Raw genomic sequence first — 57377 nt, 5'->3', positions numbered from 1 at the left:
ACTTCTGCCGCCCATCAATTCAAGCATTTCCTCATCTTTTCTTGTCATCGCCGATTTTTCATCCACCGCTTTGGAAGCCGCTCCCTGTTTCACATCAGGTTTCTGGTCTTTTAAAATACCGACCAGTGTCTCAACCGCGTAAAGATGTTTTTCAAATTCATTGGGCAGACTTGACACTTCCAGCATATGCAGCTCCGACTTGATCTGATTTATAATCTGCTGTTTCATTTCTGCTCACTCCAATCCACCATTGCCCGGCTGTTCTCTTTCAAATATTCATTCGTCCGGCTGAACGGCTTCGAACCGAAAAATCCGCGGTATGCCGATAGAGGACTCGGATGAACGGACTTTATGATCAAATGTTTAGAAGCATCAATCAGCGTTTCTTTTTTCTGTGCGGGTTTGCCCCACAGGATGAACACGACATTTTCCAATTCTTCTGAAACAGTTTCTATCACACTGTCGGTAAACTGCTCCCATCCGAGACCCCGGTGGGAATTCGCTTCGTGGGCATTGACGGTCAGTACTGTATTGAGCAATAAAACACCCTGGCCCGCCCAGTCTTTCAGGCTGCCGCCGGTCCGTACAATATTCAGATCATCTTCCAGTTCCTTATACATATTCCGGAGGGACGGCGGTATTTTTATGCCTTCGTTTACAGAAAATGCAAGGCCGTGCGACTGACCCTCTCCGTGATAAGGGTCCTGCCCCAGTATGACCACTCTGACATTTTCAAATGAAGTCAGCTCAAAAGCTGTGTAGATTTCTTCCCTCGGCGGGAACACTCTGCCGTTTTTATATTTGTCATCCAGCACTTCTTCAAGAGTGCTGAAGTCCTGTTTTTCTTTAATTTTTTTAAATACTTCAGGCCATTCCATTTAATCACCTCTTACAAAATTTTATTATACCATTCAAGTAAGCAATGCTCTAGAATTACAACGCCAAATATAGTAAAATATCATTATTAATCTATAGTAGGAAAAGAGGAACTTTTATGGGGCTTCAAAAAACTCTAACAATCGCAGGAACCGACGTCAGCGGAGGTGCAGGTATAGCTGCTGACTTAAAGACATTCCAGGAGTACGAAACTTATGGAATGTCTGTGATTGTAACCACTGTGACAATGGACCCGGAAACGTGGTCGCACAGAGTATTCCCTACAGCTTTGGAAGTTGTAGACTCACAATTAGAAACTGCTTTATCGCTGTCGCCTGATGCTATAAAAACAGGCATGCTTCCATCAGAAGAAGTGATTGAAAAGGCTAAAGATGCCTATTTGAACAGTGATGCCAAAGCATTCGTCATAGATCCTGTCATGGTCTGTAAAGGTGACGATGAAGTCTTAAATCCGGGACTCGTGGACGCAATGATCCAGCATCTGATTCCACATGCGACAATTGTCACACCAAACCTGGTTGAAGCAGGTCATCTGACAGGCCGTAAAACACCTAAAACTTTAGAGGAAGTTAAGCAGTGTGCGGAAACTATTATCAAGATGGGTGCAAAACACGTCATCATTAAAGGCGGTACAGGCATCGACGGTGACAAAGCAGTTGATGTATACTATGATGGTGAAGAATTCCATCTGTTAAAATCTGATAAGATTGATGCTTCATTCAACCACGGTGCAGGCTGTACATTCGCTTCAGCGATTACGGCAAACATCGCAAAAGGCAAGACACCGCTGGAGGCTGTCCAGACAGCGAAGGCTTTCGTCACATCAGCGATTAAGAACGGATGGAAAATGAACGAACATGTCGGCGTTGTCAGACATGGTGCTGCAAACACCGTAGAAGAAGTACAAGTGAATGATGAACAGATATAAAGAGGGAGATAGTTCAGCTATCTCTTTTCAAATGCAAAAGTAGGAGTGTCATGTGAATGGAGAAAATCGACCGCGATAAAGTACAGGAAGTGTTGAATCAATACCAGAATCAACCTGTTTATGTACATGTTGAAATAACGAGCGGCATGTATGCAAATCATTTAAATAATGAGGTCTTTAATGTCGGCACATTCATGCGGAATGTCCAAGTCGAATTTGTCCAGGGCGCTATCAGAGGCGGAAAAGACGGCGAGTACCGTGTCGGTTTGAAATTGGTGAACGGTGGCTGGATTTACGTCCTTGGTCTGACACATTATGTTATAAATGAGAACGATGAATTTATCCTGCATGGTTTTGACCATGATGGGAAAATGGCAAGTGCATTAGAGATATCCGTTAAGGAATTTTTCAAATAGGAGGTAATTAAGATGGAGAAAGAAAGACATGTTTTAGTTGTCTTCCCCCACCCCGATGATGAGGCATTCGGTGTTTCCGGAACAATCATGAAATATATCGATGCCGGCGTTCCGGTAACATATGCCTGCCTGACATTCGGTGATATGGGACGGAGCCTGGGTTATCCTCCATTTGCAACGAGAGAATCACTGCACGATATCAGAAAGAAAGAAGTGGAAAAAAGTGCTGAAATAATGAAATTGACCGATTTGAGACTGCTCGGTTACAGAGATAAAACACTCGAGTTTGAACCGCCCGGTCATCTAACTTCAGTCATGAAAGATTTAATTGATGAATTGAATCCTTCGACCATCATTTCTTTTTATCCCGGGTATTCAGTACACCCCGACCACGAAGCGACGGCTGATGCTGTAGTGGAGGCAGTCACAGAGATGAACCCCGCAGACAGACCGGAATTGCACCTGGTCGCTTTTGACAAAAACACTTTGGAAGATCTCGGCGAGCCTGATATCATTAACGATATTACAGGCTATGAAGACAGAAAAGAGCAGGTCATGGCAGCGCACATCTCACAGACCGGTCCTCTGTTGAAGAGACTTGCAGCAGAAACAATAGATGGAAAAGAAACAAGAGAAGCATATTTAAAACTGGAGCAATTTTACAGTTACGATATAAATTAAGGAGATTGTTATGGAAGAGTTGGATTTAACGACACGAGAAGGTCGTTTTAAACATTTTGGTTCTGTTGAGCCTGTGAAAGGAACAAAGCCGACAGATAAATCTGAAATGGCTGATCTTCAAAATTCTAAAAAAGATTTTTTATTCGCAGTAGAATCTGTTGGTATCAATAATTTAAGTTATCCTGTGGTGATTGGTGATTATCAATCAGTCGGGAATTTTGAACTCGCGACAAGTTTACGACGTGATGAAAAAGGCGTTAATATGAGCCGCCTGCTGGAAGCGTTGGAAACTGAAAACAGCAATGGAGTCACACTTGATTTTGAAACACTGGAACAAGTACTGCTTGTACTCCGTGACCGCATGCGCCAGGAAAATGCTGAAGTTACAGCTGACGGTAAATGGTACTTTTCAAAACCGAGTCCGGGGACGAACTTACACGGCATTGCACATGCAGATGTAAAATATTCACTTGCACTGGATAAATCAGGTTTGACAAGACAGCAGTTCGGTATGACAGCAATGGTCACAACACTCTGCCCGTGTTCAAAAGAAATCAGTGAATACGGTGCACATAACCAGCGCGGCTACGTAAAAGTTTTAATAGATGTAGACCCGGATGCTGAAATACCTGAAAACCATAAAGAAATCGTTTATGAATTATTGGAAATAAATGCATCAAGCCAGCTTTACCCTGTTTTAAAAAGAACAGATGAAAAAATGGTAACTGAACGCGCATATGAAAATCCGCGTTTCGTAGAGGACCTTATCCGTCTGATTGCTTATGATATTGCAGAACTTGACTGGGTATCCGGATTTGAACTTGAGTGCCGCAACGAAGAAAGCATCCATCAACATGACGCATTCAGCAGAATGACTTATAAAAAATAATAATAAAAGACATTACTCACATTATAAAAATGCACATTACTAAAATTTACTTTTAGTAATGTGCATTTTAATTTGGCTAATATTTCTGCATTGTTATATTAAAATGATGATATGTTATGCGAAACACAGTACATCTTAACTTTTAATGACATCGGACGTCTTTTATTTTGCCGTATTTTCATATTCATTATTCAATACATTTTCTATCGCTGTTGCCACACCATCTTCAACGTTTGTTCCAGTGACAACGTCTGCAATCGCTTTGACTTCCGATGTTGCATTCCTCATCGCTACGGCAGTGCCGACACGTTTCAGCATGGAAATATCATTTAAGTTATCGCCGATTGCCATCGTATCTTTTAAATCAACATTGAGATCTTCAGCCATTCTTTCAAGTGCGATGCCTTTTTGGGCGGATGTATGCGTCAGTTCGATGTTGCCGTATGATGATGCAGATACTGCAAAATCATCAATTTCGTTCAAATAGTTTTTCGCCCGCACAAGCTTTGGCATACTCGCCGAAGCGGCCAGAAACTTTAACACTTCTTCATCTTTCCGCTCGTATATTTCCCTGTAATCCGATACTTCTTTCAAAGAAGTTTTAGCCAGTCTTTCGCGCATCAGTCTGCGTATTTTCTCGACGTTCGGACTGCCGCCGGATTGTTCAGCAAGCTCGATGAAAATATCTATGTCTCTCTCGATACTCGTTGTATAAATTGCGTGATCTGTATAAACCTGATAGAAAAGATTTTCAGATTTAAAAATATCAGTGGCCTCGGTGATCAATTCACTGTTCAGCGGATAATTTGCTATCACTTCATGCTGTTCATTACGGACCTGGGCACCATTCAAACATATATACGGAAGGTTCAGATCATACTCTCTGACGATTCCATGCGCTTCATAAAAAGCCCTTCCCGTCGCAATCACTACCTGTATTCCCTGTTCAAGCGCCTTATTAATCGCGAGGATCGTCCTCGGGGTAATTGAATGCTCAGGTGTCAGCAGGGTTCCGTCCATATCTATTGCTATCAACTTGACCATAAGCTATATAAAACTCCCTTTGATTTTATTTATATAATAGAATTCTATCTTTGCCTGTCCTGTGATTTCTTTTGGCGCAAATCCCTGAAAAATCTTTTAAGCAGCTGACTGCATTCCTCTTCCAGTACTCCCGCAGTCACTGTCGGTCTGTGATTGAATCTTGGTTCATCCAATAATTCCATCAGACTCCGGACTGTCCCGCCTTTTGGGTCATAGGCACCGAAAACGACGTGGGACACACGGCTCATTATTATTGCGCCGGAACACATTACACAGGGCTCCAGAGTAACATATAAAGTACAATCTTCTAAACGGAATGAGTCAAAATGTCCGCTTGCATGATGAATTGCGAGTATTTCAGCATGTGTCAGAGGATGACTGTTCGTTTCCCGTAAATTATGCGCCCGCACAATAATTTCACCATTATAAACCACCACTGCCCCGATAGGTACTTCGCCTTTATCAAATGCTTTTCCGGCTTCTTCAAGTGCCGCCTTCATAAATTCGTTATGATTATTTTCTTTTATCATGCAGTATAAACTCTCCACTTTCAATCAGATCCGTCACACTGTCCACAATCAGATCCGCGCCTTTCAAGTGCTCTCTTTTTGAAGTTCCGCTCAATACGCCGATTGTATAGAGCCCTTCATCTTTACCCAAAAGCGTATCCGCATTATTATCACCGACCATTACCACTTCATCGACTGCATAGTTGTGTCTGTTTAAAAACGGGTACAGCACACGGATATCCGGTTTTTGATAATCTGTATCATCACCGGCAACAATATCATCTATCAGATCCGTAAGTTCAAGTTGTTTAATAAAAAGCTCGGTTCCTTTTCGGCTGTCACTTGTGACAATAACGTTTTTATAACCTAAAGACTTCAATCTTCTGAGCACTGCTCTCGAACCGTCAATAAGTTCCATATGCTCAGCGATGAAATCCAAATTCTCTTCATAGAATGCCTGCGCCCACTCCCCGCCGCCCCGGGCGAACTTTTCATATTCTTCATGAATATCTGTACCTGTGCCGCTGGCTGCAACAGAGTCGGATTGCATCTTATTATTGACTAAACCAAGTGCACGGGCGACATTTTCTTTTTGCGAACGAATGTCAAAGTGTTCAGTAAAAGCTTCAACACTTTTAATTGCAAAAGGAGTCCAGACTTTTTCGTAATTCAACAACGTGCCGTCCTTATCAAACAGTATCGCTTTCAATGACTATCCTCCTAGCAAAAATAAGAAGGCAAAAGCCTTCTTATAATTTTTCTTTTATTGCATTGATCATTTCCACTGTCATTTTCTCTAAATCGTATTTCGGATTGAAACCCCACTGCTCTCTCGCTGCACTGACATCAATCGCATCCGGCCAGCTGTCGGCAAGGCCCTGGCGGACAGGATCCACATCATATGACAGCTCAAAATCCGGAATATGTTTTTTTATTTCATTCGCAACAGTTTCCGGTTCGATGCTCATTGCAGTGACATTAAATGCATTGCGGTCGGTTAAATTTTCCTCGTCGGCTTCCATCAGCTTAATGATGGCATCTATCGCATCATCCATATACATCATGTCCATATAAGTCCCTTCACCTATATAGGAAGTATAACTGCCGTTTTTAACCGCTTCAAAAAATATTTCTACAGCATAATCTGTCGTACCGCCGCCCGGCTCTTTAATGTGTGATATTAAGCCTGGAAAACGCACCCCGCGCGTATCCACGCCGAATTTCGAGTGGTAGTAGTCACACAGCAGCTCACCGGAGACTTTATTCACGCCGTACATGGAAGTCGGCCGCTGGATTGTTGTCTGCGGTGTATCTTTTTTAGGTGTCGAAGGACCGAATGCTCCGATTGAACTCGGTGTGAAAAACTTGATTTTCCCTTTTCTCGCAACTTCCAGGGCATTGACCAGCCCGCCCATGTTGATGTCCCATGCGATCATCGGTTTTTCTTCACAAGTTGCACTGAGCAGTGCTGCCATATGCATAAGGGTATCCGGTTCGAACTCATCAGCCAACTCTACCATTTCATTATACCTTCTTACATCCAGTATCTTAAATGGTTTGCCTTTTAAAGGTCCTTCCGCCGGTTCTTTGATATCTGTCGGCAAAACATTCTCTTCGCCGTATAGCTCCCTCAGCCTTACTGTCAGCTCCGTTCCAATCTGTCCGAGCGCCCCTGTTATTAAAATTCTTTTCATAATAAACCCCTTCAGGAAATAACTTTTAGTTCTTTTCCGACTTTCTCATAGATTTTGAGTGCATCATCCAGCATGTCTTTCGTATGTGATGCCATCGGCATATTGCGTACGCGTCCCGTACCTCTCGGCACTGTCGGGAAAACGATGGATTTTGCATAGACGCCCTCTTCCATCAGACGCTTAGAGAATTCCTGAGTTGTCTTCTCATCCCCGATGATACAAGGTGTAATCGGTGTTTCTGAATTGCCGATATCAAAGCCCAGTTCTTTTAAACCGTTCTTCAAATAATCTCCGTTTTCCCAAAGCTGGTCATGCAGTTCAGTGGAATCCATTAGCATCTTGACCGCTTCATTAATCGCTTTCGTATCCCCCGGTGTCAATGAAGTCGAGAACAGGAATGGACGTGCCGCCACTTTTAAGTAATCAATGAGTGCCTGTGTACCTGCCACATAACCCCCGACAACGCCAATCGCTTTGGACAGTGTACCCATCTGAATATCCACCTCTTTTTCAAGTCCGAAGTGTTTCACAGTACCTGCGCCTTTACCCATTACGCCTGAACCGTGCGCATCATCCACATAAGTGATCAAGTCGAATTCTTTTGCGATTTCAACGATTTCAGGCAGTTTCGCAACGTCGCCATCCATTGAAAACACACCGTCGGTGATATACATCACTTTTCTATATTTACCGGACTCTACCGCCTCTTTTGCCTTTTGTCTCAAGTCCACCATATCCGAATGGTTGACACGGATGATTTTTGCACGTGACAGACGGCAGCCGTCAATGATTGAAGCATGGTTCAGTTCATCTGAAAGAATCGCATCTTCCTTGTTCATCACACCTTGGATTGCTGCCATATTACAGTTAAAGCCGGACTGGAATGCGACCGCCGCTTCAGTCCCTTTGAATTTTGCCAGCGTTTCCTCGAGCTCAACATGGACATCGAGCGTACCATTGATAGTTCTGACCGCGCCCGCTCCGACACCATGTGAATCGATCGTTTCTTTGGCTGCTTTTTTCAATGTTTCGTTCGTTGCCAGCCCCAGATAGTTATTGGAAGATAAATTGATTAATTTTTTATCGTCAATATTGATTTTCGGACCGTTAGCGCCCTTCACCACATTGATTTCATTATATAATCCATTATCCTTTAACTCCTTAAGGTTAGCTGATAAGTAATCGTTTAATATTTTAGACATTTACCTCTCTCCTCTCATATTAATTCTATCATAATTAAGCGCTTTCTTTGAATGAAAACTGGTATAATCCTAGTAATCGAAGTATTCTTTCTATATCAAATAGTTTATAAAATTAAAAATATTTGATAAAATAAAATACTATCTAAAATGGAGGTTAGTATATGACTATAAATGAAATGGCTGAGTCCTTCCTTCCTAAAATGATCGAGCATAGAAGATATCTGCATATGCATCCGGAAGTATCATTCCATGAAGTGGAAACTTATAAATATATATTAAAATATTTACAGCAGTATGAAGATTTGAAAATCCGTGAAAATGTCGGTGGCAAAGGTCTGCTGGCAACGTTCGGCGAAGGGCATCCCCATATAGCGATCCGTGCGGATTTTGATGCACTGCCGATTCATGATGACAAAGATGTGCCGTATAAATCCACGGTCGACGGTGTCATGCATGCCTGCGGCCATGACGGTCATACGAGTACTTTATTCGCCCTGGTGGATATTTTGAACGAACAGCAGGCAGCCGGCAAATTGAACGGCTCCGTGTCGTTCATCTTCCAGTTCGCAGAAGAAGTCCAGCCCGGCGGCGCTGTATCGATGGTTGAAGATAACGTACTGGACGGCGTTGATAAAGTATACGGCCAGCACTACTGGAGCCAGTATCCGACGCACACCGTCAAGGCAAAACCCGGTCCGATCATTTCGAGCCCGGATTATTTTGTCATTACAATTAACGGTAAAGGCGGACATGCGGCCCACCCTCACGATGCAGTCGACCCTGTGCTGATTGCAGCAGAAGTCATTACAAACCTGCAGAGCGTCGTTTCAAGACAGGTGTCCCCTATGGACAATGCCGTTGTGACATTTGGTAAAGTCAGTGCGGGTACAGCGTTCAACATCATACCTGAAACTGCTGAAATTGTAGGTACGGTCCGTACTTTCAAACCTGAAATCAAAGATAAGATTTATGAAATTTTCCAGAATGAAGTGGAATATACAACTAAAAAACGCGGGGCCACCGGCGATCTTTTTTACAATTACGGCTATCCTGCAGTCGTCAATCATGACGCTGAGGCGGATGTCATCGAACAGGCAGCCGAAAGTCTGGGGCTGCCGTTTGAAACCGCAAAACCGCTGATGATCGGTGAAGATTTCAGCTACTATATTTTAGAGAAGCCGGGTGCATTCTTCTTTACAGGCTCCGGCAACAACGATAAGCAGTCAAACTATGTCCATCATCATTCAATGTTTGATCTCGATGAGGACGCGATGGTGAGCGGCTTATCCATGTTCATGAAAATACTTGAGCTTGAGCAGGTGATTAAATGGAATTAAAAGATATAGAAAAATTTGCAAGTGATAATTTCAACGAACTCGTCAAACTGCGCCGTCATTTCCACATGAATCCGGAACTGTCCTTTAAAGAAGTGCACACACCGGCGTATATCGCAGACTACCTGCGTGACCTCGGGCTCGATGTGCAGGAAGGCGTCGGCGGCCGCGGTGTTGTCGGTAAGCTTATAATCGACGAAACGCTGCCCACAGCCGCTCTCCGTGCCGACTTTGACGCTCTGCCCATCCACGACCAGAAAGACGTGCCATACCGCTCTTTAGTCCCTGGAGTGATGCATGCGTGCGGCCATGATGCCCATACTTCGGTCATCATGACGGCAGCACGTATTTTAAGTGAAAATAAAAACGCCCTTAACGGGAACGTCGTATTCATATTCCAGCATGCTGAGGAAGTCGATCCAGGTGGTGCGATCCAGATGATCGCCGATGGATGCCTGGACGGCGTCGATACGATATTCGGCCAGCACGTTTCCACGAGTCTTGATATCGGTACAATCGGCTATAAAAAAGGGACGGCAACCGGCATGCCTGATGATTTCACGGTGAAGATAAAAGGCCGCGGCGGACATGCCTCAAAGCCGGACGGTGCAATCGATCCTCTGGCTGCAGCGATTTCTTTCTGCAACCAGATGCAGTACGCCGTCACACGCAGAGCCTCTCCGATGGAGCCTGTCGTTCTGTCCATCACGATGTTCAACGGCGGACACCAGCATAACGTCATTCCCGACGAAGTTGAAGTCGGCGGCACCATCCGTACATTCAACAAGGAAACGCAGGATGTCATGATCAAGGAGCTGAAAAAATGCCTTGAAGGCCTGGTTACGATCACCGGCATCTCATATGACCTCGATTACATGAAGGGTTACCCGCCTGTAGTGAACGATGATAAGAAAACGGACATCATCATTCAGGCTTCAGATGAAATCTCGACAGTAAATGCCATCCAGTCACTCGAGCCGGATCTTGGAGGAGAGGACTTCTCATACTATCTTCAAAGAGTACCGGGGACGTTTTATTACACAGGTGTCAGAAATGCCAGCTTCAGAGCGGATTACCCGCATCATCACGGCCTGTTTGATATTGACGAAAAAGGACTGATCAACGCATTGTCGGTAATGCTGCGTTCAGTGTTCATATATTTTGAAGAGGAGGCGTCAAAATGATGGATATTAAAAATGAGATTGAATCCAGATTTGAAGACATGACAGCCGTCCGCCGCCACATCCATAGATACCCGGAACTGTCATTTCAGGAAGAGAAAACCAAAGCTTATATATACGAGCAAATCAAAGACCTCCCTCTTAAAATAAAAAGGGATGTCGGCGGAAACGGCATTACCGCAAGATTACAAGTCAACAATGACTATAAAACCGTCGCACTCAGAGCGGATTTCGACGCACTGCCGATACAGGAGGAAAACGATGTCGAATATAAATCCGAATTTGACGGCATCATGCATGCATGCGGCCATGATGCACATACGGCAATGCTCATAACAACTGCTAAAATATTGTGTGATAATAAAGAGACCTTGCCTGTCAATGTCGTGTTCATCTTCCAGCATGCTGAAGAACAGCTACCCGGCGGCGCCAAAAGCATGGTCGAAGCCGGGGCCCTTGAAGATGTGGATTACATTTACGGCATTCACGTCTCAAGCTGCCTGCCAGTAGGGACTCTCGGCTATTCATACGGCTATAAGCATGCGAGTGCCGATGCATTTACATTCAATGTAATCGGCCGGGGCGGACATGGTGCAGAACCGCATGAAGCGATCGACCCGGTCGTTGCATCCGCCTCACTCATTCAGCAGCTGCAGACAATTGTTTCAAGAACTGTCGACCCGCTGAAATCCGCAGTCGTCACATCATCCATCTTCAATGCCGGCAGCGCGTTCAACGTCATACCGACCAAATCTGAAGTGACCGGAACCGTCCGTACATTCGAAAAAAGTGTCCAGGAACAAGTCATCACACGTATGGAAGGCATTCGAAAAGGCATCGGGGACAGCTTCAATTTAAAATGTGAACTCGACTACGTCAAAGGATATCCTGCAGTGTTGAACACTGATGAACAGGTTGACCTGTTACTTGAAACGAGCAGCGGCAACACGGACTTTATTACAGACTTTGAAGAAGTCGAGCCATCGATGGGCGGCGAAGATTTTGCGTACTACCTGGAGGAAAAGCCAGGTGTATTTTTCAATATCGGCACAAAAAATAAAGCCCTCGGGACAGACTACCCCCATCACCATCCTAAATTCAATATCGATGAAGAAGGATTGAAAGCGGGCGTCGAGTCTTACTTGAGACTCATCGCAGGATTCAAAGAGGCTTAAGTTCCGCCCTTAAATCGCAGCCAATTCAAAAAGGTCAAAATCCAGCGCGGATTTTGACCTTTTCATTTATTCATCCAATATTATATCCTCTGCTTCTTTCAACATTTCATAAGCATCATCTGCTTTATTGGAGCACACTACAATAGTATTATCCTGCTCCGGATAATGGACCGCACGGAAGTTGACCCCGGGATCATATCCCATCTGGATATATTTTATGACGGACGCGCCTGCAGTTTCCATATAACCGGCATAACCGTACTGGATATCTTCTGCAACATCCACCTGCGACTTTAAAAATTCCCGCTTCAGTTCATCTGACAAAAGCTTTCCATCCCGCACTGCTTTCCAGAATAAAGTGAAGTCTTCCGCAGTTACATATGACCCGCCGTCGGGACCGCCTTTGGCCGGTATTGAAAAGATATTCGCCCTCCAGCCGCCGTCTTCTTTTTCTATATGACCCGTCGCTGTATCAAAAGGCCGCTCGTCCGATTGAAAATACCCCGAAGCAAGCATACCCGCCCTTTGAAATATATTCTCCTCTATATACTTTGAAAACGCCATGCCGCTCTGCTGCTCGATGACCAGGCCCAAAATGATATAACCTGCGTTATTATATTTGAACGGACTGCCGGGTGCGCCATCCATCTCTTCATATTGGAACATCGGCAGAAAATCTTCCGGTGAGCGCATTTTGTACGCCGGGCGCTCTGCCCAAAGCATTTCATAATCATCCATTTCATTCTCGTCAAAATAATCCGGCACACCGGATGTATGCGTCAATAACTGATGTATGGTGACCCCTTCATCGAAGTATGGAAATTCAACATCCAGACAGTCGACCAGCCTGGCGTCAAAATTGAGTCTGCCCTCTTCTGCCAGCATACATATTGCGGCTGCTGTGAAAATCTTGCTGCCGGAAGCAATGGAAAACCGGGTCTTTGGATGATTTAATATTTTTTCTGAAATGTCCGCCCAGCCAAATGCCTCAGAAAATAATATTTCCGCTTCACACCTGACGTATATACTGCCTGAAAAGCCCAGTGCCTGTTGTCTGTCTTTCAAACGGTTCCAATCCATTTTATGATTCATGATCAATTCCTCCTGTGTGTATTTTATTGTTACTTAAAACACACTCAGTCAGCCTTTTCACATTTGAAAATACATCATCTCATTCTCCCCCTTTTATCATTTTGAGCATACCATCAAAAAACATTTGTGCAATATTACAACAAACCATCCTGGAAGCGTTACGGCTCCAGGATGGTTTAAATAAATTTCTTCTATATACTTGCCTGTACAACTTTTTTATAATAACCGAGTGATATTACAGCAAAGATTGAATACAGCAGGGTATATGCACCCATCACGATCAACATCGGCGTCCACATTTCAATACCGAATATGAACCATCCGGACTTGACTGCAAAGTACGTATGCAGCAGACCGATAATGAGTGGTATACCGAACGTGATTCCCATTTTAAACGCAAGCCCGCGTAATATTTCGCCTTCACGGAAACCAAGTTTACGGAGCACTTTGTAGCTGCCCTTTTCATTTTCACATTCATCAATCTGTTTGAAGTACAAAATACAGCCTGAAGTCAGAAGAAATGCGAAGCCCAGAAATCCAATGATGAATGTCAACATCCCTGTCACTTTTACCATCTCTTCGTATGACTGAAGTTTAGAACTGAACGGCGGGTTATCTTCATCATCCATCAGTTCATAAATTTCACTCGAATCTTCTCCTGCAATATTAAATGCGTACATATCAGTCGGCATATTATCTTCTTCGTTCGCTTCCGGCTGATTATCATTAAGCTGCTGATAAACACCATCGTCAAGAATCACTACCGGCAGACCGTAGGATACGTAGGAAGGGATGACTGCCTGATCATCCACTTCCGCCACTTCCACCGTCCGTCTGAAGTCTTTTCCATCAGTGAATGTCATCTGTTCACCAACTTCAAATTCACTGAACATATCCTGAATGGTCAACTGGCCGGTAACATATGATTCATTTTTTCCCACATCAAAACCTTCGAACTCGTTCTCACTCGCAACAACAACACTGTTTACGGACATGTTCATTTCATCGTCTTCATTTTTGGATTCCAGATCAAAGTGGATAAATGATTTTTCGATGCGTTCGATTTCTACGCCTTCATCATTCAACATTTCTACGTAAAACTCCATGCCCTCTTCTGAATAAAAAGTATAATCGTAAGGATCGCTGCTGTTCAGCATTTTATCCGTCGAATAATAACTGATATAGCTGAGAGACATTGCGGTGATGCTGATTGCAGTGATAACCGTAATCACTGTCAGTAAAAATGCATTGGAACGCATTTTGAACATCACACTCGTAATGGACAGAACATCATTCACATTCAGATGGCCGCCTTTGAACCGGCGAATTAAATTTAATAAAAATGTAATCGAATATTTAAAGGTGATATACGTCCCGACAATCGTTAAAAATAAGATGATTATCATATTGATCGGCAGCATGAAAGGATTTTCCATGGCACTTTCAAATAAAATACTGGAAATGTAGTAGCCGCACCCGACCATTCCAAACCCGATGATCCCCATGATCACCGTACCGAAGCCGACCGGTTTACCGGCTGTTTCAGATGTTTTATTGAGCTTCAGCAGTTTGATCAGCGATGAACCTTTTAAAAAGATATAATTTTGAATCATCAAAATGATAAATATAACTACAAATACCGCAGCCGTAACCCAAACTGCCGTAAATGAAAAGCTCATATTCACCAGCATGTCGACTTTCATTATTCTAAGAAGCAGCATAAGCAGCAGCCTGGAAATGAAAAACCCAAGCAGTATACCCCCTATCAGGCTCCCAAAATAAATGAAGAAATTTTCCAGCGCTAAAATCCTGAAAACCCTGAACCTGTCCATCCCTATCAACTGATACAGCGCCAGTTCCTTATGACGCCTCTTTATGAATATCATATTGGCAAACATGACAAACAGCGAAATAATGATAACGATCACTACAGAACCGACCATAAACAGAGACGATAAGCCCGTATTGCCTGAAATCTCAGCAGATGCAGCATCATCCAGCGACAGCAGTACAAGTGAAAAGAATAAAGATACACTGAAAATGAGCGCGAAAATATAAAGCGCGTAGTTCTTTATATTTCTTATAAAGTTTTTTAAGATTAAACTATTCAGCATCTTCGATCACACCACCCAGTACACGCTGCGTATCCAGAATTTCCTGATAGTAACTTTCCTGTGACATATCACCACGTGTCAATGAAGTGTAGACCTGGCCGTCCTTTAAGAAGACGACACGGTGTGAGAAACTGGATGCCGCGGCATCATGGGTCACCATCAAAATACTCGTCTCAAGCGTACTGTTCAACTGCTGAAGCTTCTTCAGAAGGTCACTCGCCGATTTGGAATCAAGCGCCCCTGTCGGCTCATCGGCAAATATGATCTTCGGCTGATGGATGAACGCACGAGCTGCACTCGTACGCTGCGCCTGTCCCCCTGAAACCTGACTCGGGTATTTATTCGCCAAATCTGTAATGCCCAGTTCCGCTGCCACTTTATCAAAATGGTCAGAAGCTTCCTTCTTTGTCATATCCCTGATTGCAAGCGGCAGCATAATATTCTCTTTAACGGTTAAAGTATCCAGCAGATTATAATCCTGAAAAATAAAACCGAGGTCATTTTTTCTGAAATCGGCAAGTTTTTTATCCTTCAATGACGTGAAATCCGTACCATCGATATAAATTTGTCCGCTCGTGACACGGTCGATAGAACTTAAAACATTGAGCAATGTCGTTTTACCGGAACCGGAGGCCCCCATGATAGAAACGAATTCACCTCTGTTCAAGTGGATGTCTATACCTTTCAGTACATCTGTACGGTTGAATTTATTGCCAAAACTTTTCTTTATATTTCGTGCTTCCAATAATGTCATTATTGACCCTCCTGTATTTCTCTTAAATATATTGTAGCTTGAAAATATAATGACATCGTTTGATTTGACGAACAAAAAACACTGCAAAGTGACATTTTTGTCACCTTGCAGTTATATTCGTGAATCGGTTTTCTTTATTGAACTCAAGTGTCATCGTTGTATATTCTTTATATACAGAGTCGGCAGTGAGTTTAATATTCAGCGTCTCTGCAACATTCTTTGCTATGTACAGGCCCATGCCGGTCGATTGTTCGTCCTGATGGTCCCCCGTCGATGTAAATCCGGCTTCAAAAATCCTGTCCAGATCACGCTGCTCTATACCTCTGCCATAGTCTGTAATTGTGAGATGCATAAATCCATTTTCCATACTGCTGCGGATGACGATGTCATTGTCCTCGGAATATTTCACACTGTTTGTTATCAGCTGATCAATGATGAACTGGCACCATTTCATATCCGTATAGACGGCGCTTTCCTGCAGGTTGATATCGAAACCTATGCGCTTTCTGATACACACCTCTTTTAATTTCCTGATTGAGCTGTTCAATACAACGTTTAAATCGAGCGACTCTATGTATAGATCATTTTTAATATTCGGCAGCCGTTTTAAATACAGCACTTCGTTCAGCATGCCGTTCAGCCGCGTCCATTCCCCCAGCAGTTTATCACCTTCTGTATCCGGTAAATCATCAAGCATCAGTTTCATCGTCGTCATCGGCATTTTCATATCATGAATGAAACGTGTAAGCTCATCCAGGTTTTCTTTAGTTTTGGATGATTCTTCGTCCAGCTGCATCTGATGTGTTACCCGAAGTTCATCCAGTTTTTCATAAATCTCACTCTGAACGGGTGTATTCCCTCTACTCATACCAACCATATCATTCAGCGTTCCAAGGTTTTTAAATTCACTGTAAAACTTTCTCTTACGCATATAATCCCACATAAGGTATATTATGAAAATTATAAAATTGAAGAAAAATATATAGATGACAGATACATCAGGTATGCCATTATCCAGCAATCCAATTAATAATATGGAAATATTGAAGAGGAAAAATAATATAAAGACCGGTATGTTCTCTTTCCAGTACATCTCCCACTACTCCTTTAAAATATAGCCGATTCCTGTTTTGGTATGGATCGCTTCTTTCAGACCAATATTCTCAAGCTTCTTTCTCAATCGGTTAACATTGACCGTTAATGTATTATCACTGATGAACTTTGAGTCATCCCACAGCGCTTCTATAATTTCCGTCCTTGATACAGTGTCTCCGATACTCTGTGACAAAATGGACAGAATATATGACTCATTTTTTGTCAGTTCAACACTGTTTTCACCCACTGTAATAATTAATTTCTTAAAATCAAACACCGCATTTCTGAATTTAAATACGTCGAGTGCTTTATTCTGATACTCGTATGTACGTCTTAACAGCGCCTGAACCTTCGCATTCAAAACTTCAAAATTAAACGGCTTCTGCACATAATCATCCGCCCCCATCTGCATGCTCATGACCATATCAGTCGGATGATCCCTCGAAGACAGAAATATGATTGGCACACGGGATATATTCCTGATCATGCGGCACCAGTGAAAGCCATCATACTTGGGCAGTGTGATATCTATGATGACAAGCGACGGTTCTATCTTTATGAAGACATTCATGACATCTGAAAAGTCCTTTATTCCATGGGCATTCACCTCCCACTCCTTAAAGCGGGTAATCAGTTCATCGAGCAGCACTTCATCATCTTCGATAATAAGTAATTCCACTTCGTTATACCTCCCTTTGTATTAAAGGTATTTCATTTATAAACAGTATACGTTATATAAAGCGCATATAAAAATAAAAAAAGCGTAAAACCCCAATGGGATTTTACGCTTCAAATTTATAATCAAAGATTATTTTGTGATTGAAGTAACAACGCCTGAACCTACAGTACGTCCACCTTCACGGATTGAGAAACGAGTACCGTCTTCAATCGCGATTGGAGAAATAAGTTCAACATCAATTTCAACGTTGTCTCCAGGCATAACCATTTCAGTTCCTTCTGGAAGGTTAACTACACCAGTTACGTCCGTAGTACGGAAGTAGAACTGTGGGCGGTAGTTAGTGAAGAATGGAGTATGACGTCCACCTTCTTCTTTTGAAAGAACATAAACTTCTGCTTTGAAGTTTGTGTGTGGTGTAATTGAACCAGGTGCTGCAAGCACTTGTCCACGCTGGATATCGTCACGGGATACACCACGTAGTAAAGCACCAATGTTGTCACCAGCTTCAGCATAGTCAAGAAGCTTACGGAACATTTCTACACCAGTAATTGTTGTTTTGCTTGATTCTTCAGCAAGTCCGATGATTTCAACTTCGTCACCGACTTTGATTTGACCACGGTCAACACGGCCTGTTGCTACAGTACCACGGCCAGTGATTGTGAATACGTCCTCAACCGGCATCATGAATGGCTTGTCAGAGTCACGCTCTGGAGTAGGGATAAAGTCATCTACTGCTTGCATAAGATCAAGAATTCTTTGTTCCATGTCTGCATCGCCTTCAAGAGCTTTAAGTGCAGAACCAGCAATAACTGGGATGTCATCGCCAGGGAAGTCATATTCAGAAAGAAGTTCACGAACTTCCATTTCTACTAATTCAAGTAGTTCTTCATCGTCAACCTGGTCAACTTTGTTTAAGAATACTACTAGTGCTGGAACACCAACGTTACGTGAAAGCAGGATGTGCTCACGAGTTTGTGGCATTGGGCCGTCTGCTGCAGATACAACAAGGATAGCGCCGTCCATTTGTGCTGCACCAGTGATCATGTTCTTAACGTAGTCAGCGTGACCTGGGCAGTCAACGTGTGCATAGTGACGAGTATCAGTTTCGTACTCGATGTGAGACGTGTTGATTGTAATACCACGCTCTTGTTCTTCTGGTGCGTTATCAATTTGAGCATAGCTCTGAGCTGTAGTGTCACCATGTTTAGCAAGTACAGTTGCGATTGCAGCTGTTAAAGTAGTTTTACCGTGGTCGACGTGACCAATTGTACCAATGTTAGCATGTGTTTTCGAACGGTCGAATTTTTCTTTTGCCATTTTAAAATACATCTCCTTATTTATAGAAATTAGTTTATTTTTATAGTTTCCTGAGAAAAGAATGACCTTTTCCCAAGTTGTTTCTAAATCACTTATAAACGATTTGTATACAAAAATCAAGTTTATAAATTATTCACCAGTGTTTTTCTTGATGATTTCTTCAGCAACTGATTTCGGTACTTCTTCGTAATGATCGAAAACCATAGAGTAAGTTCCGCGACCCTGCGTGTTTGAACGTAATGCTGTCGCATAACCGAACATTTCTGAAAGTGGAACGAATGCATTAACGACCTGTGCGTTACCGCGAGCGTCCATACCTTCCACACGTCCACGACGGCTTGTTACGTCACCCATGATATCACCCATGTATTCTTCAGGCATAACGATTTCCACCTTCATCATAGGTTCTAAAATGACCGGGTCACAAACTTTGGCAGCTTCTTTCAGTGCAAGTGATGCAGCAATTTTGAAGGCCATCTCAGATGAGTCGACATCGTGGTATGAACCATCAAATAGTCTTGCTTTAACGTCTACCATCGGGTAGCCCGCAAGTACACCATTTTCTAATGAATCTCTGATTCCCGCTTCAACAGAAGGAATGAATTCACGTGGTACTGCACCGCCGACGATATTGTCTTCGAATTCAAAGCCTGCGCCTGTTTCGTTAGGTGTAAATTCAACATGAACATCACCGAACTGTCCGCGACCACCAGATTGACGTGCGAATTTACCTTGAACTTTAGCTCCCGTTTTAAATGTTTCACGGTAAGATACCATTGGCGCACCAACGTTACATTCAACTTTGAATTCACGTTTCATGCGGTCAACAAGTACGTCAAGGTGAAGCTCACCCATACCGCCGATGATAACCTGGCCGGTTTCATTGTCAGTACGTGCAGTGAACGTCGGGTCTTCTTCCTGGAGTTTCACAAGAGCTGTAGTCATCTTATCCTGATCAGCCTTGGATTTAGGCTCAACTGATAAGTGGATAACCGGCTCCGGGAAGTCCATGGATTCAAGAATAACTTCAAGTTTTTCCTGTGTAAGAGTATCACCTGTACCAGTATCTTTCAGACCTACTGCAGCTGCGATATCACCGGAGTAAACAGTAGAAATCTCTTCACGTGAGTTAGCGTGCATCTGTAAGATACGGCCAACACGTTCACGCTTGCCTTTAGTAGTGTTCTGAATGTAGGATCCAGCATCAAGTGTACCTGAGTACACGCGGAAGAAAGTAAGCTTACCGACGTAAGGGTCAGCCATTACTTTAAACGCAAGTGCTGCAAACGGCTCAGAATCATCTGGTTTTGCAATATACTCTTCTTCTTCATCATCCGTTTTATGACCGACAATCGGTTTAACGTCTAATGGAGATGGCAGGTAGTCCACTACTGCGTTAAGCAATAATTGAACACCTTTGTTTTTGAATGCAGTTCCGCAAAGTGCAGGGTAGAATTCAACATCACAAGTCGCCTGGCGAATTGCTGCTTTGAGTTCTTCTACTGTGAATTCTTCTCCACCAAGGTATTTTTCCATAACGTCTTCGTTGACGTCGGCCAAACCTTCGATGAGAGATTCTCTTGCTTCTTCTGCTTCAGCCTGGTATTCTGCAGGGATTTCTATTTCATTAATTTCCGTCCCTATATCATTACCATAGTTGTATGCTTTCATTTCTACAAGATCAATGATACCTGAGAAATTGTCTTCAGCACCAATCGGAAGTTGGATCGGGTGAATATTCGCTTGCAAACGGTCTTCTACAGTGCCTACTGAATACTTGAAGTCAGCACCGACTTTGTCCATTTTGTTTACGAATACGAGTCTTGGAACGCCGTATGTCGTCGCTTGACGCCATACTGTTTCTGTTTGTGGTTCAACACCTGACTGTGCGTCAAGTACTGTAACCGCACTATCAAGTACACGCAGTGAACGTTCAACTTCAACAGTGAAGTCTACGTGTCCAGGTGTATCGATGATATTTACACGATGTCCGTCCCACTCAGCTGTTGTCGCAGCGGAAGTGATTGTAATACCACGTTCCTGTTCCTGCGCCATCCAGTCCATCTGTGAAGCACCTTCGTGTGTTTCACCAAGTTTGTGGATACGTCCTGTGTAATAAAGAATACGTTCAGTCGTCGTAGTCTTACCAGCATCGATGTGAGCCATGATACCGATGTTACGCGTGTTATCTAACGAGAATGGTCTTGCCATGAGTATTCTTTTCTCCTTCCAAAAACGGATTGAAATTTATTACTATCAGGCACTGACACTACCAGCGGTAGTGTGCGAATGCTCTGTTAGCTTCTGCCATTTTGTGTACTTCTTCACGTCTCTTAACAGCACCACCGGTGTTGTTTGCAGCGTCAAGAATTTCGTTCGCTAATCTCTCTACCATTGTTTTTTCCCCACGCAGACGAGCGTAGTTCACAAGCCAACGGAGACTTAGAGTCGTACGGCGTTCCGGGCGTACTTCCACAGGCACCTGGTAGTTTGAACCACCAACACGACGTGCTTTAACTTCAAGTACAGGCATGATGTTCTCGATTGCTTCATCGAAAACCTCCATAGCATCTCTACCTGAACGTTCCTGCACTAAATCGAATGCACTGTATAAGATACTTTGTGAAGTACCACGCTTACCGTCAACCATCATTTTGTTGATTAATTTAGTAATTAGTTTTGAGTTGTGAATCGGATCTGGTAACACATCTCTTTTTGCAACTGGACCTTTACGAGGCATATTGTAATCCTCCCTTCAAATATTATCATTTATTCGTCAAAAGTTTAATTCTTTTATATAGAACCAGTGACTTTAATTATTTTTTAGCTTTAGGTTTCTTAGCACCATATAGTGAACGGCCCTGCATACGTCCGTCAACACCTGATGTATCAAGTGCACCACGTACAACATGGTAACGTACACCCGGTAAGTCTTTAACACGTCCGCCACGGATAAGAACAACACTGTGTTCTTGAAGGTTATGGCCGATACCAGGGATATAAGCGTTAACTTCGATGTTGTTTGAAAGTCTCACACGAGCATATTTACGCAGCGCTGAGTTTGGTTTCTTTGGAGTCATTGTACCTACACGAGTACAAACACCACGTTTATGAGGCGCAGATTCTTTTGTCACGCGCTTTTTAAGACTGTTGAAACCTCTGTTCAGTGCTGGTGAGTCTGTGCTTTGGCTTTTAGACTTACGCGGCTTTCTGATTAACTGATTAATAGTTGGCATTTTAAATAGTCCTCCTCCCTTTATCAAGATTTTTGTAATACCACACATCCAGGTGGTTCATTTTTAGATTATAAAAAATCTGTAAGAATAAATTCTTACAATTTCGCATCTAAATTGCTCTCTAAGAGGTAAATTACCCATTATAGAGTAACCTTAACAATAATAGCACTTTAAAAATGCTGTTGTCAAGTATTTTTGAGCATTAATCTCTTAATTGCCTCAAGTAATAATGATAACAAGATTAACCGTATGGTACAAGGGTTTAAGCATAAAATATACTGGAGAAGTGCCTTTTGGAAATAAAGGCATTCCCTCTGTATAAAATCATCTCATCTATATAAATGCCTTCTTAATTTTTAAGTCTTTTTGAGAATACAAGTGGCCCCAGACCCAATGCTCCGAGTAAAGTCGCAATGCTGTATAACAGACCGTTTTCAGCTACACCCGTATCCGGTAACACTTCGGCTTCGTCTCGTGGAGTTTCGTCAGTGCCCCAGTATCCTGATCGACCGCTGTCACTGTTTCTTTTTTGTCGTGAGACTCAGCATGATCTTCTGTAGTACCATCGTCTGTACCTCCACTCTCTGCCGAAGTACCATCATCTTCACTTCCTGCTGCAGCACCTTCATTATAAGCTACCGCATACTGACTGAAGTCAAGATACTTCAAATACGACATAACCATCCTCTATGGAGTAAGGAACGCTTTCAACTGTTTCTCCATTTTCACCAAGATAATATACATTCCCAACACTGCTGTCAGCAAGTATAGAAACTGTTACAGGATTGCTTAGATTGTATTCACTTCCATCTTTATCTGAGATTTCAATATCATAAAGATCATGAGGCCCTTCAATATTTCCTCTTATAAATATGTAAATCTCGTTCACAAAATGTTTATATTTTGTGTTAAGTTACATGTTGCTGCTATGATTTTAAATTTAAATTATTTTAATCATGACGTAACATCATTGTAATATTACTCCGAATTTTATCCATTACATATAAAAAAGAGCCGCGATAAACTTTCATTTATCGCGGCTCTTAAAAATCTATATTACTGTTCTTCTGTTACTGGTTCTTTTACTTCTACTTCAGGCAATTCTGCATCGACTTCAACATCACGGTATCTCGGCATTCCGGTACCAGCTGGTATCAGCTTACCGATAATAACGTTCTCTTTAAGTCCGAGCAGTTCATCGCGTTTACCTTTGATTGCTGCATCTGTAAGCACTCTTGTTGTTTCCTGGAAGCTTGCTGCTGATAAGAAGCTTTCAGTTTCAAGTGATGCTTTTGTGATTCCAAGCAATACAGGTTTAGCTGTTGCCGGGCGCTTTCTCTTCTTAAAGATTTCTTTATTCGCATCCGTAAATGAGTGGACTTCAACCAACGCGCCTGGAAGCAGCGTCGTATCTCCGGCATCGATGATTCTCACTTTGCGTAACATCTGCCTTACCATTACCTCAACGTGTTTATCATCAATTTCTACACCCTGCATACGGTATACTTTTTGAACTTCTTTAAGCAGGTATTCCTGAGTTCTGTTCAAACCGGCAACTGTTAATAATTCTTTCGGTTCGATTGACCCTTCACTTAACGGTTCACCTGGGACGACTGTATCACCAATATCGACTTTCAGTCTTGCTGCGCCAAGTGCTGTATATGTTCTTGTTTCCTGTTCGCCTTTAATTTTAATTTCCTGCTGACGATCTTTAACAATTTCAATATCAGTCACTTCGCCGCCGATTTCAGTAATGACAGCCTGACCTTTAGGGTTACGCGCTTCAAACAATTCCTGGATACGCGGCAGACCTTGAGTGATGTCACTTCCGGCTACCCCGCCCGTGTGGAATGTACGCATTGTAAGCTGTGTACCCGGCTCACCGATGGATTGAGCTGCGATTGTACCGACTGCTTCGCCGACTTCAACTTTCTCACCGGTCGCAAGGTTTTTACCATAGCAGCGTTCACATACACCATGACGTGCATTACAAGTGAATGCTGAACGGATATACACTTCTTCAATGTCGCTATTTACAATTTCTTTAGCTTTTTCAACTGTAATCAATTCATTTGAACGTACAATAATCTCTTTAGTTTCAGGGTTTCTGATTGTTTCTTTGGAATAACGGCCTTCAAGACGGTCGATTAACGGTTCGATCAGCTCTGAGCCTTCCATAAGTGCTGAAACAAGCAGTCCTTTGTCAGTGTCACAATCTTTTTCACGTACAATCACATCTTGTGCGACGTCTACCAGACGGCGTGTCAGATAACCTGAGTCAGCCGTTTTCAGCGCTGTATCCGCAAGACCTTTACGTGCACCGTGTGTGGAAATAAAGTACTCAAGTACTGTTAAACCTTCACGGAAACTTGATGTGATCGGTAATTCAATGATTTCTCCGGACGGGTTGGCCATCAGACCACGCATACCCGCAAGTTGCGTAAAGTTTGATGCGTTACCACGGGCACCTGAATCACTCATCATGAAGATTGGGTTCAATCTGTCTAGTGAGCCCATCAGTTTTTCCTGGATAACATCTTTAGCCTTAGTCCAAAGTTCAATGACTGTGCTGTAACGTTCATGCTCTGTAATCAGACCACGCGAGAATTGTTTCTGCACTTTCTCGACTTTAGCGTCTGTTTCATCGATAATCTGCTGTTTATCCGGAAGTACAACGATATCGGAAACACCGACCGTTATACCTGCTTTGGAAGAATACTTGAAACCAAGGTCTTTCATCAGGTCCAGCATTACAGATGTTTCTGTGATGTGGAACTTGTTGAAGATTTCAGCGATGATCTGACCCAGATAACCTTTATCGAACGGATCGACAAGCGGTCTGTTTTTATAGTATTCCTTCAATCCGCCTTCACCTAATTCTCCGACTTGTACGAAGTATTCATCAGGCGTTTTATTTTCAAGGTTTGTTCTTGTCGGTTCATTTATATATGGGAATGACGGCGGCATGATTTCGTTGAAAATAACTTTACCTACCGTTGTCAACATTACTTTACCACGATTTTCTTCAGATACTTTTTCAACTTCCAATGAACCGGCATGGAGACCGATTCTTGTATGAAGTCCGACATAACCATTTGTATAGGCCATGATGACTTCATTCGCATCTTTGAAGATGTGGCCTTCACGTTTATCATTCTCACGCTCAAGAGTTAAATAGTAGTTACCCAGAACCATATCCTGTGATGGCGTAACTACTGGTTTACCATCTTTCGGGTTCAGGATGTTTTGAGCCGACAGCATCAGCATTCTTGCCTCTGCCTGTGCCTCTTTGGAAAGCGGTACGTGAACCGCCATCTGGTCACCGTCGAAGTCAGCGTTATAAGCAGTTGTCACTAACGGGTGCAGTTGAATTGCTCTGCCCTCGATCAGTACAGCTTCAAACGCCTGGATGCCCAGACGGTGCAGCGTTGGTGCACGGTTTAGAAGTACCGGGTGTTCTCTGATTACATCTTCTAAAACATCCCATACTTCACTTTCCATGCGCTCTATTTTACCTTTGGCATTTTTGATGTTCGTCGCCATCTCACGCTGAACCAGTTCTTTCATAACGAAAGGCTTGAACAGCTCAAGTGCCATTTCTTTCGGCAGACCGCACTGGTACATTTTCAGGTTCGGTCCAACAACGATAACTGAACGTCCTGAGTAATCCACACGTTTACCAAGTAAGTTTTGACGGAAACGTCCCTGCTTCCCTTTCAACATATGAGATAACGACTTTAACGGACGGTTGCCCGGCCCTGTGACCGGACGACCGCGACGGCCGTTATCGATTAACGCATCGACAGATTCCTGAAGCATGCGTTTTTCGTTTTGTACGATAATCCCTGGCGCACCTAAGTCCAGAAGACGTTTCAGACGGTTGTTACGGTTGATTACACGACGATATAAGTCGTTTAAATCACTCGTTGCAAAGCGTCCGCCATCCAGTTGCACCATCGGACGGATTTCCGGCGGGATGATTGGAAGTACATCAAGAATCATCCATTCAGGTTCGTTTCCTGAGTTGCGGAAAGATTCCACGACTTCCAGTCGCTTGATTGCACGTGTCAGGCGTTGACCTGTCGCAGATTCAAGTTCTTTTCTCAACTGAGACAACTCTTCTTCGAGGTCAACATTCTGAAGCAGTTCCTTAATCGCTTCAGCACCCATTTTTGCAGTGAAAGTATTACCGTGCTTATCATAATAATCACGGTATTCTCTCTCTGATAAAAGCTGCTTAGGCTCTAAGCCCGTGGATCCCGGTTTAATAACTGCATAAGACGCGAAATAAATAATCTCTTCTAAAGAACGTGGTGACATATCCAGCAGAAGCCCCATTCTGGACGGGATGCCTTTGAAATACCAGATATGAGATACAGGAGCAGCCAGTTCAATGTGCCCCATTCTCTCACGACGTACTTTTGCACGTGTAACCTCTACACCACAGCGGTCACAGACCATACCTTTATAACGTACTCGTTTATACTTACCACAACTACATTCCCAGTCCTTAGTCGGACCGAAAATTTTCTCACAGAATAATCCATCACGCTCTGGTTTTAAAGTTCTATAGTTAATTGTTTCAGGTTTCTTGACTTCACCGAAAGACCACGAACGGATCTTTTCCGATGAAGCAAGACCGATTTTCATATATTGAAATCTATTGACATCTATCAATGAGCTTTCCTCCCTAAAAGTTTAATCAAGCTCAGTACATCACTCAGTGACATTCTCAGTTTCAACTTGTTTTTTATCGTTAACATTCAGTTGATTCGAATTGTCCTCATCTTCTATATCATGCATATCGACTTCGTTGTCTTCATTATCCATGATTTTGACATTTAATCCTAAGCTCTGAAGCTCTTTCATCAATACTCTGAATGACTCAGGGACACCTGGTTTTGGTACGTTTTCGCCTTTTACAATCGCTTCGTAAGTTTTAACACGTCCGACTGTATCATCTGATTTGACTGTCAGTATTTCCTGTAATGTGTATGCTGCACCGTAAGCTTCAAGTGCCCATACTTCCATCTCACCGAAACGCTGACCGCCAAACTGGGCTTTACCGCCAAGCGGCTGCTGAGTAACAAGTGAATAAGGTCCTGTACTTCTCGCATGGAGTTTGTCATCAACCATGTGAGCAAGTTTGAGCATGTACATTACACCAACAGAAATTCTGTTTTCAAACGGTTCGCCTGTACGGCCGTCGTACAATGCCGTCTTACCGTCACGTGCAAGTCCTGCTTCTTCCATCGTACTCCATACATCATCTTCATTCGCACCATCGAATACCGGTGATGCCATTTTGACGCCCATTGCGCGGGCAGCCATACCAAGGTGAAGTTCGAGCACTTGTCCGATGTTCATACGTGAAGGTACGCCAAGCGGGTTAAGCATAAGATCAATAGGTGTGCCGTCCGGCAGGTAAGGCATATCTTCCTCCGGCAGGATACGTGAGATAACACCTTTGTTACCGTGACGTCCAACCATCTTATCTCCGACACTGATTTTTCTCTTCTGGACAATATAAACTCTGACAAGCTGGTTTACACCAGGGGATAATTCGTCACCGTCTTCACGGTTGAACACTTTGACATCAAGTACGATACCTCCGGCACCGTGCGGTACACGAAGTGAAGTATCACGCACTTCACGCGCTTTCTCACCGAAGATTGCATGTAGCAGACGCTCTTCTGCTGTCAGTTCTGTCACACCTTTAGGGGTTACTTTACCGACAAGAATGTCGCCATCCGTCACTTCTGCACCAATATAAACAATACCTCGGTCATCCAGTTTTTTCAGAGCATTGTCTGAAACGTTTGGAATATCACGCGTGATTTCTTCAGGGCCGAGTTTCGTATCACGAGCTTCGGATTCATACTCTTCAATATGGATAGAAGTGTAGACATCATCTTTTACAAGTCTTTCACTCATGATTACAGCATCTTCATAGTTGTAACCGTCCCATGTCATAAATCCGACTACAAGGTTACGGCCAAGCGCCATTTCTCCATTATCCATGGATGGCCCATCAGCCAGAATTTCACCTTTTGAAACAACATCTCCGACGGAAATGATCGGTTTCTGGTTATAACATGTACCTGAGTTTGAACGAGTGAATTTAGTCAGATTATAAATATCTTTCTCTGTCTCAACTTCTTTGCCGTTCTTCTCTTCTATACGGTATACATGGATTGACTTCGCCTCAACATGAGACACTCTGCCTTTATACTTCGATACTACTGCTGCACCTGAATCTCGGGCAGATACGTGTTCCATACCTGTACCGATATACGGTGACTCAGGTATAAGAAGAGGTACTGCCTGACGCTGCATGTTCGCACCCATAAGTGCACGGTTGGAGTCATCATTTTCCAGGAACGGGATACATGCAGTCGCTGCTGATACAACCTGCTTTGGTGAAACATCCATGTAATCCATGCGTTCTCTTGGCATTTGTGTATTATTACCACGGAAACGGCAGAAAATCTCATCATTCTGGAAACGATTATTTTCATCAAGAATAGAGTTTGCCTGTGCGACAACATAGTTATCCTCTTCATCAGCTGTCAGGTAATCTATCTCTTCAGTGACACGGTTCGTTTCATGGTCAACTCTTCTATACGGTGTTTCTATAAAACCGAACTCATTCACACGTGCATAGCTGGATAATGTGTTGATCAGACCAATATTCGGCCCCTCCGGCGTTTCAATCGGACACATACGGCCATAGTGTGAATAGTGCACATCACGTACTTCAAAACCGGCACGCTCACGAGTCAGACCGCCGGGCCCGAGCGCTGATAGACGACGTTTATGCGTCAGCTCTGCAAGCGGGTTCGTCTGGTCCATGAACTGTGATAGCTGGGAACTGCCAAAGAATTCTTTAATAGAGGCAATTACCGGACGAATGTTAATCAGCTGCTGAGGTGTGATAGACTCTGCATCCTGAATTGACATACGTTCACGGATAACACGTTCCATACGTGAAACACCAATTCTGAACTGGTTCTGCAGCAATTCACCGACTGAACGCAGACGGCGGTTGCCCAGGTGGTCGATATCATCTGTATAACCGACACCATGCAGCAGATTGAAGAAATAACTGATTGAAGAAATGATATCTGACGGTGTAATTGATTTCACTTCGGCATCCGGGAATGCATTACCGATGATTGTTGTCGTTCCTTCTTCAAAGTTTGGTGCTTCAACACTGATTGACTGCACTTCAACAGGCTCATCAAGAGCGCCCTGTTCTAAATCATATGTCTCCAGGTTAGCTGTCGACTCAAGCGCATCTGTGATTGAATCTAAAGTTCTGCGGTCGATTGTCGCACCTTTTTCAGCAACAATTTCCCCCGTCTCTTTATCAACGATCGGTTCAGCAAGCACCTGGTTGAACAATCTGTTTTTAAGATGTAGCTTTTTATTCATTTTGTATCGTCCGACGTTTGCCAAGTCATAACGCTTCGGATCGAAAAATCTTGTATACAGCAGATTTTTGGCATTTTCTACCGTCGGCGGTTCGCCTGGACGCAGACGCTCATAAATTTCGAGCAATGCCTGATCGACTGTTTCTGTAGTATCTTTGTCTAATGTGTTGCGTATATATTCATTATCACCAAGAAGGTTGATGATTTCCTGGTCAGTTGAGAATCCAAGTGCACGAACAAGCACTGTGATTGGAAGTTTACGAGTACGGTCAATACGGACATATACAACGTCTTTAGCGTCAGTTTCATACTCTAACCAGGCACCGCGGTTTGGTATTACCGTTGCACCATAGCTCAACTTACCATTCTTATCATATTTCTCTGAGTAATAAACAGATGGGCTACGTACGAGCTGGGATACAATGACACGTTCAGCTCCATTAATAATGAAAGTACCAGTGTCCGTCATCAATGGGAAATCACCCATAAATACTTCTTGTTCTTTCACTTCGCCTGTCTCTTTAATAACTAAGCGGACTTTCACGCGTAATGGCGCAGAATAAGTTGCATCGTGGTTCTTTGCCTCATCTTCATCGTATTTTGGTTCACCAAGTTTATAATCTACGAACTCTAATGACATATTTCCAGTAAAATCTTCTACTGGTGAAATATCCTTGAACATTTCAATCAGACCCGTCTGTAAAAACCACTCATAAGACTTGGTCTGAATCTCAATCAAGTTAGGCAGATCCAATTGCTCTTCGATACGTGCATAGCTCCTGCGTGTAGCATGTCTTCCATATTGAATCACTTGACTCATCGACAGATTCACCCCTAATAAAATTTACGTAAAACATACACATTAGCATACTAGAATGTTTAAAGACAAAAAGAAAACGGAATCGAAATCAACCCCATTTTCTATTTATATTAAACAGTATTTAATACGCTCCATTTCAATAAGCAGACAAAAAGTGCATACTTATTGGTATTATATTTTTACATTCTATAACTATAACACAAGTGTTTTGTCAAGTCAAATTGGTTATTGATTTTCATTTCAATTTGTGTTTTGAGCTGCATCCTCATGTCTTTTTATACCTTTTAATACGTAATAGCCTTTATCTTTCAAGAGCACTTCCACATTGCCAAATAATTGCTCAATCGCACTTTTATATGATTTCATGCCCTGCTTCTTTTGAACGACCATATAAAACTTGCCGGCTGTTTCAAGACGGTTGAGCCCGTCTTCTAGAATCTCTTTGACAACTTCTTTGCCGGCTCTGAACGGAGGGTTGGTAACATAAAGCTCAGCTCCCACATCAGTCTCATCATATTTTTTTCTCGATAAAATACTCGCACTGATGTTATTCTTTGCAGTATTTTCATGCAAAAGGCTGAGCGCATCCTCGTTCACTTCGACCATCACCGGCCGGGCATTTAAACTCTTGCCCAATATGATGCCTACCGGACCATATCCCGCACCCATATCAATCAAAGAAACAGCACCTTCCGCATTATCTGAAAACACACCGTTGATTAGCACTCTCGTACCGTAATCCAGCTGTTCTTTCGAGAAAACACCACGGTCAGTCTTAAAATTATAGACGGTATTTTCAAAAGTGTAATCTATATTCTTGTAATCATGGGCAGTTTGATCCGTTGTAAAATAATGTGACATCAATATCACCTCCGGTAATGTTATATGTAACGAAAAAGAGAGGCTCATCTAAACAATATGTTTATATGAGCCTCACTTCAAAAATTTATCTATACACAAAAATTATTTAAGTTCTACGCCAGCGCCTACTTCTTCTAACTGCCCTTTAAGTTCTTCAGCTTCTTCTTTAGCCAGACCTTCTTTGATTACTTTAGGAGCTCCGTCTACAAGTTCTTTAGCGTCTTTAAGACCTAAGCCAGTTGCTTCACGAACAACTTTGATAACTTTGATCTTAGAAGAACCAGCATCTGTAAGTTCAACATCAAATTCAGTTTGCTCTTCAGCAGCAGCAGCTTCCCCGCCACCTGCAGCAGCTACAGGAGCAGCAGCAGTTACGCCAAATTCTTCTTCAATTGCTTTTACAAGATCGTTTAATTCTAAAACTGTCATACCTTTAATCGCTTCAATGATTTCTTCATGATTAGCCATTATAAATTCCTCCATTTTTTAAATTGATTTAATTACGATTATGCTTCTTCGTTTTCCTTATCTTCACCAACAGCTTTAACTGCATAAGCGAAGTTGCGTACTGGAGCTTGAAGAACAGATAGTAGCATAGATACAAGCCCATCTTTTGATGGTAGTGATGCGATTGCATTCACGTCTTCTGCCGGTGTGAAGTTTCCTTCAAGGACACCTGCTTTGATTTCCAGTGCTTCGTGTTCTTTAGCAAAGTTGTATAGAACTTTAGCCGGAGCAATAACATCTTCATTTGAAAATGCAATCGCGTTTGGTCCAGTTAAAAATTCATTCAACTCTGTTAGTTCAGCTTTTTCAGCAGCACGGCGAGTCATTGTATTTTTGTATACTTTGAACTCTACGCCAGCGTCTCTTAGACTTTTACGCAGCTCAGTCATTTCAGAAACTGTTAATCCACGATAGTTTACAACTATTGTAGAAACAGACTCTTTCAGTTGAGTAGCGATATCGTCTACTAATTGCTGTTTTGATTCCATCACGTTTGACATTCTTACACCTCCATAATTTTGTGTGTATAGGTTGGTGCAATTAAAAAAAGCACCTTTTACCTACGGCAAAAAGTGCTTGAATATATATTAGTCAATTCAAGTCTTTTTCATTTGCCTCGGCAGGATGATGTTTTAAGTAACGTGTAATCCGTTACTCCTACTGTCTTAGGTAATATTTTAATACAAGTGCAACTGTACAACAGCCAGCTGCACTTGTCAATATTAACTTTTATTAAACAATTCTTGCTGCGTTGTTGTCCACTTTAATTCCAGGCCCCATCGTTGATGTAACCGCTACAGATTTAAAGTAGGTACCTTTCGCAGATGCAGGTTTCGCTTTGCTCAGAGCATCGTGAATTGCATTGAAGTTTTCAACCAGTTTCTCAGTATCGAATGATACTTTACCGATTGCAACATGTACAATACCTGATTTCTCTGCACGGTATTCAACTTTACCTGCTTTGATTTCTTCTACTGCTTTTTTAACATCCATTGTTACTGTACCTGTTTTAGGGTTTGGCATTAAACCTTTTGGACCTAATACGCGTCCAAGTTTACCAACTTCACCCATCATGTCAGGTGTTGCAACGATTACGTCAAAATCAAACCATCCGCCATTGATTTTCTGAACGAATTCCTGATCTCCTGCGTAATCTGCGCCTGCTTCTTCTGCTTCTTTAAGCTTTTCACCTTTAGCAAATACTAATACACGCTGTGATTTACCAGTACCGTGCGGCAATACAATCGCACCACGGATTTGTTGGTCGTTTTTACGTGTATCAATACCCAGGCGGAAAGCGACTTCTACAGAAGCATCAAAATTTACAGTGCTTGTTTCTTGAGCTAATTTAACTGCTTCTCCAATTGAATATGAAGAGTTTGCATCAAATTTTTCAAGCGCTGCCTGATACTTTTTACTTCTTTTAGCCATTGATAATTCCTCCTTGTGGTTTTAGCGGGTTATCCTCCCACGTTTGTATTAATACGTTTTTATACAGTCATTGTTATTTTTACTTTTCAATTTCGAAGCCCATGCTTCGTGCTGTACCTTCGACCATACGCATTGCCGCTTCTACATCAGCTGCATTAAGGTCTTCCATTTTCGTTTCAGCAATTTCACGCACTTGCGCTTCTGTTACTTTCGCCACCTTGTCTTTGTTCGGCTCGCCTGAACCTTTGTCGACGTTTGCAGCTTTTTTCAGTAATACTGCAGCTGGTGGTGTTTTTGTTATGAAAGTAAATGAACGGTCTTCAAATACAGAAATTTCTACTGGAATGATCAGACCTGCCTGCTCTTGTGTACGCGCATTGAATTCTTTACAGAACCCCATGATGTTAACGCCTGCCTGACCTAATGCCGGCCCAACTGGCGGCGCTGGATTTGCCTTCCCTGCAGGAATCTGCAATTTCACAACGTTGATAACTTTTTTAGCCACGATGTGCACCTCCTCGTTTATCGTGATGTGGTCATAGGATATTAAGATTTTATCCTCCCACTCGCATCTATAAAAAGATGGCCGGAAAATTCCGACCATAACATTTTACCATTATTATAATTAAAATACAACCTGTATATTATAATTTTTCTATTTGGTCGAATTCCACTTCTACAGGTGTCTCTCTGCCGAACATTTCGACAAGGACAGTCAGTTTATAACGTTCTTCATCAATCCCTTTGATTTCACCGGATTGGTTGTTGAACGGCCCATCAATGATGTTGACGACTTCGCCGATTTCAACTTCGAAATCAACCGTCTTCTCAACCATGCCCATTGATTTCAAAATAAACTTCACTTCTTCAGGCAGTAGCGGGTTTGGTTTGCTTCCTGCGCCCTGTGAACCTACAAATCCTGTGACACCCGGCGTATTTCTGACGATATACCAGGATTCATCTGTCATTATCAATTCTACAAGCACATAGCCTGGAAATGTCTTTTTCATCGCCGTTTTACGCTTGCCGTCTTTAACTGTTGTTTCCTCTTCTTCAGGTATCACTACTCTGAAAATTTGATCTTGCATATTCATAGAGTCAAGACGGGCAAGTAAATTTGCCTTTACTTTGTTTTCATATCCTGAATAAGTATGAACGGCATACCAATTCTTTTCACCAGACATCCAATCGCTCCTTTAAATTACAATAAATCTATTACTGCTGTAATACCTAAATCCAACGCATAGAAAAAAGCCAAGAAAAATATAACCGTCATTGCGACAATCATTGTAAATCTGGCAGTTTCCTGACCTGTCGGCCAGCTTACTTTTTTCATTTCGCTAACTACATTTTGAAAGAAATTCTTATTGTTTGCCATTTTTAACATATCCTCCTACTTCAGATGGAACTTTTATGAGTCGTATGTCGATTACATTTTTTACAAAACTTCTTCATAACTAAACGTTCTTTATGGTCGCTCTTTAATTGATAGTTTCTAGATCCACAGTCATTACACGCCAATGTTATCTTCATATAACACATCTCACTCAATTCTTATTTACTATACCGATTTTAAAAAACAATGTCAAACACTGTTAAATCACACGATAAATTATTTTTTACGCTTTCTTCTCACTCTATGCAGACTGTTCACTATCGCTTTTTCACTGACACAGAGCTTCTCCGAGATTTCTTTAATCTGATATCCATAGTTACAGTAATAAACGATTTTCCGCTCAAGCGGAGAACACACTTTACGGTTATTTAAAATATGTGATTTGTTCTCTTCATATATGATAATATCCAGCGGGTTGTCCTGCATTCTGTTTCTGTGGTCTCCGGTTTCAAAAGTGATGTCCTTTACTGATTTGATGACTTCGCTCAAACCGTAATCCGTCCATCTGTAGTAGAGCTTCATCAGCTCATAGGTGATGACTTTCGAAACGTAATGACGGTAGTTGCCGAGTTCGGGATTATACTTATAGCATAATCTCAGCGCCAGCTCCATCATATCCTGGAGCGCATCTTCCCTGTCATAATAGTCAAACGGATATTTCAATGTCTTTTTAAAAACAACCTGCCTTAAATTTTCATCGATCCAATCAAATGCACTAATATCACCATTGTAAACTTTGTACGCACAATCGTTCATCCGGTCATCCATCGACTCTTTGAGAATAAAGTAATGTTGAGTAATTAGATACATAAGCCGTCTCCCATAATTTTATATATATAAAATATATGGCTCGACGGCATTTACTTCAAGGTGCTATTTTAAGCCCCTTCTCCATTTTTCAAATTCTGATAGTACATCCGGACGGATATCCAATTTCTGTCTGGGCAGTTTTTGATTTATTGCATCTATTTCTTTACTGATATTTTTTTCTGAATCTGCCAGTGTCATCCACATTTCTCTGGATGAAATACGGTAGGCACCAAGAGCAAATATGGCATTCTGTTCAGTCAGGTCACTTGTTACCACACTAATTTCACATAGAAACGGATGATAATTATCATGAACAAAGCGCTCTATATATTCATCTGCAGTTTCTTTTTCCTTTGTGAAAATGACAGTGATTCCATGTTTTTGAAGAATGGACTCCATACTCTTCACTTCGTAGGCGTCAAATACGACAATGATTTCAAAGTTAGTCACCATCTGATACTCGGCAAGTGCTGTTATCAGTTCTTCCCTCGCAAGCTCCAGCGATACTTTCGACTCGCTGAACAGCTCCTTATTGGCACCGATCAGATTATAACCGTCCACGATTAAAATTCTCTGCTTTTTCCTCATCAGATCACATCCTGACGGGATTCTGCCTGCGGTATACTTCGTACATCAACAGCGCTGCTGATACGGAAGCATTTAAACTCGTTATTTGGCCGACCATCGGAATTTTAACAGTGAAGTCACAATTTTCGAGAGTTTTTCTGCTGATTCCCTCTCCTTCACTGCCGATAACGATTGCAGTACTCATATCTAACGAGAGCTCGCGGTAATCCGTGTCCCCGGTACCATCAGTTCCGACGACCCAGAAACCTCTGTCTTTCAGTTTATCAATCGTCTGATTGATATTGGTCACGCGCACTACAGGTATATATTCAATCGCACCGGTTGATGTTTTAGCCACCGTTTCGGTCAGTTGTACCGAGCGCCTTTTCGGAATGATTACAGCATCAAACCCTGTTGCATCGCACGTTCTTAATATCGAACCCAGATTGTGCGGGTCCTCCAGTCCATCCAGTATGATGACATTTGCGGTCTCTTTACCTTCAACCGTCTGTAGGAATTCTTCAAAATCCATATACTCATGGGCACTTATTGATGCAATGATTCCCTGGTGCTTTTCGTCCGTCATGCCGTCTATTTTACTTTTCGGCACATTCTGGACGACCACTTTTTGTTTCTTGGCAAGGTCCAACAGTTCTTTCACCTGGTTTTTATTGATTGAATCCTGGACATATATTTTATTTATATCGCTTTCTGAACGCAGCGCTTCCCGCACTGCATTTCTTCCGGCAACTATGGAATTAGTCATCGTGAACCCTCCCTTCCGTAATTATTTCCTGCATCAGTTCTCCTATTCTGGAATGGTTGTCCGTCAAATCGAGATAACCGATCAGAGCTTCCAGGCCAGAAGCATTCCGATACTCTTTAATCGTTGCATTTTTGGCTCTTGTCGCACTTGATTTATTGCGTGCCCGTTTGGCTATTTCCCACTCTTCTTCAGTGAGCAGTTCTTCTTTTCTCAAATGCAGCAGAGCATGTGACTGAGCTTTTGCACTCACCAGCCGGTTCGCCTCCCTGTGAAGTTCCTCAGGTTTCAGGCGTGATCTGCTCTTAATCAGAAATGTGCGGATGTAGACCGCGTAGACTGAGTCACCGAGGAAAGCTAAAGATAAGCTTGGCACTTCTTCCACATTAAAGTCAGCCACGCTTGAACCGCACTCCCTCTTTAGTATCTTCCAAGACGATACCCTGCTCTTTTAAATAGTCTCTGATTTCGTCAGCGCGTGAAAAATCTTTATTTTTCCTTGCTTCGTTACGCTCTTCAATCAGCTTTTCAATTTCCTCATCGAGTAAAATCATTTCTTCCTCTAACACAATGCCCAGCACCCCGGCATATTTTTCGAACACGTCTATGAATTCGGACAGCACTTCTGCATTCGTCGTGTTATAGCGAAGATATTTATTCAGCTCTGAAGTGAGGTCATGCCATGCACTGATGGCATTGGCCGTATTGAAATCATCGTCCATGTGCGCTTCAAATGTTTTGACGTTGTCCTGGATGATTTCCATTATCTTAGTGTCGACTTCAGTGCCGACCGCGCTTTCAAGCCGCTCTTTCGCCTGTCTGTAGCTGTCCTGGATACGCTCGAGACCCGCTCTTGCCGCATCGACCAGTTCGCGGTTATAGTTAATCGGGTTTCGGTAGTGCACACTGATCATAAAGAATCTCAGTACATTCGGGTTGATTTCCTTGATGATATCGTGAACCAGTATGAAGTTTCCGAGTGACTTGGACATCTTCGTGTTGTCAATATTGATATACCCGTTATGCATCCAGTAATTCGCAAATGTCGCATCCGTCATACATTCACTTTGAGCAATCTCATTTTCATGGTGCGGGAAAGTCAGGTCTTGTCCGCCCGCGTGGATATCTATCGTGTCACCCAGGTGTTCTCTCGCCATCACACTGCACTCGATATGCCAGCCCGGGCGGCCGGCGCCCCACGGGGAATCCCATTTGATTTCATTAGGCTTTGCCTGTTTCCACAACGCGAAATCCAGCGGATCTTCCTTTTTCTCGCCGGCATCGATACGTGCACCGACTTTCAGATCGTTGATGGACTGCTGGCTCAGTTTACCGTATCCATCATAAGAACGTGTTTTAAAATAAACATCGCCGTCGGATTCATAGGCATGATCCTTCTCGATCAATACTTCGATGAATTTAACAATATCATCCATGTGATTCATCACTCTCGGGTGGATTGTCGCCCGCTTCACGTTAAGGGCCCCAGTATCCTCAAAGAACGCTTCAATGAAACGTTCTGCGATATCAGGTACAGTTTCTCCCAGCTCCTGTGATGCTTTAATCAATTTATCATCGACATCTGTGAAGTTGGCGACATATTTTACATCATAACCTTTATATTCCAAATATCTGCGCACCGTATCAAATGCAATCGCAGGTCTTGCGTTACCGATATGAATATAGTTATATACCGTCGGACCGCAGACGTACATTTTAACCTTGCCTTCTTCAATCGGCTTGAACGTTTCTTTCTGTCTTGTCAAAGTATTATATATGCGAACCATCTTTAACCTCATCCCTTACTTCTTTTCTAAAGTCTTTTATTTCATCTTCCAGACCTATAATCATTTCCAGTATAGGATCCGGTAAATCTGTCACGTTCAGATCACGTGCACCTTTAACCTTTTCGCCGGCCTGCTTGACGATGCGGCCCGGTATACCGACCACAGTGGAGTCCTTCGGAACATTGATCAGCACGACTGAATTCGCACCGATCTTGGAGTTTTCCCCCATCCTTATGTTGCCCAGCACTTTCGCTCCCGCAGCAACCAGCACATTATCATCCAGGTCCGGGTGTCTTTTCGTTTCTTCTTTTCCTGTACCGCCAAGTGTGACGCCTTGGTATATTGTCACGTTATTACCGATGCGGCATGTTTCACCGATCACCACGCCCATGCCGTGGTCTATGAATAAACGTCTGCCGACCTGGGCGCCCGGATGGATTTCTATCCCTGTTACAAAGCGGCTGATCTGCGAGATGACTCTGGAGAGTGTGGCAAATTTCCGCTTGTACAGCTTATGCGCAATTAAATGCATCCATACAGCATGCAGTCCTGAATAAGTAAAAAACACTTCGAACTTACTTTTGGCTGCAGGATCCAGCTCAAGTACCATATCGATGTCCTCTTTCATTCGATTAAACAAGATGATCCTCCTCTCAAAATAAAAAAATGCCTCTGTCCAAAAATCTGGACAGAGGCGCATTTCGCACGGTTCCACTCTGTTTACAAAATAAATTTGCACTTATAAATATACAATTCATGACAGAGTGCATTTCTGAATTATATTATGGTTGCCTTCTCACCTGCCAGACAATCTCTGATTTCCATAATAGACCATACTTCATTTCTCTGTTACTGATTATAATAATCGATTATAAACCCGACTTCAACAAGATAGACTCAGGAAGCCTATTTATTTTAATTTGGAAATTCTGTTCAATACTTTTTCCTTACCAATCAAGGATATTGAATCCGGCAGTTCAGGACCCTGAGTCTGTCCTGTAACAGCAACCCGGATTGGCATGAACAGCTGTTTCCCTTTATATCCTGTAGCTTTCTGTACATTTTTAATTGATTTTTTGATTGTAGCAGGATCAAAGTCGATCAAGTCTTCAAACTCATCATACAACGCAGTCATCAGTTCAGGTATATGTTCCTGGTTGATTACTTCTGTCGCTGCTTCACCAAATTCGATATCGTCCTTGAAGAACTGCTCGGATAAAGCGGTAATCTCTCCGGCAAAGCTCATTTGCGGCTGATAGAGTGCGACGAGTTTCCTTGCCCATTCAATCTCTTCTGGGCCTGAATCTTCATTGACCAGACCTTCTTTAATCAGGAAAGGCAGTGCCATATCAAAAACTGTCTCTGCATCTTTCTCTTTCATATACTGGTTGTTGATCCATGTCAGTTTCTGCTTATCAAAGAAAGCAGGTGCTTTGGATAAACGTTTCTCATCAAACAGTTTAATGAATTCTTCTTTGCTGAAGATCTCTTCCTCGCCTTCAGGCGTCCATCCAAGCAATGCGATGAAGTTAAATAATGCCTCCGGCAAATATCCAAGTTCTTTATACTGCTCGATAAATTGAATGATTGCGCCGTCACGCTTGGATAATTTCTTTTTATTTTCATTGACGATTAATGTCATGTGACCGAATTTAGGTGCTTCAAGTCCTAAAGCTTCATAGACCATCAGCTGTTTCGGTGTATTTGAAATGTGATCATCACCTCGCAGCACGTGTGAGATTGACATTTCATGGTCATCTATTGCCACAGCAAAGTTATAAGTCGGGATGCCGTCTTTCTTAACGATGACCCAGTCACCAAAACCATTGGATTCGAACGATACTTCGCCTTTGACGATATCATCAAATTTGTAGACTTTATCCTTAGGGACCCGGATACGTATAGCCGGTTCACGTCCTTCAGCAATAAGTGCTTCTTCCTCTTCTTTTGTCAGATTGGCATGGTGGCCGCCGTATCTCGGCATTTCCCCGCGCGTAATCTGTTCTTCACGTTCTTTTTCCAGTTCCTCGCTTGTCATGTAACAGCGGTAAGCAAGATCTTCATCCAGCATTTTCTGAATATAAGGTTCATAGATGGACCCGCGTTCAGATTGACGGTATGGACCGTATCCGCCATCGATATCGATACTTTCATCCCAGTCGATACCCAGCCATTTCAAGTTTTTCAACTGAGATTCTTCACCTGTTTCAACATGACGTGATTTATCAGTGTCTTCGATCCTGATGATGAAGTCTCCGCCGTAGTGACGTGCAAATAAATAGTTAAATAACGCTGAACGTGCGTTTCCTATATGCAAAAATCCGGTTGGACTCGGTGCATATCTGACTCTTACTTTATCCATTATGATTCCTCCATTTTTGTGAGCAGTACCACTGCTTCAGAAGTGATGCCTTCTTTTCTGCCTACGAAACCCAGTTTTTCTGTTGTAGTCGCTTTAATATTAACATTAGAGATGGATGTCTTCAAAATTGAAGCGACACTTTCCCGCATATCATCTATATGCGGTCTGAATTTTGGCGCCTGGGCCATAATTACAGCATCAATATTACCGATTTCGTACTTTTCATCGTGCATTTTCTGCACAACTTCAGCCAGTAATATTTTTGAATCCATATCTTTATACTGTTCATCTGTATCCGGAAAGAACTTGCCGATGTCTCCAAGGGCCAGTGCCCCGAGTATTGCGTCTGCCACCGTATGCAGCAGTACATCGGCATCCGAATGGCCGGCGAGTCCCCTGTCATGCGGGATATTCAACCCGCCTATGATCAGTGGTCTGTCATCGGCAAATGCATGAACATCAAAACCATGTCCGATTCTTATCATTTGTCTTCACCTTCTCTGTTGATGATTGATTCGGCAACTACCAGATCTTCACGGGTAGTTATTTTAATATTGTTATAGGATGATTCGGCAATGTGCACTTCTTCTCCCAGCGCCTCCACCATGCTCGAATCATCCGTTACAGACAGCTCGTTTGCACGGGCATTTTCATGCGCACGCCTAATCAATTCATAATCAAAAGCCTGCGGTGTATGTGTAATGAACAGCTCTTCCCTCGGCAAAGTCTCCACTACATGGGAACCCTTCACCATCTTGACCGTATCTTTGACTTTCACTCCGCAAATGACCGCCTTGTGTACTTTAACCTTGGCATATATGTCATCCAGCAATTCTTTTGTGATGAACGGTCTCGCGCCGTCGTGGATGAAAATATACTCACATTGCGGAATTTTTTCCAAAACATTATAAATGCTGTCCTGACGTTCTTTTCCCCCGATGAATACACCGTGCACTTTATCATACCCGGCCAGCTTTTCCTTTAGCAGTTCTGTTTCATCTTCTCTCGTCGCCAAATAAATCCCTTCACAATTATGATCGTTCTGAAATTGCTCAACAGTCAGTTCAATGATGGATTTTTTATTCAGCTCGATAAATACTTTATTTTTGTTATAACCCATGCGCCTGCCTAAGCCTGCAGCGGGAATGATTGCGATATAAGCCATGATTAACTCTCTTTCTTAGTAAAGATAATGCGCCCTGAATTGGTTTGCAGCACACTTGTCACTTCTACGCTGACAGTCTGATTAACCAGCTTCCTGCCTTCTTCGATAACAACCATTGTACCATCTTCAAGATAGCCGACACCCTGGTCTTCTTCCTTACCGTGTTTTGTCACCATAATATCCAATGTATCGCCCTGTTTGATGATCAGTTTGATTGCATCTGACAGTTCATTGACATTTAAAACTTTAATGTTGTGCACCTGGCATACACGGTTCAAATTGTAATCAGTCGTAATCAGTGCGGCATTCTCTTCTTTAGCCAGCTGTACCAATTGATGATCAACGTCCAGCTTGTCATATTTGACCGGCTGTACATTCACATTTTCGGAGCTTTCCTGAAGCATGCGGAGCATTTCCAAGCCTCTCTGCCCGCGGTCCCTTTTCATGGAATCCGTGGAATCCGCAATCAGCTGCAGTTCATCCAGCACAAATTGGGGCACTGAGAGCTCTCCTTCTATAAATCCTGTTTTTACTACATCCACAATTCGTCCATCTATAATTGCGCTGGTATCCAGCAGTTTTTTCTGACCCTGCCTGCCGTCCTGTTGTTCTTTGACATTCTGTTTCGGCAGCAGTTCCAATACTTCGCTGTGTTTTTTCAGGCCAATCTGAAAACCCAGGTAACCTAAAATAATTGCCAGTGCGAAAGATATGACTTCGCTCACGATTGGAATATTTAATGTATTTAATAATAATGATATTAAGACAGCAACAACAAGTCCAATGACCATACCCAATGTAGCAAAGATAATTTCAGGCAGATTTCTGTTTAAAAGAATACCTTCGCCTTTACGGATCAACTGCTCCACTTTATCAATAGACCAATAGAAGACGATCAAAAAGAGCAGTCCGCCAAGCAAAGCATGAACGAGGGCATTATTCAGTATGGCCGGCAGATTGACAGGCATTATGGAAATTAAGTCAGGAAACAACCACACTCCCAGTGATACACCACAGAAAAAGTATAAAATATACAACAAGTATCTCAACATATCATTCACCTCCTTAAATTGCTTTTATCCAGTTAATTAAATGCGTATTTTATCGCCTGGCCCAGGTCGCTTACACCATGAACTTTTAAACCTTCCGGCAGCTGAATGCCGGACAGGCTCGCTTTAGGTACGATTGCCCGCTTGAATCCAAGCTTGGCGGCTTCCTGAAGACGCGATTCTATCTTGGTTACACGTCTTATTTCGCCCGTTAAGCCAACTTCGCCGATAAAACAGTCATCACCTCGCACTTCTTTATTTTTAAAGCTTGAAGCGATGCTGATAATGACACTTAAATCTACAGCAGGTTCCTCCAGTTTCACGCCGCCCGCAACCTTGATGTAGGCATCGTGCTGCTGCATGAGATAACCACCGCTCTTTTCCAGGACTGCCATTAAAAGTGACAGACGATTCTGGTCAATCCCTGTTGCCATGCGCCTTGGATTATGGAAATGGGTCGGTGTGACAAGTGCCTGTACTTCCACAAGCATTGCCCTTGTACCTTCCATGGTTGCCACAATTGCAGAGCCGGGCGTGTTTTTAGAGCGTTCTTCCAAAAAGATTTCAGAAGGATTCAACACTTCTTTCAACCCTATATTTTTCATTTCAAATATACCCATTTCATTCGTCGATCCAAAACGGTTTTTTACAGCTCTTAAAATACGGAATGTATGATGCTGGTCCCCTTCAAAATAAAGGACGGTATCCACCATATGTTCCAGGAGACGCGGTCCGGCAATCTGACCTTCCTTTGTTACATGACCGACGATGAACGTTGCAATGTTTTCACCCTTGGCAATATTCATCAGGCTCTGAGTACATTCCCTCACCTGCGATACACTGCCCGGCGCACTCGTAATATCCGGGTGGAATATTGTCTGAATGGAATCTATGATCAGGAAATCCGGCTTCGATTTCTTTATTTCATCATGGATGTAATAGAGATTCGTTTCACAATAGACATTCAGATTGTCGCTTGATTCTTCCAGCCTGTCCGCTCTGAGCTTGATCTGCTCGAGCGATTCCTCGCCGGAGACATACAGCACTTCATGCTCTTCAGACAATGTCAATGCCGTCTGAAGTAAAATCGTCGATTTTCCGATGCCCGGGTCACCGCCGATTAATATGAGAGAGCCGTTCACAATCCCGCCGCCAAGCACGCGGTCGAATTCTCCGCTTTTTGTTAAGGTTCTCGGTGTAAACGTCTTTTTGACGTTATTCAATTTTACAGGCCGGCTGCTTTTTTCCGGCTCCTGTTTACCGAGTGTGCCGCGGCCTTTCGTTTCTTTATGTATTAGTTTTTCTTCCATCTGATTCCACGCACCGCAGCTTGGACATTTCCCCATCCATTTGGGTGATTCATATCCGCACGCCATACACTCAAAGACATTTTTAGTTTTCGCCATATTTGACAGCTTCCTCCAGTCCTCACTCTTTATTATTGTATTACTATTTAGAAAGATTTTAAAGTGTGGAATCCATAAGTAAAAATGAAAACAGAATAGCCCAAACCAACACTCGATTTGGGCTTTCTGTTTCTACTTCTTAACTGCTTCTTTTTTCTTCGTTTTCACTGTGAATTCTTCATTTTTATAATCTACGATGACCACTTTATTTTCAAAGTCGGCACCTGACAGCAGAGATTCACTTAAAGTATCTTCGATATTTTTCTGAATGCTGCGGGCAAGCGGTCTTGCGCCGTATTCAGGATCATATCCATCTTCAGTGATCTGCGCTTTGGCTTTGTCGGTCACTTCAATATTGATATTCTGTTCGATCAGTCTTTCCTGAAGCTGATCAATCATCAGTGAGACAATTTCAGTCAAGTGTTCTTTTTCGAGACTGTGGAAGACGATGATGTCATCCACACGGTTGATGAATTCAGGTCTGAATGCTTCTTTCAGTTCTTTCATCATCGTGCTTCTGATCGTATCGTAGTCCTGTGTACCCGAATCGGCTGTCGTTCCGAAGCCGGCGAACTTACGGTCTCTGAGCTCTTGTGCACCGACGTTTGAAGTCATCACGATAATCGTATTGCTGAAGTCGACTGTACGGCCGTTGGCATCAGTCAGACGACCATCATCCAATACTTGCAGCAGCATGTTGAATACGTCAGGATGCGCTTTTTCAATCTCATCAAACAGGACGAGTGAATATGGTTTTCTGCGTACTTTCTCAGTCAGCTGACCGCCGTCATCATATCCGACGTAACCCGGGGGAGAACCGACGAGTCTTGAGATGGAATGTTTCTCCATGTACTCACTCATGTCTACACGTATCATTGCATCTTCTTCACCGAACATCGTTTCACTCAGTGAGCGGGCAAGTTCAGTCTTACCGACACCTGTCGGGCCCAGGAAGATGAAGCTTCCTATCGGACGCTTAGGGTCTTTCAGTCCCGCTCTTGCGCGGCGCACTGCTTTGGAGATTGATTTCACGGCTTCTTCCTGTCCGATTACTCTGCCATGCAGAATGGATTCCAGGTTCAGGAGACGTTCCGACTCGCCTTCTGCAATTTTAGAAAGCGGGATGCCTGTAATGCCGCTGATGACCACTTCAATATCACCCTGAGTCACAGATTGAGAGGTTTGCCCCTGCTCTTTCTTCCAGCTGTCCTGCTTATCTTTCAATTGTTTTTCGAGTTTCGACTGCTGATCTCTGTAGTTTGCCGCTGATTCGAACTCCTGACTCTGAACTGCGGCATTCTTCTCTTTCTTAACCGCTTCAAGCTTACTCTCCAGATCTTTCAGGTCCGGCGGAGAAGTATAACTGCGCAGTCTGACTTTGGAAGATGCTTCATCAATCAGGTCAATCGCTTTATCCGGCAGGAAACGGTCCTGGATATAACGGGCACTCATCTTGGCTGCCGCATCCAGTGCTTCATCAGTAATATTGATTCTGTGGTGTGCTTCATATTTGTCTCTTAAACCTTTAAGAATTAAAACAGTATCTTCAACATTCGGCTCATCTACTTGAACCGGCTGGAAACGGCGCTCAAGTGCTCCGTCTTTTTCAATGTGCTTACGGTACTCTTCCAGAGTTGTCGCACCGATACACTGTAGTTCGCCGCGGGCAAGTGCCGGTTTTAAAATGTTGGAAGCATCAATTGCGCCTTCAGCGCCGCCTGCGCCGATCAGTGTATGCAGTTCATCTATGAACAACACCACATTGCCTGCTTTATGAATTTCTTCCATGACTTTTTTCATGCGCTCTTCAAATTCACCACGGTACTTTGTACCTGCAACAACTGTGCCCATATCAAGGGACATAAGACGTTTATCTCTTAATGTTTCCGGTACCTCATTATTTGCGATGGATTGAGCCAGTCCTTCAGCAATTGCTGTTTTACCTACACCGGCCTCACCGATTAATACCGGGTTGTTTTTAGTACGGCGGGATAATACTTCAATGACTCTTGTGACTTCTTTAGAGCGGCCGATTACCGGGTCTAATTGATCTTCCTTCGCAATTTCAGTTAAATCTCTTGCGAGTGAGTCGAGCGTCGGTGTATTGTTATCTTTCTTTTGAGGGTCCTTGCCTTGAAGTGCTTCAGGGTTGCCCAGCATTTTTATAACTGAAGCACGGGCCTTGGTGATATTCAGGTCCAGATTGGCAAGTACGCGTGCAGCAACGCCTTCACTTTCACGGATAAGCCCGAGCAGTAAATGCTCAGTTCCGACAAAGTTATGGTGCAGCTTGCGCGCTTCATCCATGGACAGTTCAATCACTTTTTTAGCTCTCGGTGTGTATCTTATGGATGCTGTCGCATCGTCACCTTCATTAATCAGGTTGAAGACTTCATCACGAACATTATCTTCACTGATATTGAAGCTCGATAACACCTTTGCAGCGATGCCCTCTTTTTCTTTTATTAAACCGAGTAATAAATGTTCTGTGCCAATATTCGAGTGCTTCAGGCTGATCGCTTCTTCCTGTGCATATGCAAGTACTTTCTGGGCTCTTTCTGTCAATCTTCCAAATAACATTTATATAGTCCCTCCTATTTGTTCACGTAATAATGTTGCACGTTCTTCGGCCACTGCCTTCTCTAATGATACATACTCTTTACCAAGACTGTTTAAACGCATTTTGATGAAAGCAGGTTGAATCAATTGAACAAGTTCCTGGAATCTTATCGTATCTTCAGACAAGAAGCCGAGATCTGCGCCCAGTTTAATATTGCTTAAATGATTGGCAGCCTCTTTCAATGAAATGGTATGTGCATATTTAAGTATGCCGTATGAACGAAATATTGAATCTTTGGCTTTTATGAGATGTTCGTTATTCATAATTGAGCGCATCTCTATTTCTTCTTCTATGATTCTTGTTTTTAATTCGTTTAAGCTCTTGATGATATCCTCTTCAGACTGACCGAGCGTCAGCTGATTGGATAATTGATATATATGACCGAGCGGCACCGAACCTTCTCCGTATATGCCCCGAAGCGTAAAACCGAAGCGGTTTAAGTTGTTCGACACCCTTTGAATTCTGTTGCCCAATGATAACGCCGGCAAATGCAGCATTACCGAAGCTCTCAGCCCTGTGCCGACATTCGTCGGACACGCTGTCAGAAATCCGTATTTATCGTCAAACGCGTAGTCGAGCTTACTCTCCAGACGATCATCAAGTTCAGAAGCTTTCTCATATATCTCATCAAGGGAGAGTTCTGCCCCCATCGCCTGAATTCTGATATGATCCTCTTCATTGACCATGATTGAAACGGATTCATCATCGTTGATGTAACTGAGGCGCCCGCGTTCGGTAAATAAAGGGCTGATCAGATGTTTCTCCACCAGCAGCGCTTTATCCTCAAACTTCAGCTCCTCCAGATTGACTTGTTTAAAATCACTCAGCGTGTCATTCAATGTCTCGATCATCTGAGTCATTTCCTCGTCTTTCACCATATGAGGAAACGGCAGTTCTCTGACATTTCTCGCCAGTCGTATTCTTGATGACATTTCCACAGGTATTTCTTTCGCCTGGCTGACCCAAGGACTAATTTTTGCCATTGTCATCACCCGCTTCCAATGATTTGATCTGATCGCGTACTACTGCTGCTTCCTCAAACTCCTGTTCTTCAACCAATTCGGAAAGTTTCGCCCGCAGCTGCTCGATTTCTTTCTTCACCTTGATATAGGCTGAAGATTTTCGAGGTATTTTACCGACATGTTCGGTTTGATAGAGCTGTACTTTAGTAATGATTTCATTGCTTTTCCCGCTGAAAGTTTCATAACATTCAGCACAGCCGAACTTGCCTTTTTCCAATATGGATTCAACAGTCGAACCGCAGTTTTCACAATGTTTCTTCTGCTGCTTGTGGGAACCGAACGGCTGTTGGGCAGACAATGACTGCAAGAGTTGATGAATGTTGAACGAATCGTCCGAGAAACTTGAAAATTGACTGGAAAACGATTTATTGGCACAAGCTTCACATAAATATCTCTCTGTTTTATTTAAGCCACTGCCTGTCGTTATATGGACAGTCGCTTCATTCTCCTGGCATGATTCACAAATCATATAATCACTCCTCGGTGTATAAAATGACGTCGATTATGTTAAGTAAGATTTTTGCTCTCAGCTGATCCCTGAAAGGTAATTCTATCATTAAACTCTCTCTATCCAGAGCCGCATTGATAATTTTGCCTTCCTTTAATGTAATCACGTCATTTTCAAACATCGACTGTACGATGTGCTGTGCATTTTGCTGGCTTAACCCGTGACCTATCAGATTTTTTAAATGAGCAAGATATTCTGATTTTGAATGTGTCTCGACTTTGGTAATACGTATATACCCGCCGCCACCACGTTTACTCTCTACCATATAACCATGTTCATTTGTAAACCGTGTTTTGATTACATAGTTCAACTGGGACGGGACACAGTCAAATTTTTCAGCAATAAAGGCACGCTTGATTTCGACGCCTTCACCGTCGGAAGCTGCGAGTAATTCCTTCAAATATTGTTCGATAATATCTGACATATTACGCATGCTATCACCTCTTTTGACCTTCTTTGACTAAAGTATACATTCTGCTTGAGTTTTTGGCAAATTTCTTGTTCAAAAATAAAGTTCTTCTTTATTTTTGTAAACGTTTGCATTATAATGATTCAGTATCGCGTTTCAGTCTTATATACTTTATAATGTACTTTTAGAGATGCATATACATAAACGCAGCACATATCTTATATTTTGGAGGATTATTTATGGGTATTTTAATGGGAATAGTCGGTATACTATTCACAATGTTCCTGGCATGGATTGCGAGCAGCAATAAAAAACTGTCATTTAAAAAATGGAAAAATATTTTGATTTTGCTCGCTTTGCAGCTGTTCTTCGCATTCTTGTTCTTGAACACTACTTGGGGGCAGACATTTATCGGATGGCTTGCTGAAGCATTCGACCACCTGCTCGGATTTGCCGCTGAAGGCGGACAGTTTGTATTCGGCGACCTGATGTCATTATCTACAGAGTCAGCCGCCTCAGGCGATCAGGTTTTATACAACAGTGAAGATGGAATGGCATTCAACGTGTTCTTCTTCAATGTATTGGTCCCTATCATCTTCATCAGTGCAATCATTGGTATTCTTTCTTACATAAGAGTACTGCCTTTAATCATTAAAGGTATCGGTATGCTGATGACAAGAATTACAGGCATGCCTTATATCGAGTCATACAACGGTGCAGCTTCAATGTTTCTCGGTCAGTCCGAAGTGTTCATATCACTTAAAAACATTCTGCCGAAAATGACGACACAAAGAATGTATACACTGGCAGCACAGGCGATGAGTTCTATCTCACTGTCAATCGTCGGTGCATTCTTTACGATGCTGGAACCACAGTTTGTCATCATCGCCATCGTTCTCAACTTCTTCGGTATATACATCATCGTACATGTCATCAACCCGTACGAAGAAGAAATCAGTGATACCGGAGTCGAAATTTCCACGAATCCTGAGAAAGGAAAGTCATTCTTCCAGGTTCTTGGTGATTACATCATCGACGGCGGAAAAGTCGTACTTGTCGTTGCAGCAATGCTGATTGGTTTCATTGCTCTGATCGGTCTTCTGAACCAGCTGTTCCTTCTTATACCAGGAAGCAGCCTGACGTTCCAGGACATTCTCGGTTACATCTTCATGCCGATTGCATTCCTTATCGGTATACCATGGGATGAAGCACAGACTGCAGGCAGCCTGATGGCAACAAAACTCATCACTAACGAATTTGTTGCAATCGGTGAGTTTATGACTATCGCAGATGAATTATCAAGAAAAACACAAGCAATGGTTTCAGTATTCCTGATCTCATTTGCCAACTTTGGAAGTATCGGCATTATAGCCGGTTCGGTTAAAGGTCTTCACAACGAAAGTGGAGATGCTGTTGCAAAATTCGGACTTAAGCTTGTATACGGTGCGTCACTTGTAAGTTTACTTACAGCGACTATCGTCGGATTTTTCTTCCAATAATATCCAAAGTAAAAATCTCTCCCAAACAGTTTGGGAGAGATTCTTTTATTTCTTATGATGAGATGATTTTGCTCAGACGATGCTTATGAATGTTCACCCATTCGGCCCGACAACTACAAGCACACCCATTAAAATGACCATGATAACAGTAAAAACAATAAAATATATAATATATTTTTGAGAATGATTTTTAAAATAACCCATAAACTGCAGTATAGTCAGCATGCCGCTGATGAGGAAAAAGACGATGGATATTAACAGTATTATATATAATACATTTATAAACATGATTGGACGCTCCTAATATTAAATCGTATGACCATTGTACACGAAAAACGACGTTACACCATCTACTGCAGGTAAATTTAAAAAGACGTACTGTTTGATAGTAAATTTTCCATGTGCTACTATGTGATTGAATAGAAGAAAAGAGTTTACTAGGGTTCCGCAATCTGATTGGTCTGGACCGAGAGTAAACCCATGAAACACTTCATGACACGGAAGGATAAAAGCCTGGGAGATTTCAAAATCTCCCAGGCTTTTTTATTTTACACCGGAAAGGAATTGAGTTTATGAACTGGATTAAAATTATCATCGCTTCTATATTTGAAGTCGGCTGGGTTATTGGCATCACCCACTCGGACAACTGGTGGCAGTGGTTACTCACGGTCATCGCAATCTACTTCAGCTTTTATCTGCTGATTGTCGCTTCCATGGAATTGCCCGTCGGTACATCCTATGCTGTATATGTCGGTCTCGGTGCAACAGGCGTTGCGATCAGTGACTTTCTGTTTTTCGGCCAGCCGTTCACAGCCTGGAATATCGTCTTTATCGCTGCGCTGCTGATCGGTGTCATCGGTTTGAAAATGGTCACGTCGGAAGAGCGTGTTAAGGAGGCTGAACAATAATGGCATGGATTGTACTGATATTTGCAGGTGTTTTTGAAATGCTTGGCGTCAATGCCATTAACGTCTACACGCACAAGCGGAGTAAAATAGCACTGTTTGGCTTACTGCTTTTCTTCGGCATCAGTTTCATATGCTTATCAATAGCGATGAATGTCATCGCGATGAGTACAGCCTATGCCGTCTGGACAGGGATAGGCGCAGCAGGCGGGGCAATTCTCGGCATGCTGTTCTATAATGAACCGAAAAACTTCCCAAGAATATTTTTCATCGCTCTCATCATCGGCAGTGCAGTCGGTCTGAAAGCAATCAGCTAATTTTATAAATTCCGGACAAAATAAAAAGCTGCTCACCTATGGAGAATTACCTCCACAGGCGGCAGCTTATTTTTATGGTGCAGAATCTTTTATTCCTCTGCGACTTTCACTATCTGCTTTCCAAAGTTGGAACCGTCAAACAGTTTTCTGAATGCTTCAGGTATTTTTTCAAATCCCTCTTCCACTGAAACTTCGGTATGGATTTTACCTTCATCCACCCATTCCGACAGCTGTTTGTCTGCATTCTCGAAATCATCCGCAAAGTTGCCGACGATAAATGCCTGCATCAGCGTCTGTGATTTGATCAGTGTCGACTGGATTCTCGGCCCGATATCCTCTGACGGGTTATTATATGCAGATATCGCCCCGCACACCGCGATTCTTGAAAACTTATTAAGATGTTTGAACACTTCGTCGGACACCGGTCCGCCGACATTTTCAAAATAAACGTCTACACCTTCTGAAACCGCTTCTGCCAGCCTTTCACTGTAATCATCAGATTTATAATCCACACCCGCGTCGAACCCGAGTGTTTCCGTTAAATATTCGGTCTTTTCTTCACCGCCTGCAATGCCGACGACTCTTGCACCTTTGATCTTTGCGATCTGGCCGACCACGGAACCGACTGCACCGGATGCCGCCGAAACAACGACTGTCTCACCTTTTTCAGGTTTACCGATTTTCAGCAGCCCGTGATATGCAGTCTGTCCCGGCATACCGAGCGTACTCAAATAGAGATGTAAAGGCAGTTCTGTATTAGAAATTTTGGACAGACCGTCCACTGGAAGTGTGACATAGCGCTGCCAGCCCATTATACCTTTGACATACTCGCCTTCTTTAAAACCGTCGGCATTGGATTTTTCGATTTTCCCGATGACATGTCCGCCCATCGGTGCATCCACTTCAAATGGTTTCGTATATGATTTTCCTGCCGCCATCCGTCCTCTCATATAAGGGTCCACAGAAACATAAATGCTTTTTACTGTCACTTCTCCTTCAGCCGGCGCTTTGACTTCAATCTCTTCAAACCTGAATACATCATCTCCAGGGATGCCTTCCGGCCGTTTTGCAAGCACAATCTGTTCATTCTTCATATTTCCGCCTCCATTTATGATTATTCATCAAGTGTAAATCTGAGCATGAGCGATATCAATCAATCGGACTTTCAGCCCTTTTTCTACATAAAAACAGACCCAGCTGTGTATCACTGTTTCAGAAAATAAAAAACCTCCTTATACAGGAGGTAAATCAGTATTTCATTTATCCGATTCTTATACTTTTGAACTTCTGGATTCCTTTTTAAGAAATGACACACTATAATCCCAGTTCATTCTTAATGGATGCTTTCTGCTGCTTGAAGGCTTCCTGATCCAGCTCCTGCGGTTCCCCTGTTTCAGAAATCTTTCTGATATTCTGAGCCTGGAAATACCAGCCTGCAAAGTCACGTGCAATATGCTCAGATGTAAGCGGCAGTCTTTCTTTAAGTGTCAGAATCGTCTTGCCCTCCTCAGGCTCATCAAGTTCCATCTGGATATCTCCGGCGCCCCAAGTGAAGATGAGTATCTTCTTATCGCTGAACTCCAGTACGTCCATGTATTCCCAATCGTCATCACCGAGAGTGAAGACCAATTTTTCCGGTCTCGGTTCATCGTCAAATCTTAATTCTGGAAACCACTGTTTGATACCGTCTGCAGTGCCTATATAGTGAAATGTATTTTCTGCCGTCGAATCGATTTCAATCTCTATCGTCTGATATGCATTATATTCATCAGTGTTATAATCCGCCCTCATTTTTATAGTCCCCTTCCAATTTGTGAATTTGGATCACTTTAAGTATACCAAATAGTATCACAATAAAAAAACAGTGCACTCATGCACTGTTTTTAAAATCTATAAAAGTTCTTTTGCCAATAGTCTGTATACATCGAGCCGCTTCTCCTGGGAATGCGGGATGCTGCAGATCATGGCCTCTTCGAAACCGTACATTTCCTGTTCATCTTTCAGCTGTTTTGCAACCTCTTTTGCCGATCCGACCAGGTGCAGCTTACGCCCTTCCCTGATGCTCATCTTATCAAGTTCGCTGAGCGGATAGTTCTTTGTTTCTTCAGGTGTCATCGTCTGGGTGATCCGGCCCTGCTGCAGCATCAGCCTTGAAATATCATATGGCAGTGCCTCATATTCCGCTTCTTCTTTAGTCTCCGCGGTCGTCACCATGTAAGATACGTTGATTTTCGGTTTCTCCATCAATGCGGACGGCTTGAATCTCTCTTTATATATATCGAGTATTTCTTTCGACAGTTCACCGTTAAAAAATTGTGCAAATGAGTAGCCTGCCCCCATTTCCGCTGTTTGGATTGCACTGTTTCCAGTCGATCCGAGCATCCAGGCTTCAGGCAGCACGACATTGGAAGGAAAAGCCGGTGTTGAACCGTAAAGCCTGCCTTCCGGCACTTCATCATTGATCAGCTGCATCGCAATTTCGAATTTATCATACATGTCATCCATCTTCGGCTGTCTGCCCTGTGCCAGCGCATACATTGCAAAATGATCTCCGCCCGGCGCCCGTCCGACACCGAAATCAATTCTGCCCGGGGAAAATGCACTGAGCGTTTTAAACACTTCAGCCAGTTTCAGCGGTGAATAGTGCATCATCATCACACCGCCTGTACCGATCCTGATGTTGTCTGTTTTAGCCGCAAGTCTTGCCGCCGTGACTTCCGGCGCAGAACTCACATGCGATTTTGTGCCATGGTGTTCAGCCATCCACATACGGTGGTAACCCAATTCATCTGCCAAAACCGCAAGTTCTTCCGCCTTGACCAGTGCGTCCGCAGATTTGTTTCCAATCGTTACCGGCGCCTGATCCAATACGCTCAACTTCATTTAAAGACATCCTTTCAATTCTCATCCGTATATTTCCAAATTAGCAATAATGGTATCAGTTGTCTTCCTTCCATTCAATTTTACTGCCTGATTTACATTGGAAAGCAAATACTATAATCTCAAAGTATTAAGTTTATAAAATAAAGGGGTCTTGGCATGACAGAGTTACAACCTGAAAACAACAGAACCGCAGAAAGTAAAAAGAAGTTCTGGTTAACAGTCGCACTTTTTCATATATACTTTATATTTTTCTATATGCTGGTGCTCATCATCTTTTCACGGTTCACAATCAGTTGGCTTTTACTCATCGTGCCGTTTCTGATTGCCGCCATGGTGCCGCTTGCGGAAAAAGGAATAATGGCGGAAAAAGAAAAATCATCTAAAAATGAAATAGTGCCGACGGTTGGTTTTTTATTATTATTTGCAGTTGCGAAATTGATTATCATCTTTTCATTACATGAATATTTTGAATCGTTCTATATCATCGATCTCGAATCTTCAGTAATCAATCTCGTTGTCGTCGGTATTTTCACAGTCATTCTGGCTTTGGCATTATTTTTCCTGTTCACTACAGACTCATGGATCAATCGTTTCATTTTCATTATTCTGAGCCTCTATTCTCTGGCCAGAATCTTAAACCCTTTTGATGTTATGCCGGGCGTCACCAACTGGACTCTCCAGTACTTGACACTGATCGCTCTGCCCTTAATTTTGCTGGCTATTTTTATAAAAGCAAAATCAACCAAAGGGGCCGAATAAAAGTCTTCGGAGCTGTTTATTTTTCGTCAAATCTCATCCAGTCATGCACCACTTCTGTTTGGTATAATATTTATAAATAAAAATTGTGGGCCAGGTGATTATTTTGTCACGTGAACATTTAAATGCATTGATTATTAAATTCATAACTTTCATCACCGTATTTGCGCTGTTGTATGTTACATCTGCCTACATTCTGACTTTCATCACACCCAATATTAACTGGGCGATGGTGCTCCATATACTTAATATTGGCGTGATGTTCATATTGTCCCTGTTTATCAGCAAACATCTGGGCAGATGGATTATATCAAAAATTTCATAACAGTTAATATGCCCGGACGGGAAGTTCATCTCTTGTCCGGGCATATTTTTATTGTCGTAAAATTTCACATTGTGTAATATGGTAACTATATCAGGGGGGCGAGAAAATCATGATCAGCATTTATGAATTAAAACCTAAATTTCAGCAGTTGTTGAAACCTGTAGTCAGCTTCCTGCACAAAATAAATATCACACCGAACCAGGTGACCATTTTCGCATGTCTTCTTTCAATAATGACCGGCGTGCTTTTTTATTTCAATTATGACTCAACCTGGATATATATCGTCATCCCCATTTTCATGTTTGTGCGCATGGCGCTGAATGCGATTGACGGCGTACTTGCCAAAGATTTCAACCTGCAGTCCAGGCTCGGCAAATATTTGAATGAATTGACGGACGTCATCAGTGATGCCGCTCTGTTCCTGCCTTTCATACTCGTTGTCAGTCCGCATCCTGTGACCGTGATGATCTTCATACTGTTATCCGTCATCAGTGAAATGGCAGGCATGATGGGAGAAAATATTTCAGGTGTCAGACAGTACAGCGGGCCGATGGGGAAAAGTGACCGCGCATTTTTAATCGGTGCGATATCTGTGCTGCTGATCTTCTGGCATTCACTTACACAGTATTTATGGATTGTATTTCTGATTGCATCGTTTTTAATCGTCATCAATACATATACAAGAATTAAAAAAGGGTTGGAGGAGAAAGCATGAATTTTAATGTACTGACAGATGAAGTGCTCTACGTGCTGATCAGTATCGTAGGAATATTAATCATTTCAACTGCAATCATTTTAGTTTTAAAGAAACAGAAACCTTCGCATACAGTGGACGAGGTCATGCTCCGCATCAAATCATGGTGGGTGATGTTTTTTATTTTCACTTTCGCACTTGTCATTCACTCGACGATATCTCTGATATTCATGGGCATACTGTCATTCCTTGCATTAAAGGAATATTTTTCACTGATACCGTTCAACCGTGCCCACCGTCTTGTAATTTTCTGGTCTTATATCGCAATACCGATCCAGTTTTTATTCATATACTTTGAATTTTACGGCATGTTCATCGTTTTCATACCTGTCTATATGTTCCTGCTCATTCCGATTCAGGCACTCATCGTCAGCGAAACGAAGAACTTTCTGCAGTCCGTCGCCTCCGTCCAGTGGGGTCTGATGCTGATGGTTTTCGGGTTGTCGCATCTTGCCTACCTGCTTGTTCTGCCCGGAAAGGAAAACAGCGTGCTCGGTGCAGGGCTCGTGTTATTCCTCGTCGTGCTGACACAGGCGAATGATGTTGCCCAGTTTTTATGTGGAAAGACACTCGGCAAAAGAAAAATACTGCCCAAAGTATCACCGAATAAGACATGGGCCGGTTTTATCTGCGGCGTCTTGACCACGACAGTACTTGCAGTACTGCTCGCACCGCTGATCACCCCGTTCACTTTGAGCGGCAGTATCATTGCAGGACTCTACATCGGACTGACCGGATTTATCGGTGACGTGAACATTTCCGCGTTGAAACGGGACTTGAACATC

61 protein-coding genes, 1 riboswitch and 1 other annotated feature (2 of these 63 running past the window's edge) are annotated in these 57377 nt (G+C 42.7%); of the genes, 14 read left to right on the top strand and 47 right to left on the bottom strand.

Annotated elements, in window-relative coordinates:
* A protein-coding gene (locus tag BO48_RS04735) for a DUF5327 family protein (RefSeq protein WP_496366263.1) crosses the window boundary here: on the bottom strand, positions 1-228 show its 5' portion. The gene continues 54 nt to the left of window position 1, outside the view; the window shows 228 of its 282 coding nt (coding positions 1-228); its start codon is at positions 226-228; its stop codon lies off the left edge, out of view.
* Positions 225-878 (bottom strand): uracil-DNA glycosylase, encoded by a 654-nt coding sequence (locus BO48_RS04730; RefSeq protein ID WP_496366262.1) that lies wholly within the window; start codon positions 876-878, stop codon positions 225-227. Before BO48_RS04730 ends, BO48_RS04735 begins: the two co-directional genes overlap by 4 nt.
* A gap of 116 nt (positions 879-994) precedes the next feature.
* On the opposite strand from BO48_RS04730, the gene thiD reads away from it, so the two are divergent.
* The 4 genes from thiD to folE2 are packed head-to-tail and all read left to right on the top strand — an operon-like array spanning position 995 to position 3811.
* Positions 995-1825: a bifunctional hydroxymethylpyrimidine kinase/phosphomethylpyrimidine kinase gene (gene thiD, locus BO48_RS04725; protein ID WP_496366261.1), complete on the top strand. Its 831-nt coding sequence runs from the start codon at positions 995-997 to the stop codon at positions 1823-1825.
* Between the two features lie 56 nt (positions 1826-1881).
* The gene (locus tag BO48_RS04720) at positions 1882-2241 is read left to right on the top strand and encodes a DUF1806 family protein (RefSeq protein ID WP_496366260.1); all 360 of its coding nucleotides are present in this window, start codon (positions 1882-1884) and stop codon (positions 2239-2241) included.
* Positions 2242-2253: 12 nt separating this feature from the next.
* Positions 2254-2922: a bacillithiol biosynthesis deacetylase BshB2 gene (bshB2, locus tag BO48_RS04715; RefSeq protein WP_496366259.1), complete on the top strand. Its 669-nt coding sequence runs from the start codon at positions 2254-2256 to the stop codon at positions 2920-2922.
* 10 nt (positions 2923-2932) lie between these two features.
* Complete coding sequence (gene folE2 / locus BO48_RS04710; protein WP_496366258.1) at positions 2933-3811, top strand: GTP cyclohydrolase FolE2; 879 nt, start codon at positions 2933-2935, stop codon at positions 3809-3811.
* Between the two features lie 162 nt (positions 3812-3973).
* On the opposite strand, the gene BO48_RS04705 is transcribed toward folE2, so the two are convergent.
* From BO48_RS04705 to BO48_RS04685, 5 genes are read right to left on the bottom strand one after another with little or no spacing between them, the layout of a single operon-like run.
* Entirely contained in the window at positions 3974-4855 is an 882-nt protein-coding gene (locus BO48_RS04705) for a Cof-type HAD-IIB family hydrolase (protein WP_496366257.1), read from the bottom strand.
* 44 nt (positions 4856-4899) lie between these two features.
* Entirely contained in the window at positions 4900-5385 is a 486-nt protein-coding gene (tadA, locus tag BO48_RS04700; protein WP_496366256.1) for a tRNA adenosine(34) deaminase TadA, read from the bottom strand.
* Positions 5369-6073, bottom strand: a complete 705-nt coding sequence (locus BO48_RS04695) for an HAD family hydrolase (protein WP_496366255.1) — start codon at positions 6071-6073, stop codon at positions 5369-5371. The genes tadA and BO48_RS04695 overlap by 17 nt, the downstream gene beginning before the upstream one ends.
* A gap of 40 nt (positions 6074-6113) precedes the next feature.
* Entirely contained in the window at positions 6114-7058 is a 945-nt protein-coding gene (locus BO48_RS04690) for an NAD-dependent epimerase/dehydratase family protein (protein ID WP_496366254.1), read from the bottom strand.
* Between the two features lie 11 nt (positions 7059-7069).
* A complete protein-coding gene (locus BO48_RS04685; protein WP_496366253.1) occupies positions 7070-8260 on the bottom strand; it encodes a glycine C-acetyltransferase in 1191 nt (396 codons plus the stop codon).
* 161 nt (positions 8261-8421) lie between these two features.
* On the opposite strand from BO48_RS04685, the gene BO48_RS04680 reads away from it, so the two are divergent.
* The 3 genes from BO48_RS04680 to BO48_RS04670 are packed head-to-tail and all read left to right on the top strand — an operon-like array spanning position 8422 to position 11950.
* Positions 8422-9597 (top strand): M20 metallopeptidase family protein, encoded by a 1176-nt coding sequence (locus BO48_RS04680; RefSeq protein WP_496366252.1) that lies wholly within the window; start codon positions 8422-8424, stop codon positions 9595-9597.
* Complete coding sequence (locus BO48_RS04675; RefSeq protein ID WP_496366251.1) at positions 9588-10778, top strand: amidohydrolase; 1191 nt, start codon at positions 9588-9590, stop codon at positions 10776-10778. Before BO48_RS04680 ends, BO48_RS04675 begins: the two co-directional genes overlap by 10 nt.
* On the top strand, positions 10775-11950 hold the full coding sequence (locus tag BO48_RS04670) for a M20 metallopeptidase family protein (protein ID WP_496366250.1): 1176 nt from the start codon (positions 10775-10777) through the stop codon (positions 11948-11950). The genes BO48_RS04675 and BO48_RS04670 overlap by 4 nt, the downstream gene beginning before the upstream one ends.
* 66 nt (positions 11951-12016) lie before the next feature.
* Here BO48_RS04670 and BO48_RS04665 read toward each other — a convergent pair whose 3' ends face one another.
* The 36 genes from BO48_RS04665 to BO48_RS04490 all read right to left on the bottom strand — a co-directional run bounded on the left by BO48_RS04665 (position 12017) and on the right by BO48_RS04490 (position 49177).
* Positions 12017-13042 (bottom strand): serine hydrolase domain-containing protein, encoded by a 1026-nt coding sequence (locus BO48_RS04665; protein ID WP_496366249.1) that lies wholly within the window; start codon positions 13040-13042, stop codon positions 12017-12019.
* A 191-nt stretch (positions 13043-13233) separates the two neighbouring features.
* Complete coding sequence (locus BO48_RS04660) at positions 13234-15156, bottom strand: ABC transporter permease (RefSeq protein WP_496366248.1); 1923 nt, start codon at positions 15154-15156, stop codon at positions 13234-13236.
* Positions 15146-15910 (bottom strand): ABC transporter ATP-binding protein, encoded by a 765-nt coding sequence (locus BO48_RS04655; protein ID WP_496366247.1) that lies wholly within the window; start codon positions 15908-15910, stop codon positions 15146-15148. Before BO48_RS04655 ends, BO48_RS04660 begins: the two co-directional genes overlap by 11 nt.
* Positions 15911-16010: 100 nt before the next feature.
* On the bottom strand, positions 16011-17003 hold the full coding sequence (locus BO48_RS04650; RefSeq protein WP_496366246.1) for a sensor histidine kinase: 993 nt from the start codon (positions 17001-17003) through the stop codon (positions 16011-16013).
* Positions 17004-17009: 6 nt separating this feature from the next.
* Positions 17010-17684, bottom strand: a complete 675-nt coding sequence (locus BO48_RS04645) for a winged helix-turn-helix domain-containing protein (RefSeq protein WP_496366245.1) — start codon at positions 17682-17684, stop codon at positions 17010-17012.
* A 129-nt stretch (positions 17685-17813) separates the two neighbouring features.
* Entirely contained in the window at positions 17814-19001 is a 1188-nt protein-coding gene (gene tuf, locus BO48_RS04640) for an elongation factor Tu (RefSeq protein WP_496366425.1), read from the bottom strand.
* 129 nt (positions 19002-19130) lie between these two features.
* Positions 19131-21212: an elongation factor G gene (gene fusA / locus BO48_RS04635; RefSeq protein ID WP_496366244.1), complete on the bottom strand. Its 2082-nt coding sequence runs from the start codon at positions 21210-21212 to the stop codon at positions 19131-19133.
* A gap of 58 nt (positions 21213-21270) precedes the next feature.
* On the bottom strand, positions 21271-21741 hold the full coding sequence (gene rpsG / locus BO48_RS04630) for a 30S ribosomal protein S7 (protein WP_052254911.1): 471 nt from the start codon (positions 21739-21741) through the stop codon (positions 21271-21273).
* Positions 21742-21817: 76 nt separating this feature from the next.
* Entirely contained in the window at positions 21818-22237 is a 420-nt protein-coding gene (gene rpsL / locus BO48_RS04625; protein ID WP_052254912.1) for a 30S ribosomal protein S12, read from the bottom strand.
* A gap of 438 nt (positions 22238-22675) precedes the next feature.
* Positions 22676-22915: a hypothetical protein gene (locus tag BO48_RS04620; RefSeq protein WP_496366243.1), complete on the bottom strand. Its 240-nt coding sequence runs from the start codon at positions 22913-22915 to the stop codon at positions 22676-22678.
* On the bottom strand, positions 22893-23126 hold the full coding sequence (locus BO48_RS04615) for a hypothetical protein (protein ID WP_496366242.1): 234 nt from the start codon (positions 23124-23126) through the stop codon (positions 22893-22895). The genes BO48_RS04620 and BO48_RS04615 overlap by 23 nt, the downstream gene beginning before the upstream one ends.
* 167 nt (positions 23127-23293) lie before the next feature.
* Positions 23294-26914 carry a DNA-directed RNA polymerase subunit beta' gene (gene rpoC / locus BO48_RS04610; RefSeq protein WP_496366241.1) on the bottom strand — a complete coding sequence of 1207 codons (3621 nt, stop codon included), beginning with the start codon at positions 26912-26914 and terminating at the stop codon, positions 23294-23296.
* A 39-nt stretch (positions 26915-26953) separates the two neighbouring features.
* Positions 26954-30490 (bottom strand): DNA-directed RNA polymerase subunit beta, encoded by a 3537-nt coding sequence (rpoB, locus tag BO48_RS04605; protein WP_496366240.1) that lies wholly within the window; start codon positions 30488-30490, stop codon positions 26954-26956.
* Between the two features lie 240 nt (positions 30491-30730).
* Positions 30731-31351 (bottom strand): class I SAM-dependent methyltransferase, encoded by a 621-nt coding sequence (locus BO48_RS04600; RefSeq protein ID WP_496366239.1) that lies wholly within the window; start codon positions 31349-31351, stop codon positions 30731-30733.
* A gap of 102 nt (positions 31352-31453) precedes the next feature.
* Positions 31454-31819, bottom strand: a complete 366-nt coding sequence (rplL, locus tag BO48_RS04595) for a 50S ribosomal protein L7/L12 (protein WP_496366238.1) — start codon at positions 31817-31819, stop codon at positions 31454-31456.
* Positions 31820-31857: 38 nt separating this feature from the next.
* Positions 31858-32358: a 50S ribosomal protein L10 gene (rplJ, locus tag BO48_RS04590; protein ID WP_496366237.1), complete on the bottom strand. Its 501-nt coding sequence runs from the start codon at positions 32356-32358 to the stop codon at positions 31858-31860.
* A gap of 34 nt (positions 32359-32392) precedes the next feature.
* Positions 32393-32546: a sequence feature (ribosomal protein L10 leader region), on the bottom strand.
* Positions 32547-32590: 44 nt separating this feature from the next.
* Positions 32591-33289: a 50S ribosomal protein L1 gene (gene rplA / locus BO48_RS04585; RefSeq protein ID WP_496366236.1), complete on the bottom strand. Its 699-nt coding sequence runs from the start codon at positions 33287-33289 to the stop codon at positions 32591-32593.
* A 79-nt stretch (positions 33290-33368) separates the two neighbouring features.
* Positions 33369-33794: a 50S ribosomal protein L11 gene (gene rplK, locus BO48_RS04580; RefSeq protein WP_052254920.1), complete on the bottom strand. Its 426-nt coding sequence runs from the start codon at positions 33792-33794 to the stop codon at positions 33369-33371.
* A gap of 139 nt (positions 33795-33933) precedes the next feature.
* The gene (gene nusG / locus BO48_RS04575; RefSeq protein ID WP_052254921.1) at positions 33934-34473 is read right to left on the bottom strand and encodes a transcription termination/antitermination protein NusG; all 540 of its coding nucleotides are present in this window, start codon (positions 34471-34473) and stop codon (positions 33934-33936) included.
* A 17-nt stretch (positions 34474-34490) separates the two neighbouring features.
* A complete protein-coding gene (secE, locus tag BO48_RS04570; protein ID WP_496366235.1) occupies positions 34491-34667 on the bottom strand; it encodes a preprotein translocase subunit SecE in 177 nt (58 codons plus the stop codon).
* Positions 34668-34687: 20 nt separating this feature from the next.
* Positions 34688-34822 carry a 50S ribosomal protein L33 gene (gene rpmG / locus BO48_RS04565; protein ID WP_496366234.1) on the bottom strand — a complete coding sequence of 45 codons (135 nt, stop codon included), beginning with the start codon at positions 34820-34822 and terminating at the stop codon, positions 34688-34690.
* A 79-nt stretch (positions 34823-34901) separates the two neighbouring features.
* Positions 34902-35495: a hypothetical protein gene (locus BO48_RS04560; RefSeq protein ID WP_496366233.1), complete on the bottom strand. Its 594-nt coding sequence runs from the start codon at positions 35493-35495 to the stop codon at positions 34902-34904.
* A 63-nt stretch (positions 35496-35558) separates the two neighbouring features.
* Complete coding sequence (locus BO48_RS04555; RefSeq protein ID WP_496366232.1) at positions 35559-36083, bottom strand: NYN domain-containing protein; 525 nt, start codon at positions 36081-36083, stop codon at positions 35559-35561.
* A 4-nt stretch (positions 36084-36087) separates the two neighbouring features.
* Positions 36088-36828, bottom strand: coding sequence for a 23S rRNA (guanosine(2251)-2'-O)-methyltransferase RlmB (gene rlmB, locus BO48_RS04550; protein WP_496366231.1), 741 nt, complete (start codon positions 36826-36828; stop codon positions 36088-36090).
* Entirely contained in the window at positions 36821-37225 is a 405-nt protein-coding gene (locus BO48_RS04545; RefSeq protein ID WP_496366230.1) for a Mini-ribonuclease 3, read from the bottom strand. Before BO48_RS04545 ends, rlmB begins: the two co-directional genes overlap by 8 nt.
* A complete protein-coding gene (gene cysS / locus BO48_RS04540; RefSeq protein ID WP_496366229.1) occupies positions 37218-38612 on the bottom strand; it encodes a cysteine--tRNA ligase in 1395 nt (464 codons plus the stop codon). Before cysS ends, BO48_RS04545 begins: the two co-directional genes overlap by 8 nt.
* A complete protein-coding gene (gene cysE / locus BO48_RS04535) occupies positions 38596-39252 on the bottom strand; it encodes a serine O-acetyltransferase (protein ID WP_496366228.1) in 657 nt (218 codons plus the stop codon). The genes cysS and cysE overlap by 17 nt, the downstream gene beginning before the upstream one ends.
* Positions 39253-39522: 270 nt before the next feature.
* Positions 39523-40974 (bottom strand): glutamate--tRNA ligase, encoded by a 1452-nt coding sequence (gene gltX / locus BO48_RS04530; RefSeq protein ID WP_496366227.1) that lies wholly within the window; start codon positions 40972-40974, stop codon positions 39523-39525.
* A complete protein-coding gene (gene ispF, locus BO48_RS04525; RefSeq protein ID WP_496366226.1) occupies positions 40974-41459 on the bottom strand; it encodes a 2-C-methyl-D-erythritol 2,4-cyclodiphosphate synthase in 486 nt (161 codons plus the stop codon). The genes gltX and ispF overlap by 1 nt, the downstream gene beginning before the upstream one ends.
* On the bottom strand, positions 41456-42139 hold the full coding sequence (gene ispD / locus BO48_RS04520) for a 2-C-methyl-D-erythritol 4-phosphate cytidylyltransferase (RefSeq protein WP_496366225.1): 684 nt from the start codon (positions 42137-42139) through the stop codon (positions 41456-41458). The genes ispF and ispD overlap by 4 nt, the downstream gene beginning before the upstream one ends.
* Before the next feature lie 2 nt (positions 42140-42141).
* On the bottom strand, positions 42142-43191 hold the full coding sequence (locus BO48_RS04515; RefSeq protein WP_496366224.1) for a PIN/TRAM domain-containing protein: 1050 nt from the start codon (positions 43189-43191) through the stop codon (positions 42142-42144).
* A gap of 32 nt (positions 43192-43223) precedes the next feature.
* Positions 43224-44594, bottom strand: coding sequence for a DNA repair protein RadA (gene radA, locus BO48_RS04510; protein WP_496366223.1), 1371 nt, complete (start codon positions 44592-44594; stop codon positions 43224-43226).
* 132 nt (positions 44595-44726) lie between these two features.
* On the bottom strand, positions 44727-47174 hold the full coding sequence (locus tag BO48_RS04505; protein WP_496366222.1) for an ATP-dependent Clp protease ATP-binding subunit: 2448 nt from the start codon (positions 47172-47174) through the stop codon (positions 44727-44729).
* The gene (locus BO48_RS04500; protein ID WP_496366221.1) at positions 47175-48197 is read right to left on the bottom strand and encodes a hypothetical protein; all 1023 of its coding nucleotides are present in this window, start codon (positions 48195-48197) and stop codon (positions 47175-47177) included.
* Positions 48184-48705, bottom strand: a complete 522-nt coding sequence (locus tag BO48_RS04495) for a UvrB/UvrC motif-containing protein (protein ID WP_496366220.1) — start codon at positions 48703-48705, stop codon at positions 48184-48186. Before BO48_RS04495 ends, BO48_RS04500 begins: the two co-directional genes overlap by 14 nt.
* Before the next feature lie 4 nt (positions 48706-48709).
* Complete coding sequence (locus BO48_RS04490) at positions 48710-49177, bottom strand: CtsR family transcriptional regulator (protein WP_496366219.1); 468 nt, start codon at positions 49175-49177, stop codon at positions 48710-48712.
* Positions 49178-49392: 215 nt separating this feature from the next.
* Between BO48_RS04490 and BO48_RS04485 the strand changes: the two genes are divergently transcribed.
* Positions 49393-50652 (top strand): NupC/NupG family nucleoside CNT transporter, encoded by a 1260-nt coding sequence (locus BO48_RS04485; protein WP_496366218.1) that lies wholly within the window; start codon positions 49393-49395, stop codon positions 50650-50652.
* 93 nt (positions 50653-50745) lie between these two features.
* Here BO48_RS04485 and BO48_RS04480 read toward each other — a convergent pair whose 3' ends face one another.
* On the bottom strand, positions 50746-50940 hold the full coding sequence (locus tag BO48_RS04480; protein ID WP_496366217.1) for a hypothetical protein: 195 nt from the start codon (positions 50938-50940) through the stop codon (positions 50746-50748).
* Positions 50941-51078: 138 nt separating this feature from the next.
* A riboswitch (guanidine-I (ykkC/yxkD leader) is annotated at positions 51079-51174 on the top strand.
* Between the two features lie 50 nt (positions 51175-51224).
* Between BO48_RS04480 and BO48_RS04475 the strand changes: the two genes are divergently transcribed.
* Together BO48_RS04475 and BO48_RS04470 are read left to right on the top strand one after the other, a co-directional pair.
* Positions 51225-51560 carry a DMT family transporter gene (locus BO48_RS04475; protein ID WP_496366216.1) on the top strand — a complete coding sequence of 112 codons (336 nt, stop codon included), beginning with the start codon at positions 51225-51227 and terminating at the stop codon, positions 51558-51560.
* The gene (locus BO48_RS04470) at positions 51560-51874 is read left to right on the top strand and encodes a DMT family transporter (protein ID WP_496366215.1); all 315 of its coding nucleotides are present in this window, start codon (positions 51560-51562) and stop codon (positions 51872-51874) included. Before BO48_RS04475 ends, BO48_RS04470 begins: the two co-directional genes overlap by 1 nt.
* Before the next feature lie 89 nt (positions 51875-51963).
* On the opposite strand, the gene BO48_RS04465 is transcribed toward BO48_RS04470, so the two are convergent.
* From BO48_RS04465 to BO48_RS04455, 3 genes are all read right to left on the bottom strand, one after another.
* On the bottom strand, positions 51964-52968 hold the full coding sequence (locus BO48_RS04465) for an NADP-dependent oxidoreductase (protein WP_496366214.1): 1005 nt from the start codon (positions 52966-52968) through the stop codon (positions 51964-51966).
* A gap of 220 nt (positions 52969-53188) precedes the next feature.
* Positions 53189-53665 carry an SRPBCC family protein gene (locus tag BO48_RS04460; protein ID WP_496366213.1) on the bottom strand — a complete coding sequence of 159 codons (477 nt, stop codon included), beginning with the start codon at positions 53663-53665 and terminating at the stop codon, positions 53189-53191.
* Positions 53666-53764: 99 nt separating this feature from the next.
* Positions 53765-54757 carry an MsnO8 family LLM class oxidoreductase gene (locus BO48_RS04455; RefSeq protein ID WP_496366212.1) on the bottom strand — a complete coding sequence of 331 codons (993 nt, stop codon included), beginning with the start codon at positions 54755-54757 and terminating at the stop codon, positions 53765-53767.
* Positions 54758-54913: 156 nt separating this feature from the next.
* On the opposite strand from BO48_RS04455, the gene BO48_RS04450 reads away from it, so the two are divergent.
* From BO48_RS04450 to BO48_RS04435, 4 genes are all read left to right on the top strand, one after another.
* Positions 54914-55516 carry a hypothetical protein gene (locus BO48_RS04450; RefSeq protein WP_496366211.1) on the top strand — a complete coding sequence of 201 codons (603 nt, stop codon included), beginning with the start codon at positions 54914-54916 and terminating at the stop codon, positions 55514-55516.
* A gap of 85 nt (positions 55517-55601) precedes the next feature.
* Entirely contained in the window at positions 55602-55838 is a 237-nt protein-coding gene (locus BO48_RS04445; protein WP_496366210.1) for a hypothetical protein, read from the top strand.
* A 109-nt stretch (positions 55839-55947) separates the two neighbouring features.
* Entirely contained in the window at positions 55948-56553 is a 606-nt protein-coding gene (locus tag BO48_RS04440; protein WP_496366209.1) for a CDP-alcohol phosphatidyltransferase family protein, read from the top strand.
* A protein-coding gene (locus BO48_RS04435; protein WP_496366208.1) for a phosphatidate cytidylyltransferase crosses the window boundary here: on the top strand, positions 56550-57377 show its 5' portion. Its footprint extends 111 nt past the window's final position; the window shows 828 of its 939 coding nt (coding positions 1-828); the start codon lies at positions 56550-56552; the stop codon falls past the right edge of the window. The genes BO48_RS04440 and BO48_RS04435 overlap by 4 nt, the downstream gene beginning before the upstream one ends.

The sequence above is a fragment of the Lacicoccus kunmingensis DSM 17847 genome (assembly GCF_059568765.1).
This window is presented reverse-complemented; position numbering and strand designations above follow the sequence as displayed.

Excerpts from the sequence above, each read along its gene's own strand:
- BO48_RS04555 (WP_496366232.1), bottom strand. The coding sequence starts at position 36,083 with ATGAGGAAAAAGCAGAGAATTTTAATCGTGGACGGTTATAATCTGATC.
- BO48_RS04460 (WP_496366213.1), bottom strand. The coding sequence starts at position 53,665 with ATGAGGGCGGATTATAACACTGATGAATATAATGCATATCAGACGATA.
- BO48_RS04620 (WP_496366243.1), bottom strand. The coding sequence starts at position 22,915 with ATGTCGTATTTGAAGTATCTTGACTTCAGTCAGTATGCGGTAGCTTAT.
- fusA (WP_496366244.1), bottom strand. The coding sequence starts at position 21,212 with ATGGCAAGACCATTCTCGTTAGATAACACGCGTAACATCGGTATCATG.
- BO48_RS04730 (WP_496366262.1), bottom strand. The coding sequence starts at position 878 with ATGGAATGGCCTGAAGTATTTAAAAAAATTAAAGAAAAACAGGACTTC.
- BO48_RS04680 (WP_496366252.1), top strand. The coding sequence starts at position 8,422 with ATGACTATAAATGAAATGGCTGAGTCCTTCCTTCCTAAAATGATCGAG.
- bshB2 (WP_496366259.1), top strand. The coding sequence starts at position 2,254 with ATGGAGAAAGAAAGACATGTTTTAGTTGTCTTCCCCCACCCCGATGAT.
- rplJ (WP_496366237.1), bottom strand. The coding sequence starts at position 32,358 with ATGTCAAACGTGATGGAATCAAAACAGCAATTAGTAGACGATATCGCT.
- BO48_RS04685 (WP_496366253.1), bottom strand. The coding sequence starts at position 8,260 with ATGTCTAAAATATTAAACGATTACTTATCAGCTAACCTTAAGGAGTTA.
- ispD (WP_496366225.1), bottom strand. The coding sequence starts at position 42,139 with ATGGCTTATATCGCAATCATTCCCGCTGCAGGCTTAGGCAGGCGCATG.
- BO48_RS04690 (WP_496366254.1), bottom strand. The coding sequence starts at position 7,058 with ATGAAAAGAATTTTAATAACAGGGGCGCTCGGACAGATTGGAACGGAG.
- gltX (WP_496366227.1), bottom strand. The coding sequence starts at position 40,974 with ATGGATAAAGTAAGAGTCAGATATGCACCGAGTCCAACCGGATTTTTG.
- BO48_RS04665 (WP_496366249.1), bottom strand. The coding sequence starts at position 13,042 with ATGAATCATAAAATGGATTGGAACCGTTTGAAAGACAGACAACAGGCA.
- rpsL (WP_052254912.1), bottom strand. The coding sequence starts at position 22,237 with ATGCCAACTATTAATCAGTTAATCAGAAAGCCGCGTAAGTCTAAAAGC.
- BO48_RS04705 (WP_496366257.1), bottom strand. The coding sequence starts at position 4,855 with ATGGTCAAGTTGATAGCAATAGATATGGACGGAACCCTGCTGACACCT.
- BO48_RS04480 (WP_496366217.1), bottom strand. The coding sequence starts at position 50,940 with ATGTTTATAAATGTATTATATATAATACTGTTAATATCCATCGTCTTT.
- rpoB (WP_496366240.1), bottom strand. The coding sequence starts at position 30,490 with ATGAGTCAAGTGATTCAATATGGAAGACATGCTACACGCAGGAGCTAT.
- BO48_RS04475 (WP_496366216.1), top strand. The coding sequence starts at position 51,225 with ATGAACTGGATTAAAATTATCATCGCTTCTATATTTGAAGTCGGCTGG.
- tadA (WP_496366256.1), bottom strand. The coding sequence starts at position 5,385 with ATGATAAAAGAAAATAATCATAACGAATTTATGAAGGCGGCACTTGAA.
- radA (WP_496366223.1), bottom strand. The coding sequence starts at position 44,594 with ATGGCGAAAACTAAAAATGTCTTTGAGTGTATGGCGTGCGGATATGAA.
- BO48_RS04515 (WP_496366224.1), bottom strand. The coding sequence starts at position 43,191 with ATGTTGAGATACTTGTTGTATATTTTATACTTTTTCTGTGGTGTATCA.
- folE2 (WP_496366258.1), top strand. The coding sequence starts at position 2,933 with ATGGAAGAGTTGGATTTAACGACACGAGAAGGTCGTTTTAAACATTTT.
- BO48_RS04675 (WP_496366251.1), top strand. The coding sequence starts at position 9,588 with ATGGAATTAAAAGATATAGAAAAATTTGCAAGTGATAATTTCAACGAA.
- BO48_RS04500 (WP_496366221.1), bottom strand. The coding sequence starts at position 48,197 with ATGGCAAAAATTAGTCCTTGGGTCAGCCAGGCGAAAGAAATACCTGTG.
- BO48_RS04450 (WP_496366211.1), top strand. The coding sequence starts at position 54,914 with ATGACAGAGTTACAACCTGAAAACAACAGAACCGCAGAAAGTAAAAAG.
- BO48_RS04495 (WP_496366220.1), bottom strand. The coding sequence starts at position 48,705 with ATGATTTGTGAATCATGCCAGGAGAATGAAGCGACTGTCCATATAACG.
- BO48_RS04660 (WP_496366248.1), bottom strand. The coding sequence starts at position 15,156 with ATGCTGAATAGTTTAATCTTAAAAAACTTTATAAGAAATATAAAGAAC.
- BO48_RS04720 (WP_496366260.1), top strand. The coding sequence starts at position 1,882 with ATGGAGAAAATCGACCGCGATAAAGTACAGGAAGTGTTGAATCAATAC.
- BO48_RS04670 (WP_496366250.1), top strand. The coding sequence starts at position 10,775 with ATGATGGATATTAAAAATGAGATTGAATCCAGATTTGAAGACATGACA.
- BO48_RS04560 (WP_496366233.1), bottom strand. The coding sequence starts at position 35,495 with ATGTATCTAATTACTCAACATTACTTTATTCTCAAAGAGTCGATGGAT.
- rplL (WP_496366238.1), bottom strand. The coding sequence starts at position 31,819 with ATGGCTAATCATGAAGAAATCATTGAAGCGATTAAAGGTATGACAGTT.
- BO48_RS04650 (WP_496366246.1), bottom strand. The coding sequence starts at position 17,003 with ATGTACTGGAAAGAGAACATACCGGTCTTTATATTATTTTTCCTCTTC.
- BO48_RS04485 (WP_496366218.1), top strand. The coding sequence starts at position 49,393 with ATGGGTATTTTAATGGGAATAGTCGGTATACTATTCACAATGTTCCTG.
- BO48_RS04600 (WP_496366239.1), bottom strand. The coding sequence starts at position 31,351 with ATGTCACATTATTTTACAACGGATCAAACTGCCCATGATTACAAGAAT.
- rpsG (WP_052254911.1), bottom strand. The coding sequence starts at position 21,741 with ATGCCTCGTAAAGGTCCAGTTGCAAAAAGAGATGTGTTACCAGATCCG.
- rpmG (WP_496366234.1), bottom strand. The coding sequence starts at position 34,822 with ATGAAGATAACATTGGCGTGTAATGACTGTGGATCTAGAAACTATCAA.
- tuf (WP_496366425.1), bottom strand. The coding sequence starts at position 19,001 with ATGGCAAAAGAAAAATTCGACCGTTCGAAAACACATGCTAACATTGGT.
- rlmB (WP_496366231.1), bottom strand. The coding sequence starts at position 36,828 with ATGACTAATTCCATAGTTGCCGGAAGAAATGCAGTGCGGGAAGCGCTG.
- secE (WP_496366235.1), bottom strand. The coding sequence starts at position 34,667 with ATGGCAAACAATAAGAATTTCTTTCAAAATGTAGTTAGCGAAATGAAA.
- cysS (WP_496366229.1), bottom strand. The coding sequence starts at position 38,612 with ATGGTTCGCATATATAATACTTTGACAAGACAGAAAGAAACGTTCAAG.
- ispF (WP_496366226.1), bottom strand. The coding sequence starts at position 41,459 with ATGATAAGAATCGGACATGGTTTTGATGTTCATGCATTTGCCGATGAC.
- rplA (WP_496366236.1), bottom strand. The coding sequence starts at position 33,289 with ATGGCTAAAAGAAGTAAAAAGTATCAGGCAGCGCTTGAAAAATTTGAT.
- BO48_RS04470 (WP_496366215.1), top strand. The coding sequence starts at position 51,560 with ATGGCATGGATTGTACTGATATTTGCAGGTGTTTTTGAAATGCTTGGC.
- BO48_RS04465 (WP_496366214.1), bottom strand. The coding sequence starts at position 52,968 with ATGAAGAATGAACAGATTGTGCTTGCAAAACGGCCGGAAGGCATCCCT.
- BO48_RS04455 (WP_496366212.1), bottom strand. The coding sequence starts at position 54,757 with ATGAAGTTGAGCGTATTGGATCAGGCGCCGGTAACGATTGGAAACAAA.
- BO48_RS04505 (WP_496366222.1), bottom strand. The coding sequence starts at position 47,174 with ATGTTATTTGGAAGATTGACAGAAAGAGCCCAGAAAGTACTTGCATAT.
- BO48_RS04490 (WP_496366219.1), bottom strand. The coding sequence starts at position 49,177 with ATGCGTAATATGTCAGATATTATCGAACAATATTTGAAGGAATTACTC.
- BO48_RS04440 (WP_496366209.1), top strand. The coding sequence starts at position 55,948 with ATGATCAGCATTTATGAATTAAAACCTAAATTTCAGCAGTTGTTGAAA.
- thiD (WP_496366261.1), top strand. The coding sequence starts at position 995 with ATGGGGCTTCAAAAAACTCTAACAATCGCAGGAACCGACGTCAGCGGA.
- nusG (WP_052254921.1), bottom strand. The coding sequence starts at position 34,473 with ATGTCTGGTGAAAAGAATTGGTATGCCGTTCATACTTATTCAGGATAT.
- BO48_RS04655 (WP_496366247.1), bottom strand. The coding sequence starts at position 15,910 with ATGACATTATTGGAAGCACGAAATATAAAGAAAAGTTTTGGCAATAAA.